We start from the raw sequence: 57,671 nt of genomic DNA on the forward strand, positions 1-57,671 counted from the left end.
AAGTTGGATTACAATCCTTAAAAAGAGAGAAAACTTCAAACTAGCTTTTAATGATTTTGATTATAAAAAAGTAGCGCTTTATAACGAAGATAAAATTCAGGAATTGTTATTAGATGCGGGAATTATCCGCAATCAATTAAAGGTTCGCGCAGCCGTTTCGAATGCCTTAGCGTTTATGAAAATACAAGAAGAATTTGAAAGTTTTTCAAATTACATTTGGAAATTTACTAATGGTAAATCCATTCAAAACAACCGACAATCCTTGAAAGATGTTCCTGCAAATACTCCACTTTCTGATGAGATAAGTAAAGATTTAAAAAAACGCGGATTCAAATTCGTGGGTTCCACAGTGATTTATGCACACATGCAAGCCACTGGAATGGTTGATGATCATGTAGCCGATTGTTGGAAGAAAAGCTAGTATGCGTTGTATAGTAACAGTTTCCCACAAAATAGAATCATACAAATTCGGAATATGGATATTATTTACTTTTCAGAATTTTCATAAAATCAACTCTTTCTATTTCCCTGCAACCCAAACTTTCAAGATGGGGATTATAAACTTGGCAATCCAGCAGTTTGTAATTTTCTACTTTTAATTGGTGAACCAAAGCTATAAAAGCCACTTTGGAAGCATTTGAAACTTTTGAAAACATACTTTCACCACAAAAGACGTGACCTAAATCAATTCCATATAAACCACCAACCAAAACCTCATCTTGCCAAACCTCAACTGATTTTGCTATACCTAACTCGTGCATTTTACAATAGGCTTCAATCATGTCATTCGTAATCCAAGTTCCGTTTTGACCGTCACGTTCTATGTTTTGACAATTAGAAATTACGTCCCTAAAATTCTGATTGAAAGTCACCTTAAAACTATTCCGATTCAGGATATTTCGCATACTTTTAGAAACTATCAATTCATCCAGAAACAAAACCATTCTTGGGTTTGGTGACCACCACATAATAGGTTCACCATCTTCAAACCACGGAAAGATTCCGCTTTTATAAGCAAGTTGTAAACGTTCGGGAGATAAATCACCACCAATGGCTAAAATTCCATCGCGGTTGGCCTGGTCAATAGGAGGAAAAAATAAGGCTTGAGATAAATAATACATTTTTTAATTTCAAAAATCAATGGCAATTTCAAAAAAATAAAAAAGTCAGAAATTCAAGTAAAACTCAAACTTCTGACTTCTAAATTATAACTTTTTTATCTTTTAGAATGGCAAATCGTCAGCTTCTTCTTCGTTTAAGTTTGTTGCTGGTGCAAAAGCTTCAGCAGCAGGCATAGGTGGCATTTGTGCAGCAGAAGTAGCATCAGCTTGCAATTTTCCAATTCTCCATCCTTGAATAGTGTTGAAATAAACTGTTTCCCCTTGAGGATTTGTCCATTCTCTACCTCTAAGATTAATATCAATTTTTACTGGCTCACCTACTTGAAAACTATTCAATAAGTCACATTTATCTTGAACAAACTGAACTAGAATATGTTGTGGATACTGCTCATCGGTTGTAACAACTACATCTCTTTTTTTGAAACCTCCAGATCCAACTTCTTTAGTTTGATCGATCATTTTAATTTTTCCTGTAACTTCCATCTTCTCTGTTTTAATTGTTTTGCTCTATTTTTTTTTCTCTGCCAAAAGTACTTTCCATGCAGAAGAAACATCATTGGCATTCAAATATTTTTTGGCTTCAAGATGCACTTTATCAGCATCATCGGAACTTAAAACTCCTTTTACCGCAAAATTTTGCTGTACAAATATACTAACTTCTTCTGGTGTAGGCAAGGCTTCTACATTCCCTAACATTCCTAAATCATTTCCATCAAAAACCGAACTTTCTTTTATAAAATTCGGAATTGCATCTACTCCAATCCCTAAGGTAGATAACGGTTTTGGCACTTCAAAAAGCCCTTGATTTGATCTCGAATACCAATTGCCGCCTAATCTGGAAACTAAGTCAATTTTATATTGGTCGATTGCTCCATTTTCGTCTAAAACAGATTCGTCAATATGTATTCGCAAAACTTCGCAAAGCACTAAATTTCCAGCTCCTCCTTGTGTTCCCATTGGAATAATCTGCGTCACTTTGCATTCAAATTGAACAGGCGATTCTTTCACTCGAAACGGTTTTACCACTTCTGAAGCAATTGGCGTCAAGCCTGATTTTAAAAACTCATCCACACCATCAGCATACTCCGTACTTGCCAGAGAAATCTGTTGTACCATATCATAATTTACGACATTGATTACAACTTCCTTAGTAGCTTCGGCATTGATTAACGTGTGTTTTATCGAATTGTCACGAACCCGTCTCGCCGGTGAAAATATCAAAATGGGAGGATTTGCACTGAACACATTAAAGAAACTAAAAGGCGACACATTAGGATTCCCTTCCGCATCCATGGTACTAGCAAAAGCAATGGGTCTTGGCCCAACAGAACTCTGCAGATAACCTTGTAATTTAGCCGTTTCAATACTTTTAGGATCAATCGTAATCATATTTTTTATTTTTTTTCTGAAGATACAAAAGTAGACAAATCGAATCAGTTTTTGAAGGAGTACAACAAATTAGAATAAAATTAACTGTCGATTTTTTCTAAAAAAAATTCTTTGTCTAAAACTAAAATACAACAGGATTTATTTCGTTATATTTATCATTCAAATTTTCATTTATGCAGTTTTCTGAAAGAAGAAATACAACCCGTTGGATCATAATTTTTGCCTCTTTTTTAATCATTTCACTGATCCTATGGAACACCTACACTTTTTTTCAAATCTTCAAAAATGAAGAACGATTAAAGATGAATCTTTGGGCGCAAGCTCAAAAAACACTGATTAACGCCGGTGAAAATACCGATGTTGAACTTCCTCTTCAAATTTTTAGTGACAATACTTCGATTCCTATTATACTTACAGAAAATGATAGCATCATAAATACCGTAAATATTGACGAAGCTATTGTAAAAAACAAAAAAAAGGCATTTGCTTTTTTACATGATTTAAAAAGTGAAAATGAGCCCATTGTCATTGAATATGTCCCGGGAAAATTTCAAAAACTCTTCTACGGAAACTCGGCTTTACTGAATAAATTAAAATATTACCCCGTTGCTTTGGTGCTGATTATTGTGCTTTTTGGCGGATTGGTTTACAATTTTTACCGAAGTACCAAAATGGCGACGCAAAACAAACTTTGGGCCGGAATGGCCAAAGAAACTGCACACCAAATAGGAACACCGCTTTCTTCCTTGATTGGCTGGGTCGAACTATTGAAATCTGAAAATGTGGACGAAAGCACGACTTTTGAAATTGAAAAAGACATTGAACGTTTGCAAACCATAACCGATCGTTTTTCTAAAATAGGGTCAGAACCCAAATTAGAGAATAAAGACATCGTTGCAGAAACCTTTCAATCCTACGACTATTTGCAATCTCGATTCTCCAAACAAATAGAGTTTTCGTTCAAAGCACCAAAATCGCCAATTATGGTGTCTCTGAATCCCACTTTACACAGTTGGACGATCGAGAATTTGGTGAAAAACGCTATCGATGCGATGAAAGGCAAAGGAAAACTAGCTTTAGAAATTGAGCAAGAAGGCGACTATGTGAAAATAAACGTTTCAGATACAGGCGGTGGAATTCAGAAAAAACAATTCAAAAGCATTTTTGAACCTGGTTTTACTACCAAAAAAAGAGGTTGGGGATTAGGCCTTTCATTAACCAAAAGAATCGTGGAAGAATACCACAAAGGAACCATAAAAGTGCTGAATTCCGAAATTGGAAAAGGAACAACGATGCAAGTCAGTTTTAAGAAAGGGATTTAATTCAACGGAACACCAAACCAAGTAACTTTAGAGAACATTGTTTTTCTGCCTATTTTAGACTTGCTCAAATAATTTTTTACAAACAACGAGTGTTCTTCGGCTTGAGCCAAAGCTGCTCCAATTGATTTTTTAATGGATGATACATTAGATGCATTTTGACTACCAACAGAACCTACACTGTAAATATTGTTCTGGCAATTGACCAATTTCTCTTTTGGTGTTTCAATCATGCTGCTAATTTCATCATCAGATAAAGCAGGTTTGAACTTATTGTTTCTGTAATGAATAAAATCATTCAATAGAATAACTGCCAGATTCATTTCATTCACAATGGTATTCAATTTTTCAATATTTGTATTTTGTCGCAGATAAGTCAACTGTTGCTTTTTTCCTTCGTAACGCTCCAAAATCATGATGTTTTTCAATCCATTTTTCTCTATTCTTTCTGCCGAAGCAAATAATTGATCCTCCTCAGATAATGTATTATATTTAATGATTTCTTTCTCGAAATCAAAGTATTTCTTGGTTTTATTGATTTGAATTTTCCCTTCATAAAACTCAGTATTGGTAATAGGGTAATTCGAAAATTGCCACAAATAGTCAAATGGAATATGGGAAGCAATTATTGTAGCAGGAACTGCCTTAAAATAATAATTGTTTATTTTTTTTGAAAACCTACCATTATTTACATAGCCGGAACCCCAAGTTGGATCAAATATACACCACTTTTTATCAACTTTTGCAGCAACCCAAGCATGAGCTAAGTCACTTACTTTTCCGTTTTGCTTTGTATAGCCTTCAATTATATAGGATTGAACTCCTATTTTTTGCGAAAGCTCATTGAAAACCACTGCATAATGAATACAAACCCCTTTTTTAGTTCTTAACGTCTTTGCGATTTGTTCCTGTTCGGTTTCATTGAAATTTACGGAAAACATATTAGCAACATCATAGCTGATATTGGATGTAGTCCAATAAAAAACTGCCCTAATTTTATCCGTTTCTGTTTTGAAATTAGCGTTGATGTAGTTTGCAATTGCTTGTGTAGAAATTGTTGCATTTGCAGGAATTACGGCCATTTTAGTATCAACTGCAGCATATCCGGAATTTGCTTGTCCAAAACTAAGCAAGGAGAAAAAGAAAGAAAACAACAAAAAAATGTTTTTCATAATATATAATGTAGGCTTGATAAAGTAGAAAAGGGAACAGATTTACACCTATTCCCTTTTAAACGAAAACCATACCAAATTATTTTATTTATACAACTATTATAAATTGGTTTTTATGCTTGCCGCCAAAGCTTCAAATTCGTCTTTGGATAACGTTACTTTATTTTGAAAACGCATTTCATCCATTTCATTCAAGGGAATCAAATGAACGTGCGCATGGGGAACTTCAAGTCCTACAACTGCCATTCCGATTCGTTTACACGGAACCGTTTTTTCAAGAGCAACTGCTATTTTTTTAGAAAATTGCATTAACCCTAGATACAAATCATCTTCCATTTCAAAAATCTTATTGATTTCTTGTTTTGGAATACAAAGTGTGTGTCCTTTTGCATTTGGATTTACATCCAAAAAAGCCAAGAAGTTTTCATCCTCAGCGATTTTGTAACACGGAATTTCTCCGTTTATGATTTTGGTAAAAATACTTGACATGTTGAATCGATTAATCGTTTAAACCTTTAACTATTTAGTCGCGAGATATTTCCAAAATTTCGAATTTCAAAATACCATTTGGAACTGTGATTTCAGCAAATTCACCCACTGATTTTCCTAGCAAACCTTTCCCAATTGGTGAGGTCACAGAGATTTTTCCAGTTTTTAAATCGGCTTCACTTTCCGCGACTAATGTATAGGTCATCTCCATACCATTAGTTTGGTTCTTGATTTTTACATTCGATAAAACCAATACTTTAGAAAGATCTAAATGAGACTCATCAATTAATCTGGCATTCGAATGCACTTCTTCGAGCTTAGCAATACGCATTTCAAGCATTCCTTGCGCTTCCTTAGCCGCATCATATTCGGCATTCTCTGAAAGATCGCCTTTATCTCTTGCTTCAGCAATATCCGCAGATGCTTTTGGACGCATTACGCTCTTTAAATAATCCAATTCTTCTCTTAATTTTTTTAACCCTTCTGCCGTGTAATACGATACTGTACTCATAAATTCCTCATTTATATAAATAGAAAAAATCCCATCAGGACGGGATTTCTTTCCACAAAGATACTATTATTTTTTTTTCGCTTGTAAATATATGTTAATCATATATATTTCAAAGTTAAATAAATTAAATTTGTTTCACTAATACTTTGACACTATTTTAAAATGAAAAAATACGCACTTCTTTTTCTTATTATTCCATTCTTTTTATCGTGTAGTGATTCCGGTATAAACAACTCTAATCCATTTGTTCCAAATTATACTTTCTCAGTAGATATCAATATGAATTTACCTGCATATTCTAATCTGAAATTCGTTAGTAATGCAGTTTATATTTCTGGAATAGGCGCACGAGGTTTGATTATTTTTAATACTGGCAGCGGTTATAATGCTTTTGATGCTGCTTGCCCTAATCAAACGATTAGTGCTTGTTCTACAATGACCATAAATGGCATCAATGCCGTTTGCGGCTGCGATAATTCTGAGTACAGCTTATTCACCGGACAAGGACCTTTACAATACCCATTGAAACAATACCGAGTTCAAGTTAATGGAAATGTGCTTCGGGTTTATAATTAAAATCAAAAAAAATCCTGACAGTTAAACCATCAGGATTTCTCCATTAAAAGTAAATCATTATTCTAAAACTTCAACGTCAAACCGGCAAGGAAATTAATTCCCGCTTGTGGGTAATAGTATGGGTATATATCATACATGTAGCCGTTAGAAACGTATCTCTTATCTAAAAAATTATTCACTAAACCCGTCAACACAATTTCTTTGAAGATGGTTTTAGGTTTAAAAGTATAGGCAACATTTAAATCATTGACAAAATAATCAGCCAATTTTGCAGCCGGTAATTCGATGTTGTTCATGTATTGTTCCCCGACGAATTTTTGCATCCATGAAATATGAAGATTTTCAATAGGGGTGTAAACCAAAATATTTCCCGCAATAATTGATGGCGAATACGCAATATCTGTTGTGCCGTAATCCTGACCTTCTACCGCTAAATCCGTATTTTTATTAGCACTCAAAGTAAAATTAGGACGAATAATCAATTGATCTGTCAACGCTATTGTGGCATCAACTTCCAGTCCTAAACGATAACTTTTTTCACTGTTAGAGCGTATTGGAGCACCTACATCATCTAAACTCCCTGTCAAAATCAATTGATCTTTATAGGCCATATAATACACATTCGAATTGATTTGTACTTTCTCCGCAACGTACCTCCAGCCCAATTCAAAGTCATTCAACTTTTCAGGCTTTACGTTTCCGCCTTCATAATCACTTCTATTAGGTTCGCGATTGGCTCTGGCATACGATAAATACACGGAATTTCCAGAATTGATTGTAAAGGTTAACCCGGTTTTAGGATTAAAAAAATTAAAAGTATCATCCACAAGTGTTGGCTGAACGCCATTGGCTTTGTAATTGACTGATCTATATTGCAAATCTCCAAACAAACTTAATTGCTCCGTGATTTGGTAATTGGCTTTAGCAAAAACATTTCCATCCGTTTTATTGGCATAATCATCATAATAACGATTTCCTAACTCACTCTGAGAAGCAAATCGTGCCCAAATGACTTTTCCAAAATGGTCGCCTTCATACTTGTTCCAACCACCTCCAAAAATCAAATCCAGTTTTTCATCTTTATAATTAGCCGAAAATGTAGTTCCATAAAAATCATTTTCCAACCATTTCTGACGCACTAAATCCGTTGTTGAAACTGCACCAACGGGCTGTAATCCATAATCGGCAAAATCAGCGCCTTCTTTATAGTTTTCATAAAATCCTTTGCCTTTTGTGTAATGCAACGCAAAATTCGTACTCCAGTTGTCGGATATTTTTTCGTTCCAAAGCAATTGCGAGTGATCTTGCTGGTAATTATCGGTTTCATTGTCATAGAAACGTGCATTTCCTTGTTCGTCCGTGAAGGCACCTGCTGAATTAAACGTTCGGTCATTTTTTAGCGTTTCACCATCTATTCCGTTCCAAGACTGATACGTTTTTTCGGTCCCACCAAAAACCAATGCTTTTATCAAAGTAGTTTTACCCACATACGTTCCCTGAAGAAAATACGATTTCAAATCAGATGCTCCGCGATCTATAAATCCGTCCGACTTAATCGCTGATAAACGTCCCGCAATTTCAAAATGATCATTCATCAAACCCGTACTGAATTTTACAGTGTGTTTTCTGGTATTAAAACTGCCCACCGAATTTGAGATTTCACCCGAGCTATCTTTGGCAAAATTATCCGTCAACATGTTTAAACTCGCCCCAAAAGCCCCGGCTCCATTAGTAGAAGTTCCTACGCCGCGTTGCAATTGCAAACTCTCTACTGAAGAAGCAAAATCAGGCATATTCACCCAAAAAGTTCCGTGACTTTCGGAATCATTGTAGGGAATTCCATTGATGGTAACATTTACACGTGTTGCATCGCTACCACGAACCCGAATTCCGGTGTAACCAACACCATTTCCAGCATCAGAGGTCGTAACAACTGATGGTAAATAATTCATCAGAATAGGAATATCCTGTCCTAAGTTTCGGAATTTGATTTCCTTTTTGCCTAAATTACTAAAACTAACCGGCGTTTTTGTTGTAACCCGCACCGCTGACACCAAGACTTCATCAAGTTGGTTTAATTTCGTAGTGTCTTTTACTTGAGCAAAAGAGAGAAAAGAAAATAGAGAAAAGAAAATAGAAAATAGACGAATCGAAAGTATGTTTGATAGTTTCGCCTTTGCGCCTTTGCGGCTTGTAAAATAAAATAAAGTATTCATCCGTAAATAAGATTACGAATAAAAGGGGGAATTATTCCTTTTGTTAAATTAATAAATGATTGTTTCCTATGACAAATAGATAGTGTGCACGCTATTTTTTTGTCATTTTTTCCCTTAGCGACATTACTCGCCCAGGTTCGTTGGGTATGATCTCAGCTCGTTATTTAGAGCACCCCTTTGAGACAGCGCAAAACTAATTATAAATTGTGAATTATAAATTATGAATTGGAATAAATTTTAAAAATCAGGTTTTCTGCGTGTTTTTTTAATTTCAGAAATAGTTTTTTTATCCTTTATTCGCTTTCTAATGACAGATTTAGGGATTCTGGTGGGCTTTCTTTCCTTTGGAACAAGCAATGCATTTTTTATTAGTTCCAAAAATCGCTTGGTCACAATTTCTTTATTTCTAAACTGACTGCGGTCTTCATCACAGTTCAAGATTAAAACAGCATCAGTAGTCAATCTGGAAGATAATTTAGTTTCAACCAAAAGTTTCTCTTCTTCTGTTAAAGCCTGAGAATGGTGCAAATCAAAACTCAACACCACCTTCGAGGAAACTTTATTTACGTTCTGACCACCGGCTCCACTGCTGCGGACGGCTTTAAAACTTAATTCGGATATGATTTTTTCAATTTCCATTGCAGTTAAATTTTCAGGACTGGTGTGCCGGTTTTAATAAATCATTCACTGTTTTTACCGGATTAAAAGTAATTAACGGCACCTGAACAAATACAGTCAACCAGTTTGCCATTGCGCCGTTCCATAAACCCGGTAATTCATATCCTTTAATATTTTTGCCTGTTACATTTTTCGCTACAATAAAACCACTATTATTATCCACAAACTGAGTCAGATCAAATTTCTCTTTTTTATAATTTTTAATACCACAAACTAAATCAACCGGATTGAAATGGGTGGCAGCATTCAGAATTATCTTTTGATTCTCATTAGCCAAATCAACCTGGGAACTTTCTACAATTTGTAAAGAGACCGTACCTTGATTATTTCGTACCCAAAATGGTCCTCCACCTGGCTCACCTTCATTTTTTACCATTCCACAAACACGTATTGGTCTGTTTAAAATAGCTTTTACTTCCGTGATTTTATTTTCCAAACTGTCCGTATGAAAAGTTTCCTTCATTGTAATATTTAACTTTTCCTTCAAAAAAAGAATAATTTCATATATCAAATCGGGTTCAATTGATGCAACATCCAAAGCATTTAAATAACTAAAAACCTGCTGTTGAATCGCCAATAATATTCCAGCTAATCCTTTTTTATACAAAGAAATTTTCTCTACATTGTTTTGAATTACATTGTCAATATTTTTGATAAAAACAATATCAGCTTCCAAATTATTCAAATTCTCAATCAAAGCGCCGTGGCCTCCCGGTCTAAAAACTAATTGTCCATTTTTATCCCGGAACGGCTTATTTTTCATAGTTACCGCAAGCGTATCTGTGCTTTTATTTTGATACGAATAATTAACATTTATTGTCACGTCTGATTCCTTTTCAATTTTAGATTTAATAGAATCAACAATGTCTTCAAATTGCTTTTGATGTGATTCTGAAATCGTAAAATGCAAATGGGAACCATTATTAGCACTCGAATAATGCGCACATTCTCGTAAATGTTCTTCGACTGGTGTTGCAATATGGGTTTTATATTTATGAAAAGGAAGAATCCCTTTAGGTTGATTAGCAAAATCAAAATAATCCGCTGACAGCAGAAATTTTATAAAATAATAATTTTTCAAACTTCGGTCCAAAGTATCAAAATCAGTAAATTCAGCTCTCAGTTGCTTGTCAACTACTTTGAAAAAAGGAAACTTCTCCATTCCTACTATGAAAATAGAAAGCTTACTTGCTTTTTTTCGATTGATGTACGCGTTTATCGATTCGTTTTCAACATCAAATTCATTGAGAAATTCTGTTAAAAATTTAAACATTCTGCTGGCTGCTCCAGAAGCAGGAACAAATTTATTTAATATCAAGTTTGATTTATTTGCATCAAAAAAACTGGCTTTTTCTTGAAAATCTTTCTCAGATAATTTCAAAATCCCGTTAGATATGGATGCAGGCTCAATTAATTCCGTTTTAGGAATTCCGTTTTTAAAAAAATCTAACTGCTCGACAATATTTTCAAAAGGAATTTCATTGTTGTAGATTTGAACAAAATCAGCCGATGAAAATCCTAATTCTCTGGCTTTAGTCAAATTATCAATTATAGCAACTGCCTTTTTTAGTCGCAAGTCCTTGTCTCCCGAAAGTGTTATAAATGGTTTATTATTATCGATTAAAGATTGCTTAAAAACCGTAAAAATAGATTTTCTCCCCTCTGCTTTGTCTCTTAGGTCATCTCTTTCCCATGGTACATCAATGTCGGTCAGAAAAAACAAATCATATTCATGTTCGCAAGCTGCTTGATGAATCAAAGCGTCACAATAATTATAATAAACTTCCGAAAAAACCTTGGTCACCATTAAATTCGTGTCACAAAAAAGATATTTATTGGCAATCAGTGTTCGCTCGTTTTCTAATTTAGTTTGACCATAAGCAATGGGTAGCATGTCATCAAGAGTGCATATTTGCTGACTTGAATTCCACTTTTCCTGAAGATAATCGCGTGCAAATTCTGGAACCCAGTCGGTTTTATAATATTCCGCAAGCTGTCTGGCCAAAGTAGTTTTGCCAGTGCTTTCGGGACCAAATAAAGCTATTTTAATTATTTTTGTAGCTCCGTTTGAGAGCTGTCTGAGATTTTCTTCCATTCTAAATAGCCAAAAATGGCAACTATGGTAAATACTATATATTGAAAACTGGTAAAAGTATAGCCTTTTGCAAAATACAACGGAATGGAAATTACATCTCCAATAATCCAAAATATCCAATTCTCTACTTTTCTTTTGGCCATGAGCCACATTCCGACAAAGAAAATCCCTGTAATAAATGTATCTACATACGCGTACCAAGTAGTAAATTTTTCGAAATAATGATATACCGAAACCACAAAGGCTACGGTAAATATAAAAAGAATTATCGCAATTCGTTTTTCAGAACTCGAAATTTTTGAAATGGGGAATTCTTCAGTATCTCCTTTTTTCCGAGTCCAATGGTACCAGCCATAAATACTCATCACAAAATAATAGCCATTGATCATCATATCGCCCCATAAAGTCCATTTCCAAAGTAAATAAACAAATATAGATGTACTTACTAATCCAGTTGGAAAAACTAAAATATTGTCTTTTTTGGCGTACCAAACGCTTAATAATCCAAAGATGACAGCAACAATTTCTAAAAAAACATCTAATGTTGGGTATTGGCTGTATTGCGAAAAAAAATAATCAATCATTCAATTATGCGTTAAAAAAGTTATTATTATTTTCAAAAGCGGTTCCTATAATTACTAAATCGGCTCCGGAATCATAAGCGTTTTGAATTCCTTGCAAATCTACAATTCCGCCACCAACAAGTAAGGGAATTTCAATATTTTGAGCAACTAATGCAATCATTTCTAAAGGAACAAATTGTTTAGCGCCACTTCCCGCTTCCAGATAAATCAATTTATTACCTAACATTTCCCCTGCTTGTGCCGTTGCTAGTGCTAAATCAAGATTATTTCTATCTAAAGGCTGGGTTTTACTCACTCTTTCTACGGCTGTTTCAGTTCCACTTTCAATCAAAATATATCCTGTAGAAATGATTTCGAGTTGGGTTTTCTTTAAAACAGGTACTGCTTTTACTTGATATTCAATTAAATAATCCGAATTGCGACCAGAGATTAACGACAAAAACAAAATCGCATCGGCTTTATCTGAAATTTGAGATGGGTCTCCGGGGAAAAGAACAATGGGTAAATCACAATTTTGCTTGATTTCTAAAATCAATTCGTCTTGAATATTTGTTGTAACCTGGCTTCCGCCAATGAAAATATGCGTTGCCGGTGATTGGTCTATTTTTAAAATTAGTTCTGCTACAGTGTTCAAATCAATTTTATCAGGATCAAGAAGGATAGCTAATAATTTTTGATTATTCCTTTTGGCTTGTATTATTTGGCTGTATAGGTTCTCCATAAGTTTTACCGCTAATTAGCAAATTTGCGGTTTGTTTTAATTTTCGAAGGCATAAACTAAAGTAAATCCTTCTATTTCTTCAAAATGAATTTTGAAATCTTTTACTAAATTATCAAAATGAAGTTCAGCGATAGTTTGCTTACTTTCTAGTTTAAAATCGCAGACACTTATATGATTTTTGAAACTGATTCCTTTTTCATTTCTAATTTTGAAAATAGCTTCTTTAACACCCCAAATAACAGTTAGTTTTCCGATGTATTCCTCACTCTCCAAATCCAAAAACTGAAATTCCGAATCACAGAATTTATCGGCGATTCGGATGATTTTGTCCCGTTGTAATTCGATGTCGATTCCTACGGTTTCGTCACTGATAATAATCGCAGAAAACTCATGGGAATGCGTTATCGAAATGTACTTTTCTCCATGAAGATGCGGTTTACCAAATTCATCATAATACAAATCTAAATCCGTATGCCCCGTTTCCTGCAATAATTTGCGCACGCTAAGAAAAGCGCGTTGATGCATTTCAGACTTCATTCCGTCGAGCCGGAGCCGATTGCTGTCGTTTAAGACGACTTGTTCTAATAATTCCCCATAGGATTCGGTTACTTTCCAAACGAGAATTTGAGTTCTAGAATTAATATGTATCGTTTTGTAAAGTGGCATCGTGTTCTAGTTTCGTTTTTTAGCCCCGGTAGCAGCGGCATCCTTTTTTCACGCTTTTTTGCGTGTAAAAAGATATAGCGAATAACGGGAAATAGCTCCAGAAACTGAAACAAGATCAGCGTCATGAAATTATTTAGTTAATGTTCAAAAGATTAGCGAATTAAACAATTCACAAATCTTTTAGAAAACAGTTAAATTCTAAAGTTATTACGTAAATTTGCAAAAAATTTACAATTACAAATATACTATAAATGAGTACTACAACTATGCCTTTTGTGGCTTTCAAAGTAAAAGACATTTCTCTAGCGGCTTGGGGAAGAAAAGAAATTGAATTAGCTGAAGCTGAAATGCCAGGTTTAATGGCGCTTCGTGCTGAATACAAAAACGAACAACCACTTGCTGGCTCTCGCATTGCAGGATGTTTGCACATGACAATCCAGACTGCGGTTTTAATTGAAACGTTAATCGCTCTTGGCGCAGAAGTGACTTGGAGTTCTTGTAACATTTTTTCAACTCAAGATCAAGCTGCTGCTGCGATTGCTGCTGCAGGAATTCAAGTTTATGCTTGGAAAGGTTTGAATGAGGAAGATTTTGACTGGTGTATTGAGCAAACTTTATTCTTTGGTGAAGACAGAAAACCATTGAACATGATTCTTGATGACGGTGGAGATTTGACTAACATGGTTATTGACCGTTACCCGGAATTAGTTGCTGGAATCAAAGGATTATCTGAAGAAACTACAACTGGAGTTCACAGATTATACGAAAGAGTAAAAGCGGGAACATTACCAATGCCTGCAATCAACGTGAATGACTCGGTTACTAAATCGAAATTTGACAACAAATACGGTTGTAAAGAATCAGCAGTTGATGCGGTTCGTCGTGCAACTGATGTTATGCTTGCTGCAAAAAGAGTAATCGTTTGTGGTTACGGTGACGTAGGTAAAGGAACTGCAGCTTCTTTTAGAGGTGCTGGTTCTATTGTTACAGTTACTGAAATTGACCCAATTTGTGCTTTACAAGCAGCAATGGACGGTTTTGAAGTAAAAAAATTAGATACAGTAATTGAAACTGCTGATATTATCATTACTACTACTGGAAATAAAGATATCGTTTTGGGTTCTCATTTCGAAAAAATGAAAGACAAAACGATCGTTTGTAACATCGGGCATTTTGATAATGAAATTGATATGGGTTGGTTGAATACAAACCACGGTGCATCAAAAATTGAAATCAAACCACAAGTTGATAAATATACAATCGCTGGAAAAGACATCCTTATCTTGGCTGAAGGTCGTTTAGTAAACCTTGGTTGTGCTACAGGTCACCCAAGTTTTGTAATGAGTAACTCATTTACAAACCAAACTTTGGCTCAAATCGAATTGTGGAAAAACAGCGCGGCATACAACAATGACGTATATATGTTACCAAAACATTTAGATGAGAAAGTAGCAATGTTGCACTTAGCTAAATTAGGTGTTGAATTAGAGACTTTACGTTCTGATCAAGCGGATTATATTGGAGTTCCAGTTGAAGGTCCATTTAAACCAGAATATTACAGATACTAGTCTAGAATTAGTTTTTTAGATTATTAAATTTTTAAAACCCTTGCAGTCCCGAAGTTTCGGGAGCAAGGGTTTTTTGTTTTTATTCTTTAAAAAATTGCATTATAAAACGCTTTTGGGTTAATTGAAGTAAAATATTCTAAACCAAAAAGTAATAATACAACAGCAACAAACTAATATTAACTACCATAATAAAAAAAAGACACTGAGATGCGATATTATTAACATTAACGCTGTGCAGATCTTAATGACAAACAAACTTTCACAGGGAAAGTCTACCTTACGCTAAACGAAAATTCTAGTAACCTCAGCTAGATCTGAAGCTAACTATTAATGAACAAACACTATTTCCTAAGAAATAAACACCACAACCTAGTTCTAATTTAAGTTTATGGTATCTTTGATTACTTAAAAAATTTAAAAGAATTTCTTTGTTTGAAGAACTCCATATAAAGCTTATAAAAACCTTAAAAATAAAATTATGAATACTTATACCATTATCGCCCAACTTGTAATAGCACTGTCTGTAGGTTATGTTTGGATTTTTAGATTTGATAACATTGTAAAAGAATTTAAACAATACGGACTTTCTGATTTGACACGAAATATGGTAGGTGCTTCAAAAATAGTGTTAGCAACATTATTAGTAACTGGAATATGGTATCCAGAACTCGTTTTTATCCCTGCTCTTTTAATGGCTTTTTTAATGGCTTCGGCACAGTTTTTTCATTTCAAAGTAAAAAATCCATGGATCAAACACCTTCCTTCTTTACTTCTTTTGGCAATATCTCTTTTTGTGGCACTATACGTTTCCAAATAATCAAAATATGAGTTACCTAGATATACTTATTTTATTTTCAGCAACTTCTTTTCTTATTTACGGAATAGCTTATTTTGTATCAACGAACATGAAAAATGAGTTTAAGCGATTTGGACTTGAAAAATTTGGTCCATTAACAGCTTTTTTAGAATTGGCGGGAGCTATTGGTTTGTTTATTGGCGTTGGCATTAAGAACAACACTATTTTGCTTCTGGCCTCAGGAGGACTGGCTTTGTTGATGCTTCTTGGTACTGGAGTTCGCATCAAGATGAAAGATTCTTTATTAATATCTTTACCAGCGTTTTTTTATTTCGTACTTAACACCTACATTTTGTACAGGACTTTAATGTAAATCTATTCGAAATGGTTTTATTTATTTGTCACCAAAATACAATTTAATCAGATTTCAAATTAAAATAAAAAACCCGTCTCGATAAAAATCGAAACGGGTTTTTAAAAAATTGAGAAAATCAATTATGCTTCAACTTCGAATGGAAGTATAGAAACATAAGATTTGTTATCTCTTTTCTTTTGGAAGAAAACAACTCCATCTACTCTTGCGTGTAGGGTGTGATCTTTACTGATGTAAACATTTGCACCTGGATTATGTTTTGAACCTCTTTGTCTTACGATGATGTTCCCAGCAATAGCAGCTTGACCACCAAATATCTTAACGCCTAAACGTTTTGATTCTGATTCTCTACCATTCTTAGAACTACCGACACCTTTCTTGTGAGCCATGACGTATTAGTTTTATTTTGTTATTATTCTTGAGTATCTTCTTTTTTAGCTTTAGCTACCTTTTTCTTAGGAGCTTCAACTTCTTCTGTAGTTGCTTCAGCTGCTGCTTTTTTAGGAGCCGCTTTTTTAGCACCAACACCAGTAATACCTTCAATTACAATTTGAGTAAGATATTGTCTGTGACCATTTCTCTTTTTGTATCCTTTTCTTCTTTTCTTTTTGAAAACGATAACTTTATCTCCTTTTAAGTGTTGTAACACTTTAGCTTCTACTGAAGCACCTTCTATAGCTGGGGCGCCTAAAGTGATAGTTCCGTTATCATCTAATAAAAGAACTTTGTCAAAAGAAACTTTTGAACCTTCTTCATTAGTCAAACGGTTAACATAAACCTTTAAGTCTTTGCTTACTTTGAATTGTTGCCCTGCTATCTCTACGATTGCATACATACTGAATTGTTTTAATAATTTTTAAGGTTGCAAATATACAATTAAATATTTACCTCGCAATTTGTTGAAGAAAAAAAATATTTTTTACGCCAGAATTCCTTATTTAAGAAGCTTTTAAACCAAATTTACGAAAGAACATGATGAACTAGTGTTAAATTTCCCACACCGAACTGCTTTTGTTGTAACAAAAATCTAAAAGCACTACAAACAATACATATTAACAAAATTATTAACCTTATGAAAAATTCATTAATGGCTTTAGGTGCTTTGTTTATGCTGGGAGGAGTCGCTTCTGCGCAAAAAGTAGCTTTTGAGGAATACAAATTAGACAATGGCTTGCATGTGATCTTGCACAACGACCCATCTGCTCCTACCGTTATTACATCAGTAATGTACCATGTGGGTGCCAAAGACGAAAATCCAGAGAGAACTGGTTTTGCTCACTTTTTTGAACATTTATTGTTTGAAGGAACTGAAAACATCAAACGTGGTGAGTGGTTTAAGATTGTAACTGGAAACGGTGGTGTAAATAACGCCAATACTACTGATGACAGAACCTATTATTATGAAGTTTTCCCTTCTAACAACTTAGAATTAGGTTTATGGATGGAAGCAGAAAGAATGTTACACCCAGTAATCAATCAAATTGGTGTTGATACCCAAAACGAAGTAGTAAAGGAAGAAAAAAGACTTCGTGTTGACAATCAGCCTTATGGAAACTTTTTAGCGGAAGTAAAAAAGAATATCTTCACAAAACACCCGTATCGTTGGGCAACTATTGGTTCTATGAGCCATTTAGATGCCGCTACATTAGAAGAGTTCCAAGCTTTCAACAAGAAATTTTACATTCCTAACAATGCTGTTTTGATTGTTGCCGGTGATTTCAAAAATGAACAAGCCAAGGAATGGATCCAAAAATATTTTGGACCTATCAAAAAAGGTGCTGCTATCCAGAGAGAGACATTTGTTGAAGAACCAATTACTCAAACTATAAAAGCTAAATTTGAAGATGCTAATATCCAAATTCCTGCAATTGTAGCGGCGTACAGAACTCCATCTATGAAAACTAGAGATGCTAGAGTATTGGATATGATTTCTTCTATTTTAAGTGATGGAAAAAGCTCAAGATTATACAAGAAAATAGTTGATGACAAGAAAATGGCCTTACAAATTGGTGCATTTAGCAACAGTCAAGAAGATTATGGAAGCTACATCATTTACGGTTTGCCACAAGCTCCAAATACTGCCGAGAATATTCTTGCCGAAATTGACTTGGAAATTGTAAAACTACAAACAGAATTGATTTCTGAAAAAGATCTACAAAAGCTACAAAACAAATTCGAAAACCAATATGTAAACAGCAACTCGACCATTGACGGTATCGCTGACAACTTGGCTTCTTATCATTTGTTATACGGTGATGTAAACTTAATCAACACCGAAATCGAAATCTACCATTCTATCACTCGTGAGGAAATCAGAGATATTGCCAAGAAATATTTAAATCCAAACCAAAGATTAGTTTTGGATTATGTTCCATCTAAAGACAAAGCTCAAAACTAAGATATATCATTATGAAAAAATCAATATTAATTTTATCAAGCTTGTTCTTAACAGTAATCATGCAAGGACAAATCATCCCTCAGCCAAAACCCGGAGTCGTTCCAACGATAAAAATTGGAAAACCGGTAACCTTTGAATTAAAAAATGGTTTAAAAGTTATGGTCGTTGAAAACCATAAATTACCAAGAGTAGCATTCAGTCTTACTTTAGACAATGATCCGTATGCTGAAGGCGACAAAAAAGGAGTAGCTGACATGACCAGTACTTTAATTGGAAGCGGTACCATAAAAATTTCGAAAGCAGCTTTCAATGAAGAAGTTGATTTTCTGGGAGCCAACATCAATTTTAGTTCTAATGGAGCTTCAGCAAGTGCATTATCTAAATATTCTGGAAGAGTATTGGAATTAATGGCTGACGGTGCATTAAACCCAAACTTCACCCAAGAAGAATTTGATAAAGAGAAAACAAAACTTATTGAAGGTTTAAAAGCGAATGAAAAAAGCGTTTCAGCAGTTGCAGCTAGAGTAGTAGATGTTTTGACTTACGGGAAAAACCATCCTGCTGGAGAATATGTAAGTGAAGCTACGTTGAAAAACGTAACTCTTGCTGATGTTAAAGCGAATTACAATACTTATTTTGTTCCAAGTAATGCTTACCTAATTATTGTGGGTGATGTAAAATTCAACGAAACAAAAAAAATGGTAGAGAAATTCTTTGGTTCATGGAAAAAAGCAACTGCTCCATCGACAACTTTTAATGATCCAAAAGACGTTCAGTATTCACAAATCAACTTTATTGACATGCCTAATGCAGTTCAATCAGAAGTTGCAGTTGTAAATATTTCGAACCTTAAAATGACTGACCCTGATTATTTTGCTGTCTTAGTTGCCAATCAAATCCTAGGAGGTGATTTCAATAGCTATATCAACATGAACCTAAGAGAAGCTCACGGATGGACGTACGGCGCTAGAACTAGTATTTCTGGTGACAAACGCGTTTCTACTTTCAATGCCTCTACACAAGTTCGTAATGCCGTAACTGATAGCACGGTTGTTGAAATCTTCAAAGAATTCAAAAAAATCAGAACAGAGAAAGTGACTGATGAAATGTTAGCCAATGTAAAAGCAGGATACATAGGACGATTTGTAATGCAAATTGAAAAACCACAAACGGTAGCAGGATATGCTTTGAGAATTCAAACACAAAGTTTACCGGCTGACTTCTATGAAAATTACATCAAAAACATCAGTGCTGTAACAGCAGATGATATTTTGAGAGTAGCCAATAAATACTTCTTGGCAGACAACAGCAGAATTGTAATAGTAGGAAAAGCAGCTGATGTAGCTCCTAGTTTAGAAAAATTAAAATTCCCGGTATCGTACTTTGATAAATACGGAAACCCAACGGCTAAACCTGAGTTCAAAAAATCAGTTCCAGCTGGAGTTACTGCAAAAAGCGTTATTGACAATTACATCAAAGCTATTGGCGGCGAAAAAGCAGCATTAGAAGTAAAAACAATCGCAATGAATGGAACTACTACAATTCCACAAGCACCTTCTCCATTAAATTTTACTTCTAAAATTGATGCCAAAGGAAAACTTATGGTTGAATTAGCCATGGGAACGATGAGTATCATGAAACAAGTAGTAAATGAAAAAGGAGCTTACGTAATGCAGCAAGGACAACGTCAAAACATCGAAGGAACGATGCTAACAGACATGAGAGCAGCTGCAACACCTTTTGAAGAATTATCTCTTTCTAAAAAACAAGGTTTAACACTAGAAACTATCGAGTCTATTAATGGAAAAGACGCTTACGCTGTTAAGAACGGTAAAACTACTCTATATTATGATGTAGTTTCTGGTTTAAAATTAGCAGAATCTAAAGTGGTAGAACAAGGTGGTCAAAGCATCACACAAACTACAAATTATGCAGATTACAAAGAAGTAAAAGGAGTTAAAGTTCCTTTTAATATCATCCAAAATGTAGGTTTTGAATTAGACATAAAAATGTCTGACGTTAAAATCAACGAAGGTGTTTCGGATGCTGATTTTCTATAATCAAATCTTGAATAAATAATCAAAGGCTGTCTTTTTAGGCAGCCTTCATTGTTTAATACTGTTATTGAACCTATTTCTTAGCTGATAAATACACGCCAATTAAAACAATAAAAGCGCCAAAAAACTGAACCGGCGTCAACATTTCATTGTCTAATAACCCCCAGCAAAAAGCAACAACGGGAATCAAATACGTTACCGAAGTAGCAAAAACAGGCGAAGACATTTGGATCAATTTAAAAAATAGAATATTCGCAATTCCGGTTCCTACAACCCCAAGAACCATTATAAATAAAACCGCTTCCTGCACTTTAACATCGTGCACCACTTCGAAAAATCCAGAGAAAAATAAGATTAGGGATGCCGGAAAAAACAACACCATAAAATTCCCGGTAGTAATGCTCAATGGACTCAAATCATGCAAATATTTTTTGATTAAATTTACATTTATTGCATAACATATAGAAGCTATTAAAACCAAAATAGCATAATAATAGTTTTGTTCCGGATGATGAATAGCACCATTCAAAATCAACAAAGCGCTTCCTATTAAACCAATTAGAATCCCAAAAATCTGATTTCTTTTAAACTGCAATCCAAAAACTAATGCACCCAGAATTAATGTATTCAAAGGAGTAAGCGAATTCAAAATAGAACTAACAGAACTATCAATTTCGGTTTGGGCAATTGCAAACAAATAAGCCGGAATAAATGTCCCGAATAAAGAAGTCAAGGCAATGTATTTCCATTTATGTGCCGGAATTTTAGACAAACTTTTGAACCCGATCAACAATAAAAAAACAGCTGCAAAAATAATTCGCAACGATCCCAATTGCAAAGCTGTTAAACCGATTAATCCTTTTTTTATCAGTATAAATGAACTTCCCCAAACCAAGGCAAGAACCATCAAGTACACCCATTTTAATTGCTTTGATTCCATAAAAATAATTTTGCCCCAAAATTGTAATTATTTTATGAATTAGTCCTTCTTTTTTTAATTAATTTTGCAACACACAAACATGCTTTTAATCTTTTAAATTTTCAATATAATGAATATCAAAAAATCAATCGTAACGATAGTACTTACCAGTGTTTTATTTGTAGGTTGTAAGGAAAAAGAAACAGAGATGGCTGCAAAAGAAACTGCAATTACAGAAGCTCCAAAAGTTAAAAAAGAAATTGCTGCTGCTAATCTTCAAACAGCGAGTTTCTCTGTAGAAGGAATGACATGCGCTGTAGGCTGCGCCAAAACTATTCAAGAAGATTTGACCGCACTGGATGGTGTCCAAAAAGCAACGGTAGATTTTGATACAAAATTAGCCACAGTAACTTTTGACAAAACAGTTCAAACACCAGCAAAACTAACAACAGTTGTCGAAGCTGCTGCCGATGGTAAAACGTATAAAGTTTCGAAGATGAAGTCGTAAATTGACTTTTACATTTTTTACTGCAAAGCATTCTCTTAATGGGGATGCTTTTTTTTTCCATCTAAGTCATTGAAAGTCCTTTTAGAAAGCTCGGAATTTAGTATTCACGGGCCTATTTGCACTTAAATGTCTTATATGTTGTTAAAGATTATTTATTGTTAAGCAATATTTTGGTAAATCTTTATCCTTGTTATTTCCACTTTAAGGTCTCCATTAGTCGCTGCATGTCATTTTTGACATAACTTGCTGCTGGCATAATAGAATCATAATTAGGTTTTGCATAAAAATAAACAGAACCAGTTACAAAATGTCTGGTACTGTCCGTGGCATAAAATTGTGAATTTGTTGCCGCATTTCCTTCTACCTGGTAAAACATCCCGTACACTTTTTTGTCTGAATTCAAATAGGGTTGTTCCAGAATATCATCTGCTTTTATAACATGCTCAAAAGTCAGTTTTTGAGCATCACGCAACAGTTCATTAATGTTTTTGGTTACTGGTTTATACGTCAAATAAATAGTTGCTTTCATTTTCGGGTATGTAATCGTCAAACCACAATTCTTGTCTTTTTTTATAACCGCATCAGAATTCATTTCGAATGTGAAAGGACATTCGTTTTCGAAATTTACATATTTAGCTTCTGGATAATCCAATCGCAAATAGCTAGAAGGTTTTGGCAAGACATCATCTTTGCAACTAAAAACCAACAATGATATTATACTTATTATTGAAAAAGGGACTATTTTTTTTAACATCTTTTTTCTAAATTTATTTAATCTTTTCTTTTTCTAAAGAAACACATTTCACAATGATTCTGATTGCTTCGAGGGTTTAAGTCGAGGATTACTCAAGAGTTACTTTTATTTGCTTTACCCTTTTTTGATCCACGGCTTCAACTGTAAACAAGCAATTTTCGAATGAAATTTTCTGATTTTTTTTCGGAAAATTTCCCAAAATCTCAAGAATAAAACCAGCCAATGTTTCAGCTTCTCCTTTTTTGATTTCGAATAACTCTTCATCAACATCAATGATTCGATAAAAATCCTTAAGGTTTATTTTTCCTTCAAAAAGGTAATTTTTATCGTCAATTTGAGAAAAATTAATATGTTCATCGTCAAATTCATCGCTGATATCTCCAACAATTTCTTCAATGACGTCTTCAAGTGAAACTAATCCTGATGTTCCGCCATATTCATCAACAACGATAGCCAAATGACTTTTCATGCTTTGAAAATCTTTTAAAAGATTATCCAATTTTTTATTTTCAGGAACAAAGAAAGGCTCTCGCAACAACGATTTCCAGTCAAATTCATTTGTATTAATATGTGGCAACAAATCTTTAACAAACAAAACGCCTTCTATCTGATCTATATTGTCTCGATACACCGGAATTCTGGAATACCCTTTTTCTATAATTTTAGGGCAAATAACGGCAAAGGTTTCGTCTATTTCTAAAGCAAAAATATCGATTCTGGGACTCATCACTTGTCTGGTATCTGTATTTCCAAAGCTTACAATTCCTTCTAAAATTTTTTGCTCTTCTGTAGAAGTTTCATCCGATGCTGTTAATTCTAAGGCTTGTGATAATTGGTCAACAGAAAAATTTGTTTTTTGCTTCGCTAATTTATTGTGGAAATAAATCGTTGCCGCTCGCATAGGCAAACTTATTGGCGAAAGCAATTTGTCCAAAAAAGCAATTGGATACACAATTCCCTTGGCAAACTTTACATTATTTCTGCTGGCATACACTTTCGGCAAAACTTCGCCAAATAACAAAATCAAAAAAGTAGCGGCCAATACTTCCAAAGTAAATTTTAAAAGTGGCGCTGTGATTTCCGAAAAAATAGTATTTCCAACTACTGAAAACAAAAGTATTATGGAGATATTGATGAAATTATTCGCAACCAGAAGTGTTGCAACCAATTTTTTGGGTTTTGCTAAAAGCGAAACAATAATTTTCCCTTTGGAGTTATTTCCCTGTATCGTTTCGTCGATGTCTTTTTGTGACAACGAAAACAAGGCTACTTCAGCTCCTGAAATTAATGCGGAACAAAACAGCAAAATGGCAATTCCTATAAAACCAAACACTACTGTAGTATCAATAGCGTAAGAAAAAAATAAACTGGGCTCTGGGTCCAAATTAGTTAAGATTAATTAAACAATCAGAATGGCAAGTCATTAATAGGCAAGACATTATTTTCCGAGTCAAAATTAGTGTTTTTCGGAACATCAACTGCAGGAATTTGTTTGTTGTTTTCACTGTCTTTTTTTGTGGAAAGAAAAGTGAATTCGGTTACCTGAATTTCTGTGGTGTGTTTTGTACTTCCATCCTCTGATTGCCATTGGCGGGATTTAATGCGGCCTTCCACGTAAATTTTATCTCCTTTAGAAAGGTATTTTTCACAAAGTTCAGCCGCTTTATTGCGTACTACCAGATTATGCCACTCTGTAGAAGTGATTTTTTCGTTGGTAGTTTTGTTGATGTACACTTCGTTTGTAGCCAATTGAAATCTTCCGATACAATTGCCACCATCAAAATAATGCATTTTGATGTCGTCGCCAAGAAAACCAATTAGCATAACCTTATTTAATGTTCCGTTCATTTTAGAATATGGTATTTCATCAAAGGTACATTTTTTTAGAAACTCTATAAATCCTTTTCAATAAAATTATGAATCACAATTGGGAACGGAAACGTTCTCAAAGTTTCCGTATCGATTCCGTTTTCAATTGTTCCTTTTACTTTTACTTTCCAAAACTTGATGTGTAAATGTTGGTGTGACAATTTATGAATGATACTTTTTTCGTTGTATTCTAACATACTCATAATTTCGTATTGGCTACTAAAATCGGTTTGAGTAAGAGTAGCAATAGTATTAAAATCTTCTTCTTTTTCGGTTTCGATCAAAGGGAATTCATATAAGTTGTGCCAAATTCCTTTGTCCGTTCTTTTCTGTATAATTGTATTTCCCGTTTCGTCTTCAAGAACTAGATAATTAAAGTATCGGTTTCTAACTTTTAGTTTTTTGGACTTTACAGGCAACTGATCGACTTTATTTTTTTGCAAAGCGGCGCAACTTTCGTTGAAAACACAAATGCCACAATTCGGGCTTTTAGGAACGCATTGCAACGCACCAAACTCCATAATGGCTTGATTGAAGGTTGCCGGATTATCCTTTGGCATCAGTTCGAAAGCCAAAGCGGCAAATTCTTTTTTGGCGGAAGCCTGAGCAATATCCGTATCCATATCAAAATAACGGGACAAAACCCGAAACACGTTCCCATCAACAACCGGAACAGGTTCTTTATAAGAGAAAGAAGCGATAGCGGCCGCAGTGTATTCTCCTACTCCTTTCAATTTCAACAAGTCATTATAATTACCTGGGAAAATTCCCGATAATTCCTGTGCTATATGCTGCGCAGTTTTATGCAAGTTTCGGGCTCTGGAATAATATCCTAATCCCTGCCAGAGTTTCAAAACCTGTTCTTCATTGGCTTTCGCCAAATCAAAAACAGTGGGAAAAGCGGTTGTAAAAGACAAAAAATAAGGCATTCCTTGTGCCACACGCGTTTGTTGCAACATGATTTCAGAGAGCCAAATAGGGTACGGATCAGTGGTATTTCTCCAAGGCAAATCGCGTTTATTTTGTAAATACCATTGTATTAACAAGTTAGAAAAAATCATGTTTTAATTATTTGTTAGCAAAAGTAAAAGTTTATGTGATTAAAATTTAATGAATTAGCTTGAATAATTGTTTTTTAAATTCCTATATTTGCAAACTCAAAAAAATAGTACAACATTATAAATAGGAAAGAAAATGACGAAAGCAGATATCGTAGCAAAAATTTCAGAAAAATTAGGTCTTGAAAAAGGAGATGTACAAGCAACTGTAGAGACCTTTATGAATGAAGTGAAAAATTCATTAGAAACTGGAGACAATGTTTATTTAAGAGGTTTTGGAAGTTTTATAGTGAAGACTAGAGCTGAGAAAACAGGAAGAAATATTTCTAAGAATACCACAATAAAAATTCCTGCACACAACATTCCTGCATTCAAACCTGCAAAAGTTTTTGTAGAAGGAGTGAAAACAAATAACGAAGCAAAATAATAATATTAATCATAAAATCGACAAGACATGCCAAGTGGTAAAAAAAGAAAGAGACATAAGGTAGCAACGCACAAACGTAAAAAAAGAGCGAGAGCTAACCGTCACAAAAAGAAAAAGTAGTTTTAAACTACTTTTTTCTTTTTAAAAGTTCATTGAAATTGAGAAAAAGAAAACTAGAACAAAGAAGAAAGAAATAAGACTTATAAATCTTGCTTCTTGTCTCTTTGATTTTCTAAGTCTTTTTCTCCCCGGGTTCAATACCTGTTAAAATATTGTTTAATCCATTTGTTCGCCTTGGCGAATAGATAAAAATGTACAGCGTGAATAAAGAATTAATCATCCGATCTAGTTCTGAAGCCGTAGATTTTGCCTTATTAAAAGATGGAAAACTAATTGAATTACACAAAGAAGAAGAAAAAAGCAACTTCCAGGTTGGTGATATTTTTATTGCCAAAATCAGGAAGCCAGTTGCCGGACTTAACGCTGCTTTTGTAAATGTAGGCTTCGAAAAAGATGCCTTTTTACATTATCATGATTTAGGACCTAATTTAGCTTCCCAACTGAAATTCATAAAACTTGTAAGCGCAGGTAAATTAAAAGATTTCTCCCTAAAAAACTTTCAGTTTGAAAAAGAAATAGACAAAGATGGCACCATTACTGATGTTTTGAGTTCCAATCAATCTGTTTTAGTACAAGTTGTCAAAGAACCTATATCTACAAAAGGACCAAGAATTAGCGCTGAGCTTTCTCTTGCCGGAAGATTTATAGTTTTGGTTCCGTTTTCTGACCGCGTTTCTATTTCACAAAAAATAGAAGACAAAAAAGAAAAAGAACGCTTGAAACGATTAGTACAATCCATCAAACCAAAAGGATTTGGTGTTATTGTTCGCACAGTAGCAGAAGGCAAAAATACAGCCGAATTAGAAAAAGATTTGCAGAACCTGCTCAGCAGATGGACTGCAATGTGTAAAAAATTACCGACCGCTCATCATCCGTCTAAAGTATTAGGAGAACTCAATAGAGCTTCTTCGATATTAAGAGATGTATTTAATGATACCTTTAGTGGTATTCAAATTGATGATGAAGAGTTGTACAACCAAACAAAGGATTATTTGCAAGAAATTGCACCATCCAAACAATCAATTGTTAAGTTTTATCAATCAAAAGACACACCTATTTTTGAGAAATACAACATAGAGAGACAAATCAAAACTTCTTTTGGAAAAACAGTATCCATGAGTAAAGGGGCGTATCTTATTATCGAACACACTGAAGCTTTGCACGTCATTGACGTAAACAGCGGAAACCGTTCTAATAAAGCCACCAACCAGGAAGATACCGCCATGGAAGTCAATATGATTGCAGCTGCCGAAATCGCAAGACAATTACGTCTTCGTGATATGGGTGGAATCATCGTAGTTGATTTTATCGATATGTCAAATCCTGAAAATCGTAAAGTGTTGTTCGATTTCTTGAAAGAAGAAATGAGCGATGATAAAGCAAAACACAAGATCTTACCTCCAAGCAAATTTGGATTAGTTCAAATTACAAGACAAAGAGTAAGACCTGAAGTAAATATTAAAACTAGAGAAGAAGATCCCAACAATGAAAGTGGCGAAATTGAAGCGCCAATTCAAATCATTGATAAAATTGCTTTTGATTTAGAAAGAGTATTAAAAAACCACAAAGATGTTGTGCTTAATGTACATCCTTTTGTGGCCGCATACCTTACCAAAGGTTTTCCATCATTACGTTCAAAATGGTTTCTTGAACATAAAAAATGGGTGAAAATTATACCTCGTGATGCTTACACGTATTTAGAATATCATTTCTACGACAAAAAAGAAAATGCTGTCATAGAATAAAAATAAAAACCGCCTTTCGTGAGATTGGCGGTTTTTTTGTGCGTCATTGCGAGATTCTTCGAAGCAATCTGTAATTTATAATTTATTTGTTTTTAGGAGCTATTTCCAGCTATCCGTTGCAATCTTTTCTTTTTTAAAGAAAAAAAGAAAAGGATTTTCACTGCTATCTGGGCTAGGGCATTCGTTTATAATATCACTTCCTTCTCTCCGCAAAAAATCGCTTCATCAACTCCGAGGCTTCATTTGCCAAAACCCCAGAAACAACCGTAGTTTTAGGATGCAATTGCGTTCCCATTTTTACAAAACCACGATTTTCATCGCTGGCACCATACACAATTTTCGAAATCTGACTCCAATACAAAGCGCCTGCACACATCTGGCAAGGTTCCAGTGTTACGTATAGTGTACAACCTATTAAATATTTCCCGCCAAGATAATTCGCTGCTGCAGTAATAGATTGCATTTCGGCGTGGGCCGTAACATCATGTAATAATTCGGTTAAATTATGACTTCTGGCAATGACCTTATTATCAATGACAATTAGAGCGCCAACAGGAATTTCGCCTTTTTCAAAAGCCATTTCAGCTTCCTGCAAAGCTTTTTTCATGAAATATTCGTCGGTAAATGGGTTTATCATACAGCAAAAGTAAGGATTTGAAATAATTTTCGTTAGTTTTATAATCAGAAACGTAAAGTATGGTAAGGAAATATAAAATCACAATTTCAGAACCTTGTCAAGAGGATTGGAACAAAATGACTCCAAATGACCAAGGGCGTTTTTGTATGAGTTGCGCTAAAACTGTTGTAGATTTCACTGCAATGCTACCCGAAGAAGTGCAGCATTTTTTCATCCAAAATCAAAACCAGAATATCTGTGGTAGAATGAGCAAATCGCAATTAGATTCGATTACCATTCAAATCCCGAGTCGTGCACTTTATATTCAAACTCAGTATCACAAAATGTTTTTGTTAGCATTATTTATCACAATGGGAACCACTTTGTTTAGTTGTGCCGATAAAAATGGAAACAAACAAAAAATTGATTCTGTTGAAGTGGTTAAAGACAGTACAAAAGCATCTCAAATAACTGTTGGCATGATGTTGCCAGAAAAAAACAATACCCAAAACCATGTTCAACCTCCTGCACCAGCAACCAAGGTAAATCATGTGAAATTTATAAATCCCCAAACAATTGCTTGCGAAAAAACAACAAAGAACGAGACTGTTGTTGAAGATGTAATTTACAACGGAGGTATCGGTTTCGAATTCCCTCCAGAATATAAAGACGGGATTGAAAAATTTTATACTTTTTTTAAAGAAGAGTTCAAACATCCAGAAAATATAAAAAATAAAATTACCGAAATCTCAATCTCATTCGTTGTCGATAAAGACGGCTCATTAACCTATGTCAAACCCCAATCTGAAATTGACGAAGCTTTAGAAAGTGAAATTATTAGAGTTTTGAAATTATGTCCTAAATGGAAACCAGGTGAACAAAATGGTAAAAAAACACGAACATTATACACTGCACCTATTTCTTTGATCTAAACAAAATAGTTTTGACAAAACATATTTATACCATAACTAATCGTAGCTGTTTCAAAAAGCAGCCAATCTAGACTTAGTTGACCTATTTAATTAACTACCTGTATATTGTAAGATTGGTATTAGAATCGTCTTAAATTGAAAAAAAGATTCCAATTTAAAACCGTAAATTTGCTTTTTATAAAAACAATGAAATACAATTTACTTTCAAACATCAATAACCCAACCGATTTACGCATGCTTGACGAAGCGCAACTTCCTCAAGTTGCCCAAGAATTACGCGATTTCATTATCGACGTTGTGGCTGTAAAAGAAGGTCATCTCGGCGCAAGCTTAGGAGTCATCGAATTGACAATTGCCTTGCATTATGTTTTTGACACACCAAACGATTTATTGATTTGGGACGTAGGTCATCAAGCCTACGGCCATAAAATACTGACCGGTCGAAGAGAAAATTTTCATACCAACAGGCAACTCGGCGGTATTTCCGGTTTCCCAAAAAGAAGTGAGAGTATTTACGATGCTTTTGGCGTAGGCCACTCCTCTACTTCTATTTCGGCAGCTTTAGGAATGGCGATTGCTTCTAATTTGAAAGGTGACTACAGTAAACAACACGTTGCTGTTATTGGCGACGCTTCAATTGCCTCAGGGATGGCTTTTGAAGGATTAAATCACGCCGGAGTTACGGATGCAAATTTACTGGTGATTCTTAATGATAACGCTATCGGGATTGATCCAAGTGTAGGTGCTTTGAAACAATACCTCACTGCTGTAAAAGAAGGAAAAAATCCGAGGCAAAATAACATGATTAAATCCTTGAATTTTGATTATTCGGGGCCTATTGACGGTCATGATATTTTTGCCGTGATTAAAGAACTGAAACGTTTACAAAAAATAAAAGGACCTAAATTCCTTCATATCATTACCACAAAAGGGAAAGGTCTTCAACAAGCCGAAGAGGATCAGGTAAAATATCATGCTCCGGGAAAATTTGACGCTTTAACTGGAGAAATCCATGTTAAATCCGAAGAAAATTTACCTCCAAAATATCAGGATGTTTTTGGCTTGACCATATTGGATCTGGCCAGAAAAAACGAGAAAATAATAGGAATTACTCCTGCTATGCCATCGGGAAGTTCTTTAAAATTTATGATGGATGCCTTTCCAAAACGTGCTTTTGACGTGGGAATTGCAGAACAACATGCGGTGACTTTAGCCGCCGGAATGGCAACACAAGGCATGGTAGTTTATTGCAATATTTACTCGACATTTTTACAAAGAGCATACGACCAGATAATCCACGATGTGGCGCTACAAAACCTTCCCGTAATTTTTTGTTTGGACAGAGCCGGTTTAGTCGGAGAAGACGGAGCAACACACCACGGTGTTTTCGATTTGGCTTATTTGCGTTGCATTCCTAACATGATTGTTCATGCCCCAATGAATGAAATTGCCTTGCAAAATATCTTACACACAGCGCAATTAGGATTAAATCATCCTATAGCCATTCGCTATCCAAGAGGTCGCGGAGTCATTCAAGATTGGCAAACACAACATCTTGGGAAGTATGAAAAAATAGCAATTGGAAAAAGTGTCTGCATCAAACAAGGTTCGAAAGTTGCTGTTTTATCCAATGGAACTATTGGCAATAATGTCACTTTGGCAATAGCCAAAATGAAACATCCGGAAACTATTGCGCATTATGATTTTTCATTTGTTAAACCATTAGATGAAAAGGCATTAAAAGATATATTTAACACCTTTAAAACCATCACTACAATAGAAGACGGAACTGTAAAAGGCGGTTTTGGAAGTGCAATTCTCGAGTTTGCCTCAGAAAATAATTATGCTTCAAAAATTACTGTTTTGGGTATTCCTGATGCGTTTATTGAACATGGAACTGTAGCTGAATTACAACAATATTGCAAAATTGACGTTAAAAGTCTTGAAATACTTTTTTCAAGTTATTAAAATAATTATTTTGCAACCTCAAATACAACTAGCCCAAAATGAAATTTTTAACCTTCACTTTATTACTGCTGACTTTCACATTTCCTCTTAATAGTTTTTCTCAAGAAACGACAAACACCACTCTTTCCGACGGACTTAAACCTATAACCACACTAACAACTGCAGGCAAAGCATTGCGTGTTCCACTAAAAATACAAACAAAAACACATTACCTTCCATTATCCTATTGGAGTAAAAAAAACAGTTTAGGCTTTGACATCTCTGAGGTAGCATTTGTCAACTGGAGCGCAGGAGGAACAAGTTCAATTTCCGGTTTATTTAAAGGTAAATTTCACAGAGTCTATAACAGAAGTAATTATAACTGGTCAAATGAATTAATAATTAGATACGGTTTGAATAAACAAGATGGAATCGATCTTCGAAAAACAGACGACGCCATCCATTTAAATTCTACTTTTGGATATAGAAAAGACACACTTTCAAACTGGTTTCATTCGGCTAAATTTAATTTTAATACGCAATTTACGAATGGTTACGCCTATCCAAATACGGAAATAGCTATTTCAAAACCCTTTGCACCCGCTTATATTTTTATGGGAATAGGCGCTGAAAATATCAATAAAGAAAAAAACAGAACCTTCTACATCTCTCCATTTACATTTAAAACAACCTTAGTTTTAGACCAAAGACTGGCTGATCAGGGTGCTTTTGGAGTTGTAAAAGCCACCTACGATTTAGATGGAAACCTATTAACTGCAGGAGAACAGGTAAAAATGGAACTTGGTTTTTTGATTACTAATAAATTCAAAAAAGAAATCTTCAAAAATATCAGTTTAGAAAATCGGCTGAGCTTATATTCTGACTATGTAAATCGTTTTGGAAATATAGATATTGATTGCGACTTGCAGATAGAACTTGTGGTAAATCAATATGTGAAAGCCAATATTGGAGCACATGTTATCTACGACGACGATATTAAATCAAAAAAAGAAATTGCTGGAATACAAGTAACTGAAGGCCCAAAAACACAAGTTCGACAAGCAATAGGTGTTGGAATTGAATATGTTTTTTAAAAGTTAATTCTTTTTTCTCCCATTAATAGTTTCAAATAATTCCAGTGCATTTCCATCAGTCAAAAGAGACACATAATGACAAATATGCAGTAATCTTCCGTAAAGATTATCTTTTTCCAAATGGTGTTTCTCAGGCAACATTTTCAGAATTAAAGAGTCGTAATTAGACGCATTTCCATTGTATTTATTATTAAAAGCCGTTATGAATTTATCCAACAACGTTTGAATAATCTGATAACCTACGATTTCTTTCTCAATGACTTCACGGCTTTGGTAAATATTATCAACGCTAATCTTGATAATATCATCCATCTGGGCTTTGTACTTACTTTTGTCCATTATGGCAAAAGGAAATTTTCCGTTCAGTATTAACGTTTCATTTTCGACAAATACTTTTACAGCATCATTGATTAAACTTCCAATAGCCAAAGCGCGCAAATAACTAATGCGATCTTCTTTGGTTTCCAAAGTTTTGTATTTAGATGTATCAATACTGTCTTTTACCAATTTTATTAAATATTCCAACGCAAAATCTTCAGAAACTAATCCTAAATTGATGCCATCTTCAAAATCAATAATAGTGTAACAAATATCATCCGCCGCTTCTACTAAATATGCCAAAGGATGTCTTTCAAAACCTATATTATCGCCTGATTTATTTGGAATCAAACCCATATCTAAAGCTACATCTTGAAAAAAAGCTTTGTCAGTTTGAAAGAAACCATATTTTTTGTCGGCAATGTCTTTGGTTGGTTTCTTCGGCAAGCTTTCTTTAGGATACTTCATAAAAGCACCCAAAGTTGCATACGAAATTCGAAGTCCGCCTTCAATTCCGGGACGACTAGCTGTCAATACCGAAAAACCATTCGCATTTCCTTCAAAATCAATTAAATCTTGCCATTCTTTTGGCGTAAGCTGGTCTTTGTATTGTTGTCCTTTTCCAATGGAAAAATACTCTCCAATCGCTTTTTCACCGGAATGTCCAAAAGGCGGATTCCCAATATCATGAGCCAAAGATGCCGCAGCAACAATAGCACCAAAATCATTCATATGATAACCGTGAACTTCTTTTAAATGCGGATATTTTTCGATGATTTTCTTACCCACCAATCGCCCCAAAGAACGACCCACAACCGAAACTTCTAAACTATGAGTCAATCGGGTGTGTACGAAATCAGTTTTTGATAACGGAATAACTTGTGTTTTATCCTGTAAACTTCTAAAAGCGGCCGAGAAAATGATACGGTCATAATCCACCTCAAAACCCAAGCGGGTATCGTCTTGTTCTACACGTAATCTTTTGCCTTTGTCGCCTTGTCGTTTTAGTGATAAAAGTTGTTCCCAGTTCATCATTTTATTTTTGGTATTTAGAAGGAGCGAATATAAAGAAAAGGATGTGTTTAAAAACAAAAAAGCAGTCTAAATGACTGCTTTTTTTATCTTTTCTATTTCTTTATTCTTCAGAAAACAATTTCTTTTTGGCTATAAAATTATGCTTTTTCACCACATAAGTAACCGATAATGTATCATGCCATCCTCGCTCAGCAGTTAAAAAAGAAAAAGGCTCAAAAGGAATTAATCTAGAAATTGTTCGCACAATTATACTTTTCATATTGGGTCTTGAACCTTCATGCTTTACAACCATTGTTTTCGTGAAATACTTCCCGAAGGTTCTGGAAAAATACATTTCAGTTATTAAATAATAAAAAAACAAGATGACAAGTCCAAAAAAGAAACTTTCAACTACGCTTAATGAGGAAACCCAATTTGATGCTGTATCACTTTTCGTTAAATCTCCAATTAGAATTATGGTCGTACCAATACTGATTTCGATAACATAAATTATAAATAAATCAATAACGAAATTCAGTAGACGTTGGCCTTTGGAAGCTAGTAAATCATCAGTAACAGTAAATTTTATATTTTCCATGGCATTTAGTATAAAAGGATTGTTTAAAGTGTGAATTATCTCAAATATAGTGAATTATTTACAAATTTAGACTGTTAGCTCTAGGTAATTAGCCCCGATTGAAGTGAAAATCCTTTTTTGCGCGCCTTTTCGGCGAATAAAAAGATTACCTCAATTTACTGTTATTTCCATAGGAGTTCAGTGAATTTCATTTGTAACGGAAAGCGGGAGATAGCTCCAAAAAAAAAGCAGCTATCGTTACAATAGCTGCTTTTCAAATTTAAATGCTTTTTTTAATTCGAATTTTAAAACAACTTCCGTCAGTTTTACAAATTCTTCTACCATTTCTCGTTGTGATACATTTTCTGAAAATGTAATCACAACCTTCATCCGTTTTTGGAATCATAATTGAAAATATTAAAATTTAACAATAAAGAAGTCCTTTTTTTTACCAAAATATTTTATATTTGGAGTGTTATATCAAATACATATTTGGCTATAGAATAGAACTTCAATTCTATTATCTATAATTAATTAAAAAAAGGCTTCAACTCGAATTGAAGCCTTTTTTATTTTATTTAACTCCCACACATTTCACATTCGTCTGGACCAGCATTTTTAGACAATTCTAGCATCGCTCTATATTCATCGGCAGTCATTTCTACTGCTTCTGCAACTGCAGGAACAGCGATTGATTGCTCTTTGATTTCGATTGGCTCTGCTTTTTTATCATTGTTCAATGTAAATTTAATCGCATCCACCGCAGCTTTTGTTCTTAAATAATACATTCCCGTTTTCAATCCGGATTGCCAAGCGTAGAAGTGCATAGATGTCAATTTAGAATAATTGGCATTTTGCATAAACAAATTCAACGATTGTGATTGATCTACAAAATAACCACGTTGACGTGACATATCGATAATGTCTTTCATAGACATTTCCCAAACGGTTTTGTATAATTCTTTCAAGTCTTGCGGAATATTAAGTGCTTGAACTGAACCGTTGTTACGCATTAATTCTTGTTTCAAGTTTTCGTTCCACAAACCACGTTCCACTAAATCGTGCAACAAGTGTTTGTTTACCACAATAAATTCACCTGAAAGTACTCTTCTCGTGTAAATATTAGAAGTGTATGGTTCGAATGCTTCGTTGTTACCCAAAATTTGTGAAGTCGAAGCCGTTGGCATTGGCGCCACTAATAATGAGTTTCTTACTCCGTGTTCCATTACTTCTTTTCTCAATGAAGTCCAGTCCCAACGTCCTGATAATTCCTCATCTTTCAATCCCCAAAGGTTATATTGAAATTCCCCTTGTGAAATTGGCGAACCTTCAAAACTAGAATAAGGACCTTCTTCTTTGGCCATTTCCATCGATGCGGTTACAGCTGCAAAATATAAGGTTTCAAAAATTTCCTGATTCAGTTTTTTCGCTTCGTCGCTCGTAAACGGCAAACGCAACATGATGAAAGCATCAGCTAATCCTTGCACTCCAAGGCCAATTGGTCTGTGGCGTTTATTAGAATTTTCTCCTTCAATTACCGGATAATAATTCCTGTCAATTACTTTATTTAAGTTTCTGGTTACTCGTTTGGTAACGGTATACAACAATTCATGATTGAATTTTTTGTTTTCAACAAACATTGGTAACGAAAGTGAAGCCAAGTTACAAACCGCAATTTCATCTTTAGAAGTGAATTCCATAATCTCCGTACACAAATTCGAAGAACGAATGGTACCCAGATTTTTTTGGTTTGATTTTCTGTTCGCCGCATCTTTGTACAACATGTAAGGAGTTCCAGTTTCAATTTGCGATTCTAGGATTTTCTCCCACAATTCATGCGCTTTGATGGTTTTTCTACCTTTTCCACGTTTCTCGTAATCAATGTACATTGCTTCAAATTCTTCGCCATACACATCATACAATCCTGGACATTCATTAGGACACATCAAGGTCCAATAACTGTCTTCCTGCACACGTTTCATGAATAAATCCGAAGTCCACATCGCGAAGAACAAATCTCTCGCACGCATTTCTTCTTTTCCAGTATTCTTTTTCAAGTCCAGGAATTCAAAGATATCCGCATGCCAAGTTTCGATATAAATAGCAAAACTTCCTTTACGTTTACCTCCACCTTGATCTACATATCTTGCAGTATCATTGAAAACTCTTAACATAGGAACAATTCCGTTAGACGTTCCGTTTGTTCCACGAATATAAGAACCAGTCGCTCTTACATTGTGAATAGAAAGCCCAATTCCACCCGCTGATTGCGAGATTTTAGCCGTTTGTTTCAACGTATCATAAATCCCGTCAATACTATCGTCTTGCATCGCCAAAAGGAAACAAGAAGACATTTGAGGTTTCGGTGTTCCGGCATTAAACAATGTAGGAGTTGCATGCGTAAAGAACTTTTTCGACATTAAATCGTAGGTTTCAATCACCGATTTCAAATCGTCTAAGTGAATTCCAACAGAAACACGCATCAACATGTGCTGTGGACGCTCCACGATTTTACCGTTTATTTTTAGCAAGTACGATCTTTCTAAGGTTTTAAAACCAAAATAATCGTAGTTAAAATCTCTATTGTATATAATATGGGAATCTAAAAATTCCGCGTTATCCATAATCACTTTATGCACTTCCTCAGAAAGTAACGGTGCATATTGACCATTTCTTGGGTTTACATAATTGAACATATCATTCATCGTTTCCGAAAATGATTTTTTAGTATTCGAATGTAAATTTGAGATTGCAATACGAGCAGCTAACTGTGCATAATCCGGATGCGCAATAGTCATTGACGCAGCAGTTTCGGCAGCAAGATTATCCAATTCCGATGTCGACACACCATCATAAAGTCCTTCAATTACGCGCATTGCCACTTTCACGGCATCAACCAAGTCATTCAAACCGTAGCATAGTTTTTTAATTCTATCCGTGATTTTGTCGAACATTACCGGCTCTTTGTGGCCATCTCTCTTAATTACATACATACTTTTGTTTGTTTTTTAAAACAGAAAATCCCTTCACTGTTTTTCGTTATTTGTAAATTATACTGAACCTGTTTCAGCATCTTTTTTTTGGAGCTTTTCCAGCTATCCATTGCAATCTTTTTATTTTTTAAAGAAAAAAATAAAAAGGATTTTCATTACTATCTGGGCTAATCAGCATCTGAAACATAAAAAAATCAGTAAATCATTTAAGATTTAAAAAATTAAAATGTTTCTTTAACATCAACCCTTTTAGATAAATTAAAAGTTGATGAACCTTAATTCCTTAATGGTTTAAAAAAATCAAAAATCAGCGTCAAAAGATATTTTCTGAGCATCCTCATCGGTATTCATAACACCTGCTTTTTGATATTCGGCCACTTTCTTTTCAAAGAAGTTTGTTTTTCCTTGAAGTGAAATCATATCCATAAAATCAAACGGATTTGTAGTATTGTATTCTCTTTCGCAACCTAATTCGACCAATAATCTATCAGCAACAAATTCTAAATATTGCGTCATCAATACCGCATTCATCCCTATCAAACTCACTGGAAGCGATTCGGTGATAAATTCTCTTTCAATATTCAAAGCGTCTACAATGATACTTCTGATTCTTTCTTTTGGCACTTTATTTACCAAGTGGTGGTTGTGTAAATGCACCGCAAAATCACAGTGAACCCCTTCATCACGCGAAATCAATTCGTTAGAAAATGTCAATCCTGGCATTAATCCACGTTTTTTCAACCAGTAAATAGAACAAAATGCTCCCGAAAAGAAAATTCCTTCCACCGCTGCAAAAGCAATCAAACGTTCTGCAAACGAATCTGATTCAATCCATTTCAAAGCCCAATCCGCTTTTTTCTTAATTGCCGGAAAAACTTCTAACGCATTGAACAATTCATCTTTCTCCACTTCATCTTTCACATAAGTATCAATCAATAACGAATACGTTTCACTGTGAATGTTTTCCATCATGATTTGGAACCCGTAAAAGAATTTTGCTTCTGCATATTGCACTTCGTTCACAAAATTCTCAGCTAGATTTTCATTTACAATTCCATCTGACGCTGCGAAAAATGCCAAAATGTGTTTTACAAAATAACGCTCATCTTCCGAAAGTTTGTTATTCCAGTCATTTAAATCTTGTGACAAATCGATTTCTTCAGCAGTCCAGAAACTGGCTTCCATACTTTTATAAAATTCCCAAATATCATGGTGTTTGATTGGAAAAATCACGAAACGATTTTTATTCTCTTGTAAAATTGGTTCAAGTTGTGCCATTATAGTAGTTTGTTTTTTTTGAAATTTTAACGAAATAAATTCCGTTTTGAGAGTTACAAAGATTGCGAAATATTGATGAAATTAAAAGCCAAACTTATCCACAATAAGCCATAGTTTTTAACAAAAGGAAAAATAAATAGATTTTATATTCAAATTATAAAAAACTGTAAATCAGTTTATTAAAATCTAAAAAATAGTGTAAAGTACTGTAAAATATAGGATTTTTAAAATAGAAAACAAGATTTTTTTATTCTATTTTGAATTATTTTTATGTTCCTCGGCAACTGTCTCAAGCTCGGCATACCAATCCTCTCCAAACCTTCTTACTAAAGCTTCTTTGACAAATTTATAAACCGGAACTTCTAACTCCTGACCTAAAGAACACGCTGGATCACAAATATCCCATTTGTCATAATTAACAGCGGCAAATTCCGTAAAATCTTTCACACGCACAGGATAAAGATGACAAGAAACCGGTTTTTTCCAGTCGATTATTCCTTGGTTGTACGCTTGTTCGATACCGCATAAAGCCGTTTTACCATCAAAAATTACGTAAGCGCAATCTTTATCATCGATTAATGGTGTTTCAAGATCACCATCGGTTCCTTTGACCCAAGTTCCTTGCGCTTCAATAGCAGCAATTCCCTGCTTGCGCAAAAAGGGTTTGACCTTTGGATAAATAGATTCGAGGATTTTAGTTTCCTCCAAACTTAATGGCGCTCCAGCGTCGCCGTCTACACAGCAAGCGCCTTTACAAGCGGTCAAATTGCAAACAAAATCTTTTTCGAGTAAGTCTTCTGAGACGATGGTTTTTCCTAGTTGAAACATTTTGCAAAGGTATTCAAAGAAATTCAAAAAAGCACCTCAGCAAATCATAAAATTCGAAAACAAAATAGAAGAAATTAAAAAATAATTTACATGAATTTATAGTCTGATTTTAGAAATTCACGAGAATTTTTTTCTAAAACAACACATTTCATGGTGGTGATCTTTCCTTTATCTTTCAAGTCTTTCATACTCATTGTCATCATCAAAGGTCGGTCTCCGGTTTTAAAATAGCGTTTTAAAACATCCGGAGTTTTCTGTCTTTGCTGAGATCTAAACATATCCGAAAAACTCACTTTGGCCTCATTTGTATAATAAAATACCATCACATAATCCGTACTTGTGGCTTCAATTCCCTTACAACTATAACCCATAATTATTTTATTGGGTAGCGACCTGTATGAAAATCCGTCACTTTGATTTTCTTTTGATGTCATTTCGGAGTAATCAAGCATTTTAGAAGCCATAGCAACCTTTTCTTTTTCTTGTTCAAAAGCAGTAATCATCAACTTATTTCTGCTGTCAATTACCATAAACATCTCACCTGATTCTCCCATTTTGAAACCAAAATATTCCGCATTAGGCTCTAAAAAATAATCCATAATCATCGCCTTTTCATTTTCACTCTGAATCTCCAAAGAATATTTCCAACTGAACGAATAAGAATCCGGAACCAAAGCAGGGTCTACTTTGTTTTTTCCGTACGCCATTGCCATCACATCAGCATTCAATGTTTTATTCATTATTTGCTGCTCCTCTTCGTCAGTTGTGTCTGTACTTTTATCAACTGCTTTTTGCGTTAGATTATCTTGAATTTTTTTCTGAAATTTTTTCAAAATTTGCGCTTCTGTAGTATTTACAAAAAGAAACATCAGCACTACACTAAAAACCCATCGTATCGTTTTCATCGCTGTGAATTTTAAATTAATAACAAATTTACAAATTGATTATCAGATACTTATACTTTTTTAAAAAATAAAAAACACTAATTATTAAATAAAAACAAAGAATGAATTACGTCCATAAATAAAAAATCAACGTAGTCCATAACCAAACTAAATTCTATACTTTTGCAGTAAACAAACAAGCAAATTATGGAATTCGACATTAGAGAAATAATCACAGTAGGAATGGTACTTTTTGCCGTAATTGACATTGTGGGATCGATCCCGATAATTGTTGATTTAAGAGCAAAACACGGACACATTGAATCTGAAAAAGCATCTATTGTTGCCGCTGTAATCATGATTGTTTTCCTTTTTGCAGGTGAAGAACTTTTAAAACTAATTGGCATCGACGTCAATTCATTTGCAGTTGCAGGATCTTTTGTCTTATTCTTTTTGGCGTTGGAAATGATTTTAGGAATCAGGATTTATCGTGATGAAGAAGCCAGTTCCGCCTCCATAGTTCCGTTAGCATTTCCTTTGATTGCCGGCGCCGGGACCATGACAACTTTACTTTCATTACGATCGCAGTTTTACACTATTAATATCGTTATTGCCATAATTTTGAACATCATTTTAGTATATATCGTTTTGAAATCTTCTTCTAAAATTGAAAAAATGCTAGGAGAGAATGGACTTGGAGTCATCCGCAAGACTTTTGGAGTTGTACTGCTTGCAATTGCTGTTAAATTATTCGCTGCGAATGTTAAAGGTTTGTTTGTCTAAATTAAATTTTCATAAATTTACCCCCTAATTTAATGCTACAAAATTAATTAGATTTTTTATCAATTTCATTCCAATTTAAAAACTACTGTCCCAACTATTTTTTTATTTCAAAACAAAAACAATAACGTACTATGAAAATTTTCACTAATATATTGGTGTTTTTAGCAATCGCTCTAATCCTTTTTAATGTTACTTTGCTGGATTTTAGAAATCCATTTCAAGGAGAAAGTGTAGTTGCTTTTATTGGAATCGCAGCTTCTTTTTGTGCTGTAATGATTCTGTTAATCTTTAGAATTTCAAAAAGAATTGAGGAAAAAACTAACGAAAAGTAATCGTTTTGTTTGATGTACTTATTTTAGGTGGTGGCGTTTCAGGAATGTCATGTTCACTTGTTTTAGGTTCTGCCAAAAACAAATCTTTTGTTGCCAATAAAAAAATTGGCATTTTTACTCATCAAAAAACATCTTCTCTTCAAGAAGCATTATTTAACAATGCATACGGAATTCCTCCGGGAACATTGGGCGCTGATTTGATGAAAGACAGCATCACACATCTTTCAGAAACGTATCCGCACATTGTGCAAATTCCCAATGAAAAAGTACTTAAAATAGAAGGCAGTTATCCTGAATTTACAGTGACTACTAATAAAAAAAGCTACCAAACGAGTATAATTGCTATTGGAATTGGTTCAGCAAACACTTTTGCGATCGAAGGTTTAATGGAATATCTAGAACCACATCAAAAATCACTTCCCGAAAAACAACGAATACAACTCAAAAACAACGACCACAAAGTTGCTGATGGGATTTATGTGATGGGAACTTTAGCTGGCTGGAGAAGTCAACTGGCGATTGCTTCCGGAAGTGGCGCTGCAGTTGCAACAGACATTCTTACTTTATGGAATGATGGAATTCAGACTCACGCCCACGACAGTATTCGGTAAAAAAAATGAATGGATCTTAGTCGTTCAATTCTAAACTATTTATTATCTCCATAATATAGAATCCAAATTCTACTATATTCCAGTTTATTTCTGACTCAAAACTCTTTTCACCATAGCGTCTTCGGGCAATACAATTTCATAATAATAGCTCTCACCATATATTTGTCGGGCAAACTCTGCCGTTAAATAGCGTTTTACCAAAGCTTTACTTTTATCAAAATTGAGCTCCAAACCATTTCCCAGAATAAATTTTTGAAATGCATTGAAATACAAATCAGTGGCATTCATTTTAGTTTGAAACTGTTCGAAAGACAGCCCTTTGAAAACGCTTCTATTCTTATCCAATTGCTCAAAAACAAAATTACCCACGATTCCAGATTGTAATAAATAAACGGTACTTTCATTTCCGTGTTCCACTTCGAGTGGCACAAAAACATCCGGAACAATTCCGCCACCGCCATATACAATTTTCCCTTTTTTAGTTTTGAATTTTATTGTATCAGTGACTTTGATACTGTCTTTTTCATACAATTCCCCATTTCCATAACGCGCTTCTGATTCTTTGAAATAAGCTTCATTTCCTTTAGAATAGGGCTTTTGAATTGAACGACCTGTTGGTGTGTAATATCTGGCAATTGTCAATCGAACGGCTGAACCATCTGCAAAATCCATTTCGCGCTGTACCAATCCTTTTCCAAAAGAGCGGCGGCCTACAATGGTTCCTCTGTCATTATCCTGGATCGCACCGGCAAGAATCTCACTTGCTGAAGCGCTGTTTTCATTGATTAGGACGAAAACATTCCCTTTTTCAAAATTCCCTTTAGCAGTGGCAAATGTTTTATCAATATTTCCGTTTTTATTCTTGGTGAAAACAATCAGTTGTTTATCCGCCAACAATTCATCGGCAATGGCAATCGCTTCTTCCATATATCCGCCACCGTTATCCCGAACATCGATAATGAGTGCTTTAGCTCCTTGTTGCTTAATTTTAGACAAACCTTCCATGAACTCTTTATAAGTAGTTTCGGCAAATCTGTTTATTTTTATATAACCGGTTTTATTCCCCAAAAGCAAAGCGACATCAACACTTTTTAGTGGAATTATATCCCGTTTAATTTTTACTTTAATTTTTTTGCCTTCGGATTTTCTGTAAATCGTTAGTTCAATATCAGAACCCACAGTTCCTTTTAGTTTAGAATATAAACTGTCAGTGGGTAATTTACGTCCAAATAATTTTGTTTTATCGGCATACAAAATCCTATCGCCAGCCTTTATCCCAGCTTTTGCCGAAGGGCCGTCTGCAACAGGTTTTATTACCGCTACGGAATCTTTATACATATAAAAATTCACCCCTATTCCCACGAAGTTGCCCTTCATGCTTTCCATCACTTCTTGCTGCTCACTTGGCGGAATATATACGGAATGCGGGTCAAGTTGTGCCAAGATATTATCGACAGTAAGATTTACAATAGAATCCGTATTAACATCATCCACGTATTCATTATCGATAAAATCAATGAGTTTGTTCAGCTTGCTTTTCGAATTGTTTTTGACAAGATAATCAGCTGTGTTAGGAAAATTCAACATTCCACCCAAGACAACACCTAAAGCAAGTGTTGAAAAAATAAGAATGGGTAAATATTTTGTATTAAAGTTCATTTATTCTTCTAAAATTGCAATGTGTTCCACCTCTACTCCTGCTTTTATCAAAAACTGAATGCCGGAATCATCCCGATATCCATTATGATAGACCACTCTTTTTATTCCGGATTGATGAATTAATTTGCTGCATTCCTTGCATGGTGAAAGTGTAATATATAAAGTAGCACCCTCGCAGGATTGCGTTGACCGCGCCACTTTCAGAATCGCATTTGCTTCAGCATGTAAAACATCCCAACGCGTTAATCCTTCTTCATCTTCACAGCAATTCTCAAAACCGGTTGGCGTTCCGTTGTATCCGTCCGAGATTATCATTCTATCACGCACAATAATCGCACCAACTTGTTTGCGTTTACAGTAGGAAAGCAAACTCCATTCTTTGGCGATTCTAAGGTACGCTTTATCGTATTTATTTAATTTTTTTTCGTTCATTTTATCTAATCCAGATTTCACTTTCTATAATTAATGGTATCACTACTCCTATTATGAATGCCGACATTACTAAAGTCCAATCGCGTTTTGAGAATCTGAAAACGGTTTGAACAATATACGACACTATCAAAACTACAAAAACCACTACAATTTGAGCCGCTTCTATTCCAAGTGCAAACTCGGATAATGGTAAAACTTTAGAAGTAGCATCTCCGCCAAGAATCGATTTAAAATAATTTGAAAAACCCAATCCATGAATAATTCCAAAGAAAAGTGTGATAAAAAATACCACATTTATACTTTCTTTCTTGCTTGATTTTCCTGCCGTAAAAAGATTAAACAATGCAGTTATTAGAATCGTTATTGGAATTAATAATTCGACCACATTCACTTTTATGGCAATTATACCAAAAACGGAAAGCATTAAAGCCATCGTGTGACCAATAGTAAAAAGGGTAACCAAAAGTACAACTCGCTTCCAATCCTTGAAGGAAAACGGAATGGCGAGCGCAATTAAAAATAAAACATGATCATAAGCATGAATATCTAAAACGTGTTTTAATCCTATTTGAAAGTAAATCCAAAATTCTGACATGGGTAATTTATTAGGTTGATAAAGGGGTTGTAAACTTACGATTAATTTTGAAAATCCATCCTTAGAATTTTTAATAAATTGGATGAAAATCATACAACTACTTCCTTAAAAAACGAATATAGGAAACCAAATAAAGGCATGTTTATCATCCAAAAGTAATGCTCACAACACCTGTTATATGACGTTGCTTTACTAGCGTCATGATCTAGCGAGGCAATAGCATTGAAATGAAAGAACTGAGTACAATGCTAACAATCACAGGCAGCAACAAAACCGTCAACACTCCCAATGAATATAGAAAAAAATGGCTATTGAAATATATAAATCTTACAAATCAAACAGTAATCTTAATTTTACCTTAAATTAACAGGTTTACGATGTGTTAATAATACTGTAACATTTTATTGATGAATCTACAATATTGACCTAAACTAAGATCCGGTTTGTTACAATAGTTTTGTAATCGAACAAACAAATCTAGATTATCATGAAACAGCATTATTTAAAAAAAATAGCATTATCATCGCTTCTGCTTGCTACAGTGGTAGGGTGTCAAGACGACAACAATGAAACACCTGCTTTAAACACCTCCATTAATTTCTCAAATGTTTCTGCAGTTCCAGCATTAGCAGTAGCAAAAGAAGGTTTTGAAAACTTGCAGATTACATCCTTATTAAGCAGTTCAGATGTTTTAGCACAATCACCATCATTTATTTACGGTGCTCAACCAGACGGTGCTGGATTTATGAAAGATCCTGCAGGCGATGGTTACATTATGATTACCAATCATGAAATATTAAAATCCGTATCAAGAGTTTATTTTGATAAAACCCTTAAACCTATAAAAGGAGATTATATTGTTGACGCAGTGGGCGGATTAACCCGATTATGTTCAGCAACTTTAGCTTCACCTGCAATTCATGGATTTGGGCCTTTATTTTTAACTGCTGGAGAAAGTGGTGAGGAAAGTATGGTTCATGGTATTGATCCGTTAGGACTTACAAGTATGAAAAACAGAACAGACCGAGTTTTACCAGCATTAGGAAAAGCGAGTATGGAAAACGCGGTGCCACTTACTAAGGATGCTTACCCTGGAAAAACGGTAATTGTAATTGGAGAAGATCAGTCCTATGCGACTTCTCACGCAAGTGCTGGACAGGTTATTATGTATATGAGTTCAACTGTTGGCGATTTAACTAACGGTAAACTGTATGCGTTGAAAAGAAACGATGGTAACCAAGTAGAAACAGCTATGAACATAGGGTCCTCATTTGACGTATCATTTGTAGAGATTCCAAACGCAAAAAACTTAACCGGTGCGGTAATCAACACAACAGTTAACAATTTAGGAGCCATTCGTTTCTCTAGAGTTGAAGATGTAGATTACAGAAAAGGATCTGCTAAAAACAATAGAGAATTGTACTTTACTGCAACGGGTCAAGCAAGTTCAAATGCTCCCGTAGCCGGATTCACTATGTGGGGTCGTGTGTATAAATTAGTATTAAACGATACCAACCCACTTATTGGTAAATTAGAATTAGTTATTGAAGGTGATTCAACTCCGGGAACAGGAATTATCAATCCTGATAATATATGTGTTACCGAAAACTTTGTCTATACACAAGAAGACGGAGATTCATTCTACACTGCCGCACAACATGATTCCTATATCTGGCAGTACAACATCGCCTCAAAAGTGAACAAACCTTGGTTAACAATGAATCACAAAAGAACCGATGCAGCATGGAATACAGCATACAACCAAACCAATGAATTGCGTTTTGGAAGTTGGGAATATGGCGCAATGGAAGACATCTCAGATGTAATTGGTGTTCCTAATACATTTATCGTAAACATACATCCTCATACATGGCAAAAAGATGCTTTTTTAAATGCAGACGGTAGTGGTTTAAATACAAATAAAGAAGGTGGTCAAACCATAATCATCCGAAACGTACAACGATAATTACCTCAACTATTGGTATAAAAGCAACCCGAAATTTTGGGTTGCTTTTGTATATAATAAAAACCATAACATGAAACCGTTATTAAAACTGCTGCCCCTATTCCTGCTATTTTTTTCTTGCCAAAAGCAATATACTAGTTTAACCATTCAAGAAGAGCTGTTATCTAATTTAGAAAAACTGAACCAAGAAGTACGTGCATTTGAAAAGGTTGCAAACGAAAATCCAAATCAAAATCAACTACAAAAATCATTTGAAACAAGTCGAATTGCTTACAAAAAAATAGAATGGGCTGTTGAATATTTCACACCAGATCCAGCGCGATTTATCAACGGTCCAGCTCTCGATGAATTAGAAGTAGAAGAAAACAAATTCTTGTCGCCAAGTGGTTTTCAAGTTATTGAAGAACTTATTTACCCACATTACTCCTCCAGTAATTCCAGAACTTTAAAAAGAGAAATTGCCGTTTTAAAAGGTTTAATTGCACAAGTCAAAGAACATTTATCTGTAATCACTATCAGCCCTGATTATGTTATTGATGCTAGCAAAATGGAAGTATACCGCATACTAACTCTTGGCATAACAGGTTTCGATTCGCCAATTGCCAATCAATCCATCCCAGAAGCTAAAGCCAGTTTATATTCTTTGAAAGCAGTACTTGAAAAATTAAATACACATAATTCAAAAACAAAAGCCTTACTTTTTGATTTGATAGACCAAGCCAATACCTTTTGCGATTCGAATACCAATTTCAACTCCTTTGATCGCGCTACGTTTATTAAAGAATATTTAAATCCAATATCCGAGAAGCTAGTTCAGTTTCAACAAGACAACACTATTAAAAATGTTGCAAAGACAAATGCCATCAATCCAGATGCAAAAACACTTTTTGAAAAAAATACGTTTAATGTCAACGCTTTTATTCCGTCACAGGAGTATGCGTATTCTAGAGCAAAAGCTGATCTTGGCAAAAAATTATTTTATGACTCCTCCCTTTCAAAAGATAGGAGACGCAATTGCGCTACGTGTCACAATCCGGAACTAGCATTCACAGACGGACAAAAAACAAATCGATCCTTAAACGGAATTAGCTTACCTAGAAACACTCCTACTCTTACGTATGCCTCATTACAAAATGCTCAATTTTGGGACATGAGACAACCTGATTTAGAGAAACAAAGTCTGGATGTTATTCAAAATAAAGATGAAATGCATGGAAATTTAAAAGACAATTTAACCCGAATTCAAGGCGATTCAGCCTATAAAAAATTAATTAAAAATGCTTTTCCTACTGTCAAAAAATTAGACGAATGGCAATTGCAAAACGCAATAGCGAGTTATGTTCGTTCCTTAAATAAATTCAACTCTAAGTTTGATCAGTACTTTTCGGGTACTTCTACTACTTTTTCAACGGAAGAAAAACTAGGATTTAATCTCTTTGCAGGAAAAGCTAAATGTGCTACTTGTCATTTTATCCCATTGTTTAATGGAACAGTACCGCCTATTTATAAAAAAACAGAGCAAGAAGTAATAGGAACTCCTCAAACCAAAAACGGAAAAATCATAGATCAAGACTTAGGGCGATTTACACAATACAAAATGGCACAACTGAAACATGCCTTTAAAACGCCAACACTCCGAAACATTACACAAACGGGGCCGTATATGCATAATGGCGTTTTTAAAACTTTAGAAGAAGTTGTGACTTTTTATAATGAAGGTGGCGGCGAAGGAAATGGTATTGCTGTAGAAAATCAAACCTTACCTTCAGACAAACTCAACTTGTCTTTGGCGGAGCAAAAATCATTAGTCGCTTTTATGAAAACACTTTCAGATGCTAAATGAGTTACATACAAACGCAGCTTTAGGAAAATATTGACCTAGCATTTTTAACTACAAACAACCAGAATTGACAATAGTATTCGAAAAAAAATTAAACAAAATTAAAATAATTAATTTAAAAATAGATTTATCTTTGTAAGATATAAAACCAATAACTATGTCATTTTCAGATTTATTTGATAGCGAATTCAAACAAAGAAATAAAGGTCATTTTGCATCAATTGTACGCGTAGCGCTTACTGACGGGAAGTTTTCTCCTGAAGAAAAAGCATTTTTAGACAAACTGGCAATTCGATTAGAAATTTCTCAAGCAGAATATGAGGAAATTTTAGAGAACCCTTTAAATTACCCAATCAATCCTCCTTATTTATACGAACAAAGAATGGAGCGCTTGTATGATCTAGCCCGTATTGTGCATGTAGATCATCATTTAGGTGACAAACAAGAAGTAATGCTTAGAAAAATTGGTGTAGGCTTAGGCTTTAATACTGAAAACGTAGATTACATCGTTGACAAAGCGCTTAAATTAGTGGATAAAGAAGTGGATTTAGACACTTTTGTTTTCGAAATGAAAAACATGAACAAGTAAGACAAAATTTTTGAAAAAAGCTTCCGCTAAAAACGGAAGCTTTTTTTGTTTCTAGTACTTACTTAATTCTGCTTTATGCATAAATTCTTCGGCTTTTTCTACCATATTGTAGCTTCCGCAGAAAAAAGGAGCGCGTTCATGCAAAGCTGTCGGTTCAATTTCCATGATTCTATTAAATCCGTCAGAAGCTTTTCCCCCGGCTTGTTCCGCAATAAAAGCTAATGGATTGCATTCATATAACAATCGTAATTTACCTTTTGGAGCTTTAGAACTCGTAGGATACAAATAAATTCCGCCTTTAATCATATTTCTGTGAATATCTGAAACCAGACTTCCTATATATCTTGAAGTATACGGTCGATCTCCTTCTTCTAACTGGCAATATTTGATATAATTTTTTACTCCTTGCGGAAAATGAACATAATTCCCTTCGTTAATAGAATAAATGTGGCCGTCAGTAGGAAATTTCATTTTTGGATGTGATAAATAAAAGGTACCAATTGCCGGATTCAGTGTAAATCCGTTCACGCCATGTCCTGTTGTGTAAACTAACATGGTCGAAGTTCCATAAATCACGTATCCTGCCGCAACCTGATTGATTCCCGGCTGTAAAAAATCTTCCAATGTAACTGGGGTTCCTATGGGAGTCACTCTTCTATAAACCGAAAATATAGTTCCAACTGAAACATTGACATCAATATTTGATGAACCATCAAGCGGATCCATTAAAACAACATACTTATTATTATGGCTGTTATCGCTTCCCTCAACCGTAATGAAATCATCATTTTCTTCGGAGGCAATACCACAAACAATTTCGCGATTAATCAAAGTTTGAATGAAAACCTCATTCGCATAAACATCTAATTTTTGCTGGTCTTCGCCTTGTATGTTTTGTTCTCCGGCGGCACCAACAATATCAACTAATCCGGCTTTGTTTACTTTATAATTGACCACTTTAGCAGCCAAGCGGATGGAGTTGATAATTCGGGATAATTCGCCTGACGAATATTGAAAGGCATTTTGGTTTTCAATAATAAATTCTCCTAGTGTTTTGTTGCGTTCTTCCATTACGAAATCGATGTAGTTAATTTGACATCACAAATATCGTTTTTTTTGTGAAAACAAATTCAATACTATTTATTTACTTTGACAGTATTGTATATTTGCTGAATAAAACACAAAAAATATACATAAAAAGGCTGTTTTATTGCGTTTTTAAATCATTAAAATAAAAATTTATGAATATTAGAAGAGGAAATCCGCAAGATATGCAAGCTGTTTTAGGTCTAATTAAAGAGTTGGCCGAATTTGAAAAAGAGCCAGATGCTGTTCTTATAACTGTTGACGATTTAATTCGAGATGGTTTTGCCCCTGTTCCTCTCTTTCATGTTTTTGTTGCTGAAATAGAAGACGACTCGAACGATAGCAAACAGGCTAAGCAAATTGTGGGTATAGCATTGTACTATTATCGCTATTCTACTTGGAAAGGGAAAACTATCCATTTAGAAGATTTAGTGGTAAAAGAGAATATGCGCGGCACAGGATTAGGATATGCTTTGTACTCTGAAATTTTAAAACAGGGTAAAAAAGACCAAGTTCGAAGAGTGGAATGGAATGTGCTCGACTGGAATACTCCTGCAATTGAATTTTACGAAAAATCAGGTGCAAAAGTATTACGAGACTGGCATGTCGTGCAAATGGACGAACTTGGAATTACCAATTTCGTAGAGAATAAATTGAAATAAAATAAAGAACAATTTTTTGTTTAAAATATGAGAGTATTCAAATTTGGAGGAGCTTCTGTAAAAGATGCCGCAGGAATAAAAAACGTGTACGACGTTTTACAAAAAGTGGGTTACGAGGATGTATTGCTAGTAGTTTCTGCAATGGGGAAAACGACGAATGCACTAGAAATTGTAATCAAAAATTATTTCGACAAATCAGCTGAGTTAAATTCATCCGTTCAAGAAGTGAAAAAATACCACAATCAAATATTGATGGATTTATTTGAAGATGAAAAAAATGAAGTTTTCGCTGCTGTCAATACACAATTTGCTGATTTAGAATATTTTTTGACACATAATAAATCTCCAAATTATAATTTTGTATACGACCAGATTGTAAGTTATGGTGAATTAATTTCGACAACAATTCTCAGTCATTTCATGAATTTCATGGGCATAAAAACGCAATGGCTGGATGTGCGTAATTTTGTAAAAACAGATGCTAATTATCGAGATGCGGAAGTAGATTGGGAATTGACACAAAAGAACATTGCCAAAAACGTAAAACGAAAAACCCTAAATATTACACAAGGTTTCTTGGGTTCAGATGAGAATAATTTCACCACTACTTTAGGTCGTGAAGGTTCGGATTATACCGCTGCAATTTTTGCCTATTGTTTAAATGCCGAAAGCGTAACTATCTGGAAAGATGTTCCAGGCGTTATGAATGCCGACCCGAGATATTTTGAAAACGCCAGTTTATTGAATCAAATTTCGTATCGCGAAGCCATTGAACTAGCTTTTTACGGCGCAACGGTTATTCACCCAAAAACATTACAGCCTTTACAAAAAAAGGAAATTCCTTTGTATGTAAAATCGTTTATAAATCCATTATTAAAAGGAACAAGCGTTTCTAAAGGAGTGGATTTAGAACCTTATTTACCTTGTTTTATTGTCAAAAGAAACCAACTTTTGATCTCACTTTCCTCTATAGATTTCTCTTTTATCATGGAAGAAAACATCAGCGAAATTTTTGCTTTGTTTCACCAGTTCAAAATAAAAGTAAATTTAATCCAGAATTCAGCGATTAGTTTTTCGGTATGTGTGGAGGATAAATTCGATAATTTTAAAGCGTTAAATGCTATTTTGTCGAAAAAATTCAAAGTTGAATTTAACGAAAATGTCACTTTATATACCATTAGACATTTTGATGACAAAGCAGCACAAACAGTCGAAGAAAATAAAATAGTACTATTGAAACAAGTCAGTCGTGAAACGATGCAAGTCGTGACAAAAGAAGCGTAAACACTTATTATCAAGTAGTAAGAAATGGGAATCGAAATTAAATTTGATTCCTATTTTTCATTGTTTTAAATTAAAAAACAAGAACTGCAATTGACACAATTACTATTTATTTTTTCCGATATTTTCTGCGTAGCGCAAGTTCTGATTATCAATTTATAAATACTACTTTTGATACTTTCGAGTTATAGTATTTATGTTGAAAAAATTACTTTTTTGGATTCTAATCTGTTGTTTTTCTGGGCTTCATGCACAGCAGATAAATTCGCTGTACAAAACCAAAAAAATTATTCCTTCGCGCGACACTATTTACATTGAAAAAGAAAGCCTTAATTCTAGTTTTTTCAAATTGCTTGACGCCAATGACAAACAAATTGACAGTACTTTATTTGCAATAAATTTCGAAAAGGGAACTTTAATTTTAAAGGAAAACAGCGCTTTCAAATCCGATTCACTGACAATACAGTATTTGAAATTTCCCGAAATTCTTACCAAAGAATACCGCATTTATGACGCATCAAAAGTTGTTAGCAATGAAGCCGGACAAGGTGACTTGTATGCTATTGGAAATAAAAATACCAATAAAAACGTACCTTTTGACGGTTTAAATACTTCCGGAAGCATTACACGTGGTGTGACTATAGGAAACAATCAAAATGCTGTTTTGAACTCCAATTTAGATTTACAAATTACAGGAAAAATATCCGAAAAAGTAAGTTTGAGAGCTTCCATTCAGGACAGTAATATTCCGTTGCAGGATGGTGGTTATTCCCAAAAATTAGATCAGTTTGACAATGTTTTCATGGAGTTGTTCAGCGACGAATGGAATATCCGTGCGGGTGATATTTTTCTGGAAAACAAGAACACCCAATTCCTGAATTTCAACAAAAAAGTACAGGGATTGGCGACAAATTTCAACTTTGGAACTGAAGAAAACAAAACGAATGTATTTGCATCTGCTGCATTAGTCCGCGGTCAATATGCCAAAAGTGATATTGTGGGACAAGAGGGAAATCAGGGTCCGTATAAATTAAAAGGGCAAAACGGTGAATTATACGTTCTGGTGGTTTCCGGTTCAGAGCGGGTTTATGTCAATGGGATTTTACTGAAACGAGGAGAAAACAATGATTACACGATTGATTATAATGCAGGTGAAATTGTATTTACGCCACTTTTCACCATCACTTCCGAAATGCGAATTGCTATAGAATATCAATATTCCGACCGTAATTACACCCGTTTTGTAACCTATGCCGGAGCCACGCATGAAAACAAGAAATGGAGTTTTGGTGGCTATTTATATTCGGAAAACGACTTGAAAAACCAGCCTTTACAACAGAATTTGTCACAGGAACAAGCTCAAATATTAGTCAATGCCGGAGATAATTCTAGTTTAATGACCGCGCCTTCCGCCTATTCAGATTCCTACTCCGAGAACAAAGTACTGTACCGAAAAACGACTGCTAATGCCGTTGAAATTTTCGAATATTCAAATGACGTACAACAGGAATTATTCAATGTTCGATTCACTTTAGTAGGAGCCAATAACGGGAATTATATTGTGACAAATTCAGCCACAATCACCCGAGTTTATCAATATACTGCTCCAGTAAACGGGATTCTGCAAGGAAATTATGAACCCATAATTCAACTTATTGCACCTACAAAAGTACAAGTAGCCACCTTTTTAGGAAAATACAACCCAGATGAAAAAACAGCTATTGATTTTGAAATTGGCATCAGCAATAATGATAAAAATTTATTTTCAAATATTGATGACTCGAATAACAAAGGTCTTGCTGGAAAAATAAATACCAAGCAGCGTATTTTTTCAAAAAAAGGGCAGATGGATGCTTTCGCTAATTACCAATTCATTCAGAACAATTTCAGTTCAGTGGAGCGGCTTTATAACATCGAATTTGACAGGGACTGGAATTTAGGAACTGCTGGCATTGGAAATCAAAGTCTGTTAGTTTCCGGATTACAATTGGATTTGAATCCAAAACCAAAATCCACCAACAAAGGATTACTATTGTATCAATTTGAAAAATTGGATTTCTCTGAAAATTTTTCGGGTAGCAGGCATGTTGTAAATGGATTATTTCGAGTAAAAAATTGGACTTTTCAAAATCAAGGGAGTTTCCTAAAAAGTGACGCACCTACTTTATCTTCTAAATTCTTAAGAAACCAGTCTCAGATGCGTTTGCATTTCGATAAAAATTGGGTCGGTTCCAGCTTGCGCTTAGAGGACAATCAGGAAAAAAATAAAACGACAAATCAGTTTACGGCTTTGAGCCAAAAATTTACAGAGTATGGTGTATTCGCCGGAAGAGGTGACAGCACCAAGGTTTTTGTAGAATTAGGTTATTTAAGAAGAACCAATGACAGCTTGCAAAACCGAAGTATCGGGAGTTTCATTCAGCGTGTAAATTCATCCCAAACTTTTATGCTGAAATCGAAATTAATTCAAACCAATAAAAGTGATTTGTCCATCTTTGCCAATTACAGAGTCTTAGAATTCGTGGATGCCACACGAAAAAAAGAACCCACATTGAATTCCAGAATCGTGTACACGGATCGTTTTTTTAATCAACTAATCTTAAGCACCACGGTTTACGAGACAAATTCAGGAACCATTCCGCAACAGGAATTTACGTATCTCGAAGTTCCAGCCGGACAAGGCGTTTACACTTGGAATGATTACAATGACAATGGAGTTCAGGAATTACAGGAATTTGAAGTCGCTCCATTTATCGATCAGGCGAAATTTATTCGGGTGTTTTTACCCAATCGGGTTTATATAAAAACACATCAAAATAAGTTCTCTCAATCCTTGACTTTGAACCCGAATCAATGGCAAAATGAAACCGGAATCAAAAAATTACTTTCCTATTTCTACAATCAAACTGCCTTTATAATCGACCGAAAAACGAGAAGTGACGGTGCCAATTTTGAATTAAATCCGTTTAGCGGTTCCAATGAAAATGTGCTGGGATTGAATTCCAGTTTAAGAAACAGTTTGTTTTACAATCGGGGAAAACAAAACCATTCTATAACGTATTCTTATTTAGAAAATAAAAACAAAAATTTATTATCCATTGGTTCGCAGGAAGCTACCAACAGTTCTCATCAATTGCAATACAATCATTTGTATCACAAAAGCTGGCTTTTTGGTTTTTTTGCCAAAACAATTCAAACCGCAATTGAATCTGAAAATTTCCCCGAGAAAAACTTCGATATTAGCGGTTATCAATTGGCTCCAAAAATCAGTTATTTATTTTCCAAAAACACCAGTTGGGATATCTTTTATGAGTTACAAAAGAAAGAAAATCAGATAGGAGTTTCAGAAACGCTGCTGCAAAACCGTTTTGGAACTGCCTTTTCCTATTCAGGTACAAAAAAATTCACGATGAACGGTGAAGTTTCTTTTTACCAAAATAAATTTGATGGAAATGAATTTTCCTCGGTAGGATTTCAAATGTTGGAGGGATTACAAACTGGGCAAAACCTGACTTGGAGATTGCTTTTACAAAAAAACATTACGCAATTTTTAGACATAAACTTTAATTATCAGGGTCGAAAAAGCGAAACAAGCCAAGCCATTCATACTGGGAGCATGCAGTTGAGAGCTTATTTTTAATCCAAAAAAGGATAAATTTGTTTGAATTCATTTTGAATATATTTTTTTGCTATTTTTATATAACCAAACATAAAAAAAAAGCTATGAAAAAATTATTTGTATTGTTACTAACTATTATTTTATCAGTAAGCGCCTATTCCCAAGAAACGGCAACTGAAAAGAAAGCAACTAAAGCTACTACACAAAAATTAGCCAAATCTAAAGCAAAGGAAAAAGCAAAAGCAAAAGCAGATGCTACAAAAGAAAAAGCAACGGCAGCGAAAGAAAAAACCGAAGTTGCTAAAGAAAAAGTATCTAAAGCAACGGCAGCAAAAGAAAAAGCAGCAAAAGCTAAATCTAAAGCCACGACAGCAAAAGAAAAAACTGAAGTTGTAAAAGAAAAAGCAACAAAAGCAAAAGAGAAAGCAACGACAGCAAAAGAAAAAACTGAAATTGTAAAAGAAAAAGCAACAAAAGCAAAAGAGAAAGCAACGACAGCAAAAGAAAAAACTGAAGTTGTAAAAGAAAAAGCAACAAAAGCAAAAGAGAAAGCCACAGCTACCAAGCCAGCAAAAAAACTAAAAGAGACTACTGAAAAAGCACCTAAAATTGCCGATAAAATAACAGGTGAATACAATGGAAAAAAAGTATATACTGGTCCTAGGGGAGGAAAATACTACATCAACTCCAACGGTAATAAAACATATATTCAAGAATAATTTTTTTATAAAATATTTCACAAAGGCTATCTGTTAGGGTAGCCTTTATTTTTCTATAAAAGTATAATTGCCCCATAATTTAATAGTTTAGTAATACCTTCGAAATACACAAAACGGGTTCATTTCCTAACTTTCAAATAAAAAACAACGAACCTATTTATCGCACATGGATTTGAAAATGAAACAAAAGACTATCCTAATTGCACCATTGAATTGGGGATTAGGCCATGCAACAAGATGTATTCCCATTATCAAAGCCTTATTAGAAAACAATTACACTCCCATTATTGCATCCGATGGAATTGCATTGACTTTACTAAAAAAAGAATTCCCTACCGTACAAGCACTGGAACTTCCCTCCTACCAAATAGAATATGCTAAAAATGGCGCCAATTTCAAATGGAAATTAATACAGAATGGTCCAAGAATGATCCGAGCTATTTTAGAAGAAAAAAAAATAATTGAAAACTGGATTAAACAATATGCAATAGATGGTATTATTTCAGACAATCGATTAGGAGTTTATAGCAAGAAAGTCCCATCCGTGTTTATTACCCATCAATTGAATGTCATGACTGGAAACACCACTTGGATAACAAGTAAAGTACATCAATATATTATAAAAAAATATATAGAATGCTGGGTTCCGGATCTTGAAGGTTCCATAAATCTAACCGGAAAACTAGGTCATATTGAAAGTATCAGCCTCAAAACTAAATATATAGGCCCTTTGAGCCGACTTCAAAAGAAACTAGTACCAAAAAAATATGATTTGCTGGTTATTCTCTCCGGTCCTGAACCTCAACGAGGAATACTGGAAAATCATTTGAAAAACGAAATCAATCGGTTCAAAGGAAATGCAATTTTCATTGAAGGAAACGTAGAAT

At 34.5% G+C, this 57,671-nt stretch carries 55 protein-coding genes (2 of these 55 cut by a window edge); 25 read left to right on the forward strand and 30 right to left on the reverse strand.

The window, feature by feature from the left end; all coding sequences use genetic code 11:
* Positions 1-421, forward strand: the 3' portion of a protein-coding gene (locus tag DR871_RS02490; RefSeq protein ID WP_113664993.1) for a DNA-3-methyladenine glycosylase I. It extends 140 nt beyond the left edge of the window; 421 of the gene's 561 nt are visible here — the last part of the coding sequence; its start codon lies off the left edge, out of view; it ends in the stop codon at positions 419-421.
* A 61-nt stretch (positions 422-482) separates the two neighbouring features.
* Here DR871_RS02490 and aat read toward each other — a convergent pair whose 3' ends face one another.
* From aat to DR871_RS02505, 3 genes are all read right to left on the reverse strand, one after another.
* Positions 483-1,121, reverse strand: a complete 639-nt coding sequence (aat, locus tag DR871_RS02495; RefSeq protein WP_113664992.1) for a leucyl/phenylalanyl-tRNA--protein transferase — start codon at positions 1,119-1,121, stop codon at positions 483-485.
* 102 nt (positions 1,122-1,223) lie between these two features.
* The gene (locus DR871_RS02500) at positions 1,224-1,604 is read right to left on the reverse strand and encodes a DUF3127 domain-containing protein (protein WP_113664991.1); all 381 of its coding nucleotides are present in this window, start codon (positions 1,602-1,604) and stop codon (positions 1,224-1,226) included.
* Positions 1,605-1,628: 24 nt separating this feature from the next.
* Entirely contained in the window at positions 1,629-2,510 is an 882-nt protein-coding gene (locus DR871_RS02505; protein WP_113664990.1) for a flavin reductase family protein, read from the reverse strand.
* A 173-nt stretch (positions 2,511-2,683) separates the two neighbouring features.
* Between DR871_RS02505 and DR871_RS02510 the strand changes: the two genes are divergently transcribed.
* Positions 2,684-3,832, forward strand: coding sequence for a sensor histidine kinase (locus DR871_RS02510; protein ID WP_113664989.1), 1,149 nt, complete (start codon positions 2,684-2,686; stop codon positions 3,830-3,832).
* Here the strand turns inward: DR871_RS02510 and DR871_RS02515 are convergent.
* The 3 genes from DR871_RS02515 to greA all read right to left on the reverse strand — a co-directional run bounded on the left by DR871_RS02515 (position 3,829) and on the right by greA (position 6,001).
* Positions 3,829-5,001 (reverse strand): transglutaminase domain-containing protein, encoded by a 1,173-nt coding sequence (locus DR871_RS02515; RefSeq protein WP_113664988.1) that lies wholly within the window; start codon positions 4,999-5,001, stop codon positions 3,829-3,831. The genes DR871_RS02510 and DR871_RS02515 overlap by 4 nt on opposite strands.
* Positions 5,002-5,100: 99 nt before the next feature.
* Complete coding sequence (locus DR871_RS02520; protein ID WP_113634058.1) at positions 5,101-5,490, reverse strand: HIT family protein; 390 nt, start codon at positions 5,488-5,490, stop codon at positions 5,101-5,103.
* Between the two features lie 34 nt (positions 5,491-5,524).
* Positions 5,525-6,001: a transcription elongation factor GreA gene (gene greA, locus DR871_RS02525; protein ID WP_113664987.1), complete on the reverse strand. Its 477-nt coding sequence runs from the start codon at positions 5,999-6,001 to the stop codon at positions 5,525-5,527.
* Positions 6,002-6,163: 162 nt separating this feature from the next.
* Between greA and DR871_RS02530 the strand changes: the two genes are divergently transcribed.
* The gene (locus tag DR871_RS02530; protein ID WP_113664986.1) at positions 6,164-6,577 is read left to right on the forward strand and encodes a Rieske (2Fe-2S) protein; all 414 of its coding nucleotides are present in this window, start codon (positions 6,164-6,166) and stop codon (positions 6,575-6,577) included.
* A 62-nt stretch (positions 6,578-6,639) separates the two neighbouring features.
* Here DR871_RS02530 and DR871_RS02535 read toward each other — a convergent pair whose 3' ends face one another.
* The 6 genes from DR871_RS02535 to DR871_RS02560 form a co-directional block, all read right to left on the reverse strand.
* Positions 6,640-8,793 (reverse strand): TonB-dependent receptor, encoded by a 2,154-nt coding sequence (locus DR871_RS02535; RefSeq protein WP_113664985.1) that lies wholly within the window; start codon positions 8,791-8,793, stop codon positions 6,640-6,642.
* Between the two features lie 237 nt (positions 8,794-9,030).
* Positions 9,031-9,432 carry an alternative ribosome rescue aminoacyl-tRNA hydrolase ArfB gene (gene arfB, locus DR871_RS02540; protein ID WP_113664984.1) on the reverse strand — a complete coding sequence of 134 codons (402 nt, stop codon included), beginning with the start codon at positions 9,430-9,432 and terminating at the stop codon, positions 9,031-9,033.
* A gap of 13 nt (positions 9,433-9,445) precedes the next feature.
* On the reverse strand, positions 9,446-11,566 hold the full coding sequence (locus tag DR871_RS02545; protein WP_113664983.1) for a DUF4301 family protein: 2,121 nt from the start codon (positions 11,564-11,566) through the stop codon (positions 9,446-9,448).
* On the reverse strand, positions 11,521-12,150 hold the full coding sequence (pnuC, locus tag DR871_RS02550; RefSeq protein ID WP_113664982.1) for a nicotinamide riboside transporter PnuC: 630 nt from the start codon (positions 12,148-12,150) through the stop codon (positions 11,521-11,523). The genes DR871_RS02545 and pnuC overlap by 46 nt, the downstream gene beginning before the upstream one ends.
* A 4-nt stretch (positions 12,151-12,154) precedes the next feature.
* Positions 12,155-12,871, reverse strand: a complete 717-nt coding sequence (locus DR871_RS02555) for a phosphoglycerol geranylgeranyltransferase (protein WP_113664981.1) — start codon at positions 12,869-12,871, stop codon at positions 12,155-12,157.
* Between the two features lie 36 nt (positions 12,872-12,907).
* On the reverse strand, positions 12,908-13,537 hold the full coding sequence (locus DR871_RS02560; protein WP_113664980.1) for a 4'-phosphopantetheinyl transferase family protein: 630 nt from the start codon (positions 13,535-13,537) through the stop codon (positions 12,908-12,910).
* Between the two features lie 251 nt (positions 13,538-13,788).
* Here DR871_RS02560 and ahcY point away from each other — a divergent pair, with 251 nt between their 5' ends.
* The 3 genes from ahcY to DR871_RS02575 all read left to right on the forward strand — a co-directional run bounded on the left by ahcY (position 13,789) and on the right by DR871_RS02575 (position 16,274).
* Positions 13,789-15,105, forward strand: a complete 1,317-nt coding sequence (ahcY, locus tag DR871_RS02565) for an adenosylhomocysteinase (protein WP_113664979.1) — start codon at positions 13,789-13,791, stop codon at positions 15,103-15,105.
* A 478-nt stretch (positions 15,106-15,583) separates the two neighbouring features.
* Positions 15,584-15,922, forward strand: coding sequence for a DoxX family protein (locus DR871_RS02570; RefSeq protein ID WP_113664978.1), 339 nt, complete (start codon positions 15,584-15,586; stop codon positions 15,920-15,922).
* 7 nt (positions 15,923-15,929) lie between these two features.
* Positions 15,930-16,274 carry a DoxX family protein gene (locus tag DR871_RS02575; protein ID WP_113664977.1) on the forward strand — a complete coding sequence of 115 codons (345 nt, stop codon included), beginning with the start codon at positions 15,930-15,932 and terminating at the stop codon, positions 16,272-16,274.
* A 122-nt stretch (positions 16,275-16,396) separates the two neighbouring features.
* Here the strand turns inward: DR871_RS02575 and rpmA are convergent, their stop codons facing one another.
* Positions 16,397-16,663, reverse strand: a complete 267-nt coding sequence (rpmA, locus tag DR871_RS02580) for a 50S ribosomal protein L27 (protein ID WP_086453627.1) — start codon at positions 16,661-16,663, stop codon at positions 16,397-16,399.
* Between the two features lie 23 nt (positions 16,664-16,686).
* On the reverse strand, positions 16,687-17,109 hold the full coding sequence (rplU, locus tag DR871_RS02585) for a 50S ribosomal protein L21 (protein WP_091259317.1): 423 nt from the start codon (positions 17,107-17,109) through the stop codon (positions 16,687-16,689).
* Between the two features lie 237 nt (positions 17,110-17,346).
* On the opposite strand from rplU, the gene DR871_RS02590 reads away from it, so the two are divergent.
* Both DR871_RS02590 and DR871_RS02595 read left to right on the forward strand, forming a co-directional pair.
* Complete coding sequence (locus DR871_RS02590; RefSeq protein ID WP_091165949.1) at positions 17,347-18,672, forward strand: M16 family metallopeptidase; 1,326 nt, start codon at positions 17,347-17,349, stop codon at positions 18,670-18,672.
* An 11-nt stretch (positions 18,673-18,683) separates the two neighbouring features.
* Complete coding sequence (locus tag DR871_RS02595; RefSeq protein ID WP_242497066.1) at positions 18,684-20,732, forward strand: insulinase family protein; 2,049 nt, start codon at positions 18,684-18,686, stop codon at positions 20,730-20,732.
* Between the two features lie 70 nt (positions 20,733-20,802).
* Here the strand turns inward: DR871_RS02595 and DR871_RS02600 are convergent, their stop codons facing one another.
* The gene (locus DR871_RS02600) at positions 20,803-21,669 is read right to left on the reverse strand and encodes a DMT family transporter (RefSeq protein WP_113664975.1); all 867 of its coding nucleotides are present in this window, start codon (positions 21,667-21,669) and stop codon (positions 20,803-20,805) included.
* Between the two features lie 109 nt (positions 21,670-21,778).
* Between DR871_RS02600 and DR871_RS02605 the strand changes: the two genes are divergently transcribed.
* Positions 21,779-22,156 carry a heavy-metal-associated domain-containing protein gene (locus tag DR871_RS02605; protein ID WP_113664974.1) on the forward strand — a complete coding sequence of 126 codons (378 nt, stop codon included), beginning with the start codon at positions 21,779-21,781 and terminating at the stop codon, positions 22,154-22,156.
* Positions 22,157-22,346: 190 nt separating this feature from the next.
* On the opposite strand, the gene gldD is transcribed toward DR871_RS02605, so the two are convergent.
* The 4 genes from gldD to mutY all read right to left on the reverse strand — a co-directional run bounded on the left by gldD (position 22,347) and on the right by mutY (position 25,840).
* On the reverse strand, positions 22,347-22,910 hold the full coding sequence (gene gldD / locus DR871_RS02610) for a gliding motility lipoprotein GldD (RefSeq protein WP_113664973.1): 564 nt from the start codon (positions 22,908-22,910) through the stop codon (positions 22,347-22,349).
* Between the two features lie 88 nt (positions 22,911-22,998).
* Complete coding sequence (locus DR871_RS02615; protein WP_113664972.1) at positions 22,999-24,294, reverse strand: gliding motility-associated protein GldE; 1,296 nt, start codon at positions 24,292-24,294, stop codon at positions 22,999-23,001.
* Between the two features lie 23 nt (positions 24,295-24,317).
* Positions 24,318-24,758, reverse strand: a complete 441-nt coding sequence (locus DR871_RS02620; RefSeq protein WP_113664971.1) for a single-stranded DNA-binding protein — start codon at positions 24,756-24,758, stop codon at positions 24,318-24,320.
* A 44-nt stretch (positions 24,759-24,802) separates the two neighbouring features.
* The gene (mutY, locus tag DR871_RS02625; protein ID WP_113664970.1) at positions 24,803-25,840 is read right to left on the reverse strand and encodes an A/G-specific adenine glycosylase; all 1,038 of its coding nucleotides are present in this window, start codon (positions 25,838-25,840) and stop codon (positions 24,803-24,805) included.
* Between the two features lie 133 nt (positions 25,841-25,973).
* Between mutY and DR871_RS02630 the strand changes: the two genes are divergently transcribed.
* Together DR871_RS02630 and DR871_RS02635 are read left to right on the forward strand one after the other, a co-directional pair.
* Positions 25,974-26,264, forward strand: coding sequence for an HU family DNA-binding protein (locus tag DR871_RS02630; protein ID WP_066080765.1), 291 nt, complete (start codon positions 25,974-25,976; stop codon positions 26,262-26,264).
* A gap of 320 nt (positions 26,265-26,584) precedes the next feature.
* On the forward strand, positions 26,585-28,129 hold the full coding sequence (locus tag DR871_RS02635) for an Rne/Rng family ribonuclease (protein WP_113634220.1): 1,545 nt from the start codon (positions 26,585-26,587) through the stop codon (positions 28,127-28,129).
* A 193-nt stretch (positions 28,130-28,322) separates the two neighbouring features.
* On the opposite strand, the gene DR871_RS02640 is transcribed toward DR871_RS02635, so the two are convergent.
* Complete coding sequence (locus DR871_RS02640; RefSeq protein ID WP_113664969.1) at positions 28,323-28,766, reverse strand: nucleoside deaminase; 444 nt, start codon at positions 28,764-28,766, stop codon at positions 28,323-28,325.
* A 59-nt stretch (positions 28,767-28,825) separates the two neighbouring features.
* Between DR871_RS02640 and DR871_RS02645 the strand changes: the two genes are divergently transcribed.
* From DR871_RS02645 to DR871_RS02655, 3 genes are all read left to right on the forward strand, one after another.
* Positions 28,826-29,677 carry an energy transducer TonB gene (locus tag DR871_RS02645; protein WP_113664968.1) on the forward strand — a complete coding sequence of 284 codons (852 nt, stop codon included), beginning with the start codon at positions 28,826-28,828 and terminating at the stop codon, positions 29,675-29,677.
* A gap of 186 nt (positions 29,678-29,863) precedes the next feature.
* Entirely contained in the window at positions 29,864-31,645 is a 1,782-nt protein-coding gene (locus DR871_RS02650) for a 1-deoxy-D-xylulose-5-phosphate synthase (protein WP_113664967.1), read from the forward strand.
* Positions 31,646-31,683: 38 nt separating this feature from the next.
* Positions 31,684-32,718 (forward strand): DUF3078 domain-containing protein, encoded by a 1,035-nt coding sequence (locus tag DR871_RS02655; RefSeq protein WP_113664966.1) that lies wholly within the window; start codon positions 31,684-31,686, stop codon positions 32,716-32,718.
* Positions 32,719-32,721: 3 nt separating this feature from the next.
* On the opposite strand, the gene DR871_RS02660 is transcribed toward DR871_RS02655, so the two are convergent.
* The 6 genes from DR871_RS02660 to DR871_RS02685 all read right to left on the reverse strand — a co-directional run bounded on the left by DR871_RS02660 (position 32,722) and on the right by DR871_RS02685 (position 40,631).
* Complete coding sequence (locus DR871_RS02660) at positions 32,722-34,068, reverse strand: deoxyguanosinetriphosphate triphosphohydrolase (RefSeq protein ID WP_113665472.1); 1,347 nt, start codon at positions 34,066-34,068, stop codon at positions 32,722-32,724.
* A 103-nt stretch (positions 34,069-34,171) separates the two neighbouring features.
* Complete coding sequence (locus DR871_RS02665) at positions 34,172-34,648, reverse strand: RDD family protein (protein WP_113664965.1); 477 nt, start codon at positions 34,646-34,648, stop codon at positions 34,172-34,174.
* Between the two features lie 557 nt (positions 34,649-35,205).
* Entirely contained in the window at positions 35,206-37,620 is a 2,415-nt protein-coding gene (locus DR871_RS02670) for a ribonucleoside-diphosphate reductase subunit alpha (RefSeq protein WP_113664964.1), read from the reverse strand.
* A 300-nt stretch (positions 37,621-37,920) separates the two neighbouring features.
* Positions 37,921-38,898, reverse strand: a complete 978-nt coding sequence (locus DR871_RS02675) for a ribonucleotide-diphosphate reductase subunit beta (protein WP_113664963.1) — start codon at positions 38,896-38,898, stop codon at positions 37,921-37,923.
* Between the two features lie 252 nt (positions 38,899-39,150).
* Positions 39,151-39,726, reverse strand: a complete 576-nt coding sequence (locus DR871_RS02680; protein WP_113634085.1) for a DUF3109 family protein — start codon at positions 39,724-39,726, stop codon at positions 39,151-39,153.
* A gap of 86 nt (positions 39,727-39,812) precedes the next feature.
* Positions 39,813-40,631 carry a hypothetical protein gene (locus tag DR871_RS02685; protein WP_113664962.1) on the reverse strand — a complete coding sequence of 273 codons (819 nt, stop codon included), beginning with the start codon at positions 40,629-40,631 and terminating at the stop codon, positions 39,813-39,815.
* A 186-nt stretch (positions 40,632-40,817) separates the two neighbouring features.
* Here DR871_RS02685 and DR871_RS02690 point away from each other — a divergent pair, with 186 nt between their 5' ends.
* From DR871_RS02690 to DR871_RS02700, 3 genes are all read left to right on the forward strand, one after another.
* A complete protein-coding gene (locus DR871_RS02690; RefSeq protein ID WP_371807562.1) occupies positions 40,818-41,393 on the forward strand; it encodes a MarC family protein in 576 nt (191 codons plus the stop codon).
* Between the two features lie 131 nt (positions 41,394-41,524).
* Positions 41,525-41,725, forward strand: a complete 201-nt coding sequence (locus DR871_RS02695; protein ID WP_113634088.1) for a hypothetical protein — start codon at positions 41,525-41,527, stop codon at positions 41,723-41,725.
* A gap of 5 nt (positions 41,726-41,730) precedes the next feature.
* The gene (locus tag DR871_RS02700; protein WP_113664960.1) at positions 41,731-42,336 is read left to right on the forward strand and encodes an FAD-dependent oxidoreductase; all 606 of its coding nucleotides are present in this window, start codon (positions 41,731-41,733) and stop codon (positions 42,334-42,336) included.
* 84 nt (positions 42,337-42,420) lie between these two features.
* On the opposite strand, the gene DR871_RS02705 is transcribed toward DR871_RS02700, so the two are convergent.
* Genes DR871_RS02705 through DR871_RS02715 form a run of 3 tightly spaced genes read right to left on the reverse strand, consistent with a single transcriptional unit; the run spans position 42,421 to position 45,022 of the window.
* The gene (locus DR871_RS02705) at positions 42,421-43,995 is read right to left on the reverse strand and encodes a S41 family peptidase (protein WP_113664959.1); all 1,575 of its coding nucleotides are present in this window, start codon (positions 43,993-43,995) and stop codon (positions 42,421-42,423) included.
* Complete coding sequence (locus tag DR871_RS02710; RefSeq protein ID WP_113634092.1) at positions 43,996-44,427, reverse strand: deoxycytidylate deaminase; 432 nt, start codon at positions 44,425-44,427, stop codon at positions 43,996-43,998.
* Between the two features lies 1 nt (position 44,428).
* Positions 44,429-45,022 carry a HupE/UreJ family protein gene (locus DR871_RS02715; protein ID WP_113665471.1) on the reverse strand — a complete coding sequence of 198 codons (594 nt, stop codon included), beginning with the start codon at positions 45,020-45,022 and terminating at the stop codon, positions 44,429-44,431.
* A 487-nt stretch (positions 45,023-45,509) separates the two neighbouring features.
* Here DR871_RS02715 and DR871_RS02720 point away from each other — a divergent pair, with 487 nt between their 5' ends.
* The 3 genes from DR871_RS02720 to DR871_RS02730 all read left to right on the forward strand — a co-directional run bounded on the left by DR871_RS02720 (position 45,510) and on the right by DR871_RS02730 (position 49,417).
* Positions 45,510-46,988, forward strand: coding sequence for a PhoX family protein (locus DR871_RS02720; protein WP_113664958.1), 1,479 nt, complete (start codon positions 45,510-45,512; stop codon positions 46,986-46,988).
* A gap of 70 nt (positions 46,989-47,058) precedes the next feature.
* A complete protein-coding gene (locus DR871_RS02725) occupies positions 47,059-48,831 on the forward strand; it encodes a cytochrome-c peroxidase (RefSeq protein WP_113664957.1) in 1,773 nt (590 codons plus the stop codon).
* Between the two features lie 154 nt (positions 48,832-48,985).
* A complete protein-coding gene (locus DR871_RS02730) occupies positions 48,986-49,417 on the forward strand; it encodes a tellurite resistance TerB family protein (RefSeq protein WP_113664956.1) in 432 nt (143 codons plus the stop codon).
* Between the two features lie 51 nt (positions 49,418-49,468).
* Here DR871_RS02730 and fbp read toward each other — a convergent pair whose 3' ends face one another.
* Positions 49,469-50,488: a class 1 fructose-bisphosphatase gene (gene fbp, locus DR871_RS02735; RefSeq protein WP_113664955.1), complete on the reverse strand. Its 1,020-nt coding sequence runs from the start codon at positions 50,486-50,488 to the stop codon at positions 49,469-49,471.
* Between the two features lie 170 nt (positions 50,489-50,658).
* Between fbp and DR871_RS02740 the strand changes: the two genes are divergently transcribed.
* The 5 genes from DR871_RS02740 to DR871_RS02760 form a co-directional block, all read left to right on the forward strand.
* On the forward strand, positions 50,659-51,165 hold the full coding sequence (locus DR871_RS02740) for a GNAT family N-acetyltransferase (RefSeq protein ID WP_113664954.1): 507 nt from the start codon (positions 50,659-50,661) through the stop codon (positions 51,163-51,165).
* Between the two features lie 27 nt (positions 51,166-51,192).
* Positions 51,193-52,449 (forward strand): aspartate kinase, encoded by a 1,257-nt coding sequence (locus DR871_RS02745; protein WP_113664953.1) that lies wholly within the window; start codon positions 51,193-51,195, stop codon positions 52,447-52,449.
* Between the two features lie 193 nt (positions 52,450-52,642).
* A complete protein-coding gene (locus DR871_RS02750; RefSeq protein ID WP_113664952.1) occupies positions 52,643-56,086 on the forward strand; it encodes a hypothetical protein in 3,444 nt (1,147 codons plus the stop codon).
* Between the two features lie 83 nt (positions 56,087-56,169).
* Positions 56,170-56,784, forward strand: coding sequence for a hypothetical protein (locus DR871_RS16390; RefSeq protein WP_165355299.1), 615 nt, complete (start codon positions 56,170-56,172; stop codon positions 56,782-56,784).
* Between the two features lie 178 nt (positions 56,785-56,962).
* On the forward strand, positions 56,963-57,671 hold the 5' portion of the coding sequence (locus tag DR871_RS02760; protein ID WP_242497067.1) for a glycosyltransferase. 347 nt of this gene lie beyond the right edge of the window; the window shows 709 of its 1,056 coding nt (coding positions 1-709); its start codon is at positions 56,963-56,965; the stop codon falls past the right edge of the window.

This window comes from Flavobacterium petrolei, assembly GCF_003314435.2.
Taxonomy (GTDB): Bacteria; Bacteroidota; Bacteroidia; order Flavobacteriales; family Flavobacteriaceae; genus Flavobacterium; species Flavobacterium petrolei.

Coding starts and splice junctions, on each gene's coding strand:
- DR871_RS02670 (WP_113664964.1), bottom strand. CDS start 37,620: ATGTATGTAATTAAGAGAGATGGCCACAAAGAGCCGGTAATGTTCGAC.
- DR871_RS02560 (WP_113664980.1), bottom strand. CDS start 13,537: ATGCCACTTTACAAAACGATACATATTAATTCTAGAACTCAAATTCTC.
- DR871_RS02600 (WP_113664975.1), bottom strand. CDS start 21,669: ATGGAATCAAAGCAATTAAAATGGGTGTACTTGATGGTTCTTGCCTTG.
- rplU (WP_091259317.1), bottom strand. CDS start 17,109: ATGTATGCAATCGTAGAGATAGCAGGGCAACAATTCAAAGTAAGCAAA.
- rpmA (WP_086453627.1), bottom strand. CDS start 16,663: ATGGCTCACAAGAAAGGTGTCGGTAGTTCTAAGAATGGTAGAGAATCA.
- gldD (WP_113664973.1), bottom strand. CDS start 22,910: ATGTTAAAAAAAATAGTCCCTTTTTCAATAATAAGTATAATATCATTG.
- DR871_RS02730 (WP_113664956.1), top strand. CDS start 48,986: ATGTCATTTTCAGATTTATTTGATAGCGAATTCAAACAAAGAAATAAA.
- DR871_RS02675 (WP_113664963.1), bottom strand. CDS start 38,898: ATGGCACAACTTGAACCAATTTTACAAGAGAATAAAAATCGTTTCGTG.
- DR871_RS02745 (WP_113664953.1), top strand. CDS start 51,193: ATGAGAGTATTCAAATTTGGAGGAGCTTCTGTAAAAGATGCCGCAGGA.
- DR871_RS02750 (WP_113664952.1), top strand. CDS start 52,643: ATGTTGAAAAAATTACTTTTTTGGATTCTAATCTGTTGTTTTTCTGGG.
- mutY (WP_113664970.1), bottom strand. CDS start 25,840: ATGATTTTTTCTAACTTGTTAATACAATGGTATTTACAAAATAAACGC.
- DR871_RS02605 (WP_113664974.1), top strand. CDS start 21,779: ATGAATATCAAAAAATCAATCGTAACGATAGTACTTACCAGTGTTTTA.
- DR871_RS02660 (WP_113665472.1), bottom strand. CDS start 34,068: ATGAACTGGGAACAACTTTTATCACTAAAACGACAAGGCGACAAAGGC.
- DR871_RS16390 (WP_165355299.1), top strand. CDS start 56,170: ATGAAAAAATTATTTGTATTGTTACTAACTATTATTTTATCAGTAAGC.
- arfB (WP_113664984.1), bottom strand. CDS start 9,432: ATGGAAATTGAAAAAATCATATCCGAATTAAGTTTTAAAGCCGTCCGC.
- DR871_RS02645 (WP_113664968.1), top strand. CDS start 28,826: ATGGTAAGGAAATATAAAATCACAATTTCAGAACCTTGTCAAGAGGAT.
- DR871_RS02535 (WP_113664985.1), bottom strand. CDS start 8,793: ATGAATACTTTATTTTATTTTACAAGCCGCAAAGGCGCAAAGGCGAAA.
- DR871_RS02690 (WP_371807562.1), top strand. CDS start 40,818: ATGGAATTCGACATTAGAGAAATAATCACAGTAGGAATGGTACTTTTT.
- DR871_RS02720 (WP_113664958.1), top strand. CDS start 45,510: ATGAAACAGCATTATTTAAAAAAAATAGCATTATCATCGCTTCTGCTT.
- DR871_RS02520 (WP_113634058.1), bottom strand. CDS start 5,490: ATGTCAAGTATTTTTACCAAAATCATAAACGGAGAAATTCCGTGTTAC.
- DR871_RS02715 (WP_113665471.1), bottom strand. CDS start 45,022: ATGTCAGAATTTTGGATTTACTTTCAAATAGGATTAAAACACGTTTTA.
- DR871_RS02685 (WP_113664962.1), bottom strand. CDS start 40,631: ATGAAAACGATACGATGGGTTTTTAGTGTAGTGCTGATGTTTCTTTTT.
- DR871_RS02650 (WP_113664967.1), top strand. CDS start 29,864: ATGAAATACAATTTACTTTCAAACATCAATAACCCAACCGATTTACGC.
- DR871_RS02575 (WP_113664977.1), top strand. CDS start 15,930: ATGAGTTACCTAGATATACTTATTTTATTTTCAGCAACTTCTTTTCTT.
- DR871_RS02620 (WP_113664971.1), bottom strand. CDS start 24,758: ATGAACGGAACATTAAATAAGGTTATGCTAATTGGTTTTCTTGGCGAC.
- DR871_RS02665 (WP_113664965.1), bottom strand. CDS start 34,648: ATGGAAAATATAAAATTTACTGTTACTGATGATTTACTAGCTTCCAAA.
- DR871_RS02695 (WP_113634088.1), top strand. CDS start 41,525: ATGAAAATTTTCACTAATATATTGGTGTTTTTAGCAATCGCTCTAATC.
- aat (WP_113664992.1), bottom strand. CDS start 1,121: ATGTATTATTTATCTCAAGCCTTATTTTTTCCTCCTATTGACCAGGCC.
- DR871_RS02595 (WP_242497066.1), top strand. CDS start 18,684: ATGAAAAAATCAATATTAATTTTATCAAGCTTGTTCTTAACAGTAATC.
- pnuC (WP_113664982.1), bottom strand. CDS start 12,150: ATGATTGATTATTTTTTTTCGCAATACAGCCAATACCCAACATTAGAT.
- DR871_RS02505 (WP_113664990.1), bottom strand. CDS start 2,510: ATGATTACGATTGATCCTAAAAGTATTGAAACGGCTAAATTACAAGGT.
- DR871_RS02640 (WP_113664969.1), bottom strand. CDS start 28,766: ATGATAAACCCATTTACCGACGAATATTTCATGAAAAAAGCTTTGCAG.
- DR871_RS02590 (WP_091165949.1), top strand. CDS start 17,347: ATGAAAAATTCATTAATGGCTTTAGGTGCTTTGTTTATGCTGGGAGGA.
- greA (WP_113664987.1), bottom strand. CDS start 6,001: ATGAGTACAGTATCGTATTACACGGCAGAAGGGTTAAAAAAATTAAGA.
- DR871_RS02530 (WP_113664986.1), top strand. CDS start 6,164: ATGAAAAAATACGCACTTCTTTTTCTTATTATTCCATTCTTTTTATCG.
- DR871_RS02500 (WP_113664991.1), bottom strand. CDS start 1,604: ATGGAAGTTACAGGAAAAATTAAAATGATCGATCAAACTAAAGAAGTT.
- fbp (WP_113664955.1), bottom strand. CDS start 50,488: ATGGAAGAACGCAACAAAACACTAGGAGAATTTATTATTGAAAACCAA.
- DR871_RS02515 (WP_113664988.1), bottom strand. CDS start 5,001: ATGAAAAACATTTTTTTGTTGTTTTCTTTCTTTTTCTCCTTGCTTAGT.
- DR871_RS02680 (WP_113634085.1), bottom strand. CDS start 39,726: ATGTTTCAACTAGGAAAAACCATCGTCTCAGAAGACTTACTCGAAAAA.
- DR871_RS02510 (WP_113664989.1), top strand. CDS start 2,684: ATGCAGTTTTCTGAAAGAAGAAATACAACCCGTTGGATCATAATTTTT.
- DR871_RS02725 (WP_113664957.1), top strand. CDS start 47,059: ATGAAACCGTTATTAAAACTGCTGCCCCTATTCCTGCTATTTTTTTCT.
- DR871_RS02545 (WP_113664983.1), bottom strand. CDS start 11,566: ATGGAAGAAAATCTCAGACAGCTCTCAAACGGAGCTACAAAAATAATT.
- DR871_RS02630 (WP_066080765.1), top strand. CDS start 25,974: ATGACGAAAGCAGATATCGTAGCAAAAATTTCAGAAAAATTAGGTCTT.
- DR871_RS02740 (WP_113664954.1), top strand. CDS start 50,659: ATGAATATTAGAAGAGGAAATCCGCAAGATATGCAAGCTGTTTTAGGT.
- DR871_RS02570 (WP_113664978.1), top strand. CDS start 15,584: ATGAATACTTATACCATTATCGCCCAACTTGTAATAGCACTGTCTGTA.
- DR871_RS02555 (WP_113664981.1), bottom strand. CDS start 12,871: ATGGAGAACCTATACAGCCAAATAATACAAGCCAAAAGGAATAATCAA.
- ahcY (WP_113664979.1), top strand. CDS start 13,789: ATGAGTACTACAACTATGCCTTTTGTGGCTTTCAAAGTAAAAGACATT.
- DR871_RS02705 (WP_113664959.1), bottom strand. CDS start 43,995: ATGAACTTTAATACAAAATATTTACCCATTCTTATTTTTTCAACACTT.
- DR871_RS02710 (WP_113634092.1), bottom strand. CDS start 44,427: ATGAACGAAAAAAAATTAAATAAATACGATAAAGCGTACCTTAGAATC.
- DR871_RS02655 (WP_113664966.1), top strand. CDS start 31,684: ATGAAATTTTTAACCTTCACTTTATTACTGCTGACTTTCACATTTCCT.